Source organism: Pantoea conspicua (assembly GCF_002095315.1).
GTDB classification, from domain to species: domain Bacteria; phylum Pseudomonadota; class Gammaproteobacteria; order Enterobacterales; family Enterobacteriaceae; genus Pantoea; species Pantoea conspicua.
In genome coordinates, this window is sequence record NZ_MLFN01000023.1 from 1 (window position 1) to 55,327 (window position 55,327).

The following is a 55,327-nucleotide window of genomic DNA, read 5'->3' on the forward strand; positions in this document are numbered from 1 at the left end:
GCAGTCAGCGCCACCCCCACAGCGCCGGAGGTGCCACCCGCTTTATCTGCCCAGGCATCAGCGGCGCGGCATAACAGCGTGCCGGCTCCCGCTCCTCGCGCCGCCACCTCACGCGCTTTTTCCACCGCGCCCAGCACGCCGCGCTCCATCCCGATGCCATGATCACCATCACCCGCAACCGCATCGATATCGCCCAGTTTTTCGGCGTTGCGTTGCAGCATGGCGGCTACCGCCTCCAGCAGTTGCAGCAGCTGTTGTGCGCTCTGCTGTGAGTCGGCGCTGGCGACAGGCAGGTTCTCTTCTGCCTGCTCCTGCATCGCATCCGGGCCCAGCGGTTCGGCAACGATAACGCTGCCTTTGCGGTAGGCTGGCGCATTGGCCGGGGCGCGCCAGAACGTTTCCAGCTCATCATCCAGCCACATCAACGTCAGTGAAGCGCCAGCCATATTAAAACTGGTGACAAATTCGCCAACGTCCGGCTCAATGACCTGCAGCTGCGCCGCCTCAAGCAGCTGCGCCACCCGACGATAGACCACGAACAGCTCTTCATATTTCACCGTGCCGAGGCCGTTGAGGATCACCGCAACCCGCTCTCCCGCCGTCTGGCTGATGCCCGGCGGCAGCTCGCTGAGCAGCCGGTTAACAAAAATTTCGGCCAGCTCATCGGCGGTCGGTACGTCCGATTCGTTGATACCCGGTTCGCCATGAATGCCCAGTCCCAGCGCCATTCGTCCTTTTTCCACCTCGAACAGCGGATGCGAGGCGCCCGGTAAGGTACAGCCAGAAAACGCTACGCCAAACGAACGGGTGCGATTGTTGGCATGCTGCGCCAGCTGGAGCACCTGCTTCAGAGTATGGCCCGCCTCGGCGGCGGCGCAGGCCACTTTGAACACCGTCAGATCACCGGCGACGCCGCGCCGCTTCTCAATCTCGTCGATGCTGGCGCTGGAAATATCGTCGGTGACCGCCAGAATCTCGCACGGGATACCGTCGCCGCGCAGACGCTCACAAGCCTGACCGAAATGCAGCACATCACCGGCGTAGTTGCCGAACATCAGTAACACGCCACCCCCATTACTGGCGGCGCGCGCCACATTATAAATTTGCTGCGCTGACGGAGAGGCAAACAGGTTGCCCATCGCCGCGCCGTGCGCCAGACCCTGTCCAACCAACCCGGCGAACGCCGGATAGTGACCTGAGCCACCACCCACCACCACCGCCACGCTGCCCGGCTGGCTGCGGGTGTTGCGTACCACCCCGCCCGGCACCTGACGTACTTTATCGGCATTAGCGGCCACGAAGCCTTCGATCAGTTCAGCCGCGAAAGCGGAAGGCTGGTTAAACAGGTAAGTCATGGTAATTGCTCCTGTGCGAGAGAGGTCGGTTCCAGCTGGCGGCTACGGTTCAGCAACAGCATCAGCACTGCTGACAACAACATGAAGCCGCCAACCACAAACATCGGTACGGTGTAGCTGCTGGTGGCATCGTGCAGCGCGCCGGTGATATAGCCCGCCGAGAAGCCCGCCACATTGCCCAGCGTGTTGATCAGGGCGATAGCGGCCGCGGCCGAAGCGCCGGTCAGAAACTGTGTCGGCAACGTCCAGAAATTGGGTAAGGCGGCAAAGATAGAGCTGGCGGTAATCGCAATCACCATGATGGTGGTGAAAGGCGAGTCCATGAACAGCGCCAGCGGCACACTGATCCCGCCGGTCACCGCCGGAATCGCAATATGCCAGGTTTTGCAGCCACGACGAGAGGCGTCACGGGACCAGAAGAACATCACCACCGCGGCAATCAGATAAGGCACGCCGGTGATCAACCCTTTCTGCATCACATTGAAAGTGGTGCCAAACTGCTGCTGGAAGCCACCGATGATGGTTGGCAGGAAGAAGGCCAGCGCATAGAGACCGTAGATAAAACCGAAGTAGATCAGACACAGCATCCAGACGCGGCGATTCCCGAGAACGCTGCGCACGCCCTGGTGTCCGGTCTGGGTTTTCGTCTTATGTTCTGCATCCAGCTCGCGGGTCAGCCAGTTTTTCTCATCCGCCGTCAGCCATTTCGCCTGACGCGGTGAATCCACCAGCCAGAACAGCGCCACAATGCCGATCAGAATGGCCGGGATGGAGACGCCGAGGAACATCACGCGCCAGCCCGCCAGACCAAACAGGCCATGCTGTTCAATAAAGGATGCCGCCAGCGGTGCACCAAACACCACCGTCAGGGGCTGAGCCAGGTAAAACAGCGACAGGATTTTGCTGCGATGGCGCGCGGGTACCCACATGCTGAGATAGAGGATGGCGCCGGGAAAGAAGCCCGCTTCCGCAATGCCCAGCAGCAGACGCAGGGTATAGAGCCCGTTAATGCTGCTGACCCAGGTGAAGAGCAGCGACACGATGCCCCAGCTGATCATAATCCGCGCCAGCCATTTACGGGCACCAAAGCGATGCAGCGCCAGATTGCTTGGCACTTCAAGCAGGATATAGCCGATGAAAAAGATGCCGGAGGCGAGACCGAACTGCACGGCGGTCAGGCCGAGATCCTGCGTCATGCCATTGGGTCCGGCGAATGAAATCGCCGTACGGTCCAGGAAGTTGATAAAAAACATCAGGGCGACAAACGGCACCAGTCGCCAGGAGATTTTACGAATTGCGGATTGCTCCACTGCGGTCATTGTGGTCTGGGTCATGACGCACCTCCGGTCTGGGCGCGATAAAAAGTGGTGTCAGGTGTTGGCAACGCACGCGGTGCATTGTCGAAGCAGGTGCAAAAAACAGGGCCTGGGTAATCCATGTGCGAGTCCTCAATGGGTCTTCTTGTACATTGGTATCACTATTCGAACAAATGAACAGTACACGTATAATTGAGCAGGTCTCAACAGCAACGATGAGATCTGTGATCCTCTTCAAATGAATTAAATTCAGCGCTTTTTTCAGATAACCTGCCGGTCCACCGCGCTGACCGGCGAATAATCAGGATTACAGTCCGGTTTATCGTCGCCACCCCGCACAAAACACATGAAATAGTATTGAACATATGAACACAAATGTGTCAGGCTAAAGCTGAACATTTTTTTTGCGCCTGTCGTTGCGTGGCGGGCTGAGCGGGTAACTGGCTGGAGAAGACGATGAAAACGATCGCGATTGGCGCCGATGATGCGGCGATTGAACTGAAAAATTTAATTAAACGTCATCTGGAAGAGAAACAATACGAAGTGGTGGATTACAGCAATGACGCCCGCAATGACCGGCCAATGTATCCGGACGTAGCCTTTGCGCTGGCGACGGCTATTCAGCAGGGACAATATCAGCGCGGTATTCTGCTGTGCGGTACCGGCATTGGCGTGGCGATCGTGGCCAATAAAGTCCCCGGCGTCCGGGCGGCCCAGTGTCATGACACCTTCTCGGCAGAGCGCGCCCGTAAAAGTAACAATGCGCAGGTGATGACGATGGGCGCACGCGTGGTCGGACCGGAACTGGCGAAAAGCATCGTCAATGCGTGGCTGGCGTCGGAGTTTGAAGCCGGTGGGTCGAGCGCAAAAGTCGATAAAATTGAGTATTACGAGCAGGCCAGCCTGAATAAGTAAGCCGCTCTTTTTCATCAGGCGAAGCCGCCAGTCACCGGACTCCGCCTGACTTTCCTTCACCACACCACCAGAGATGCGACGCTGCCTTCGCAGGGAAAAGTGTGCCTGCCGTGGCGCTGCGGGTCTGACTATAGATCTGACTAAGGAGCAGAAAATGAACCCATTAGAGGCGTTGAAACAGTTCACCACCGTGGTGGCCGACAGCGGCGATATTGAGGCGATACGTCGCTATCACCCGCAGGACGCCACCACAAATCCGTCATTGATCCTGAAAGCGGCGACGCTGCCCGGCTACCAGCCGCTGATTGAACAGGCGATTGATCACGCCCGCACCCAGGGCGGCAGCAAACAGACGCAGATAATCAATGCCAGCGATCGGGTCGCGGTTAACCTGGGGGTGGAGATCCTGAAAAGCGTGCCTGGCCGGGTCTCGACCGAAGTGGATGCACGCCTCTCCTTTGACCGCGGCATGTGCGTCACCAAAGCCGAAAAGCTGGTACGGATGTATGAAGAGCAGGGAGTTAATCGCTCACGCATTCTGATTAAGCTGGCTGCCACCTGGGAAGGGATCCGCGCGGCTGAAACGCTGGAACGCAACGGTATCCAGTGCAACCTGACGCTGCTGTTTTCCTTTGCCCAGGCACAGGCCTGTGCCGAAGCGGGCGTGTTTCTGATTTCGCCGTTTGTCGGACGCATCTATGACTGGCATCAGAGCCGCAATCCACAGACGGAATACGATGCGCAGCGCGATCCCGGCGTGGTGTCGGTACGCAACATTTATCACTACTACAAATCTCACCGCTATCAGACAGTGATCATGGGTGCCAGCTTTCGTAAAATCGAACAGGTGCTGGCACTGGCGGGCTGCGATCGACTGACGATCTCCCCCGATTTGCTGCAGAGCCTGGAAAGCAGCACGCTGCCGGTGACGCGCCAGTTAACGCCTTCGACCGCGGTATCGAATCCGCCCTCCCCTCTGACGGAAGCGCAATTCCGCTGGCTGCATAATCAGGATCCGATGGCGGTCGATAAACTGGCGGAAGGCATCCGCCAGTTCGCCGTGGATCAGCAAAAGCTGGAAGATATGCTCGCTTCACAACTCTGATCGTCGCCAGGCGGAAGCCCGCTCCGCCTGGCTAGCTGACATAAAAGTAAATCGCGCAGAAATGGCAGATACTGCCGCCCAGTACAAATGCGTGCCAGATTGCATGATTATAAGGAATGCGTCGCGCCACATAGAAAATCACCCCCAGCGAATAGATGATGCCACCGATTGCCAGCAGCCAGATGCCGCCCGGTGCCAGCGTCATCGCCAGCTGATAGACCACAATCAGCGACAGCCAGCCCATGCAGAGATAGGTCACCAGCGACAGCACTTTGAAACGGTGAGCAATAGTCAGCTTAAAGATGATACCGGCCAGCCCCAGACCCCAGATCACCACCATCAGGCCGTATGCCAGCGGCGACTTCAGGCCTACCAGCAGGAAAGGTGTATAGGTGCCCGCTATCAGCAGATAGATTGCGCAGTGATCCAGCTTTTTCAGCCAGGGTCTGGCCCGGCCGTTGGGGATGGCGTGATAAAGCGTTGAGGCGAGAAACAGCAGGATCATGCTGCCGCCATACAGGCTGTAGCTGGTGATGGCTATGGCATCTGCACCGGTCTCATATGCCTTATTCAGCATCAGCACCAGGGCAACAATACCAAACAGGCAGCCCAGCCCATGACTGATGCTATTAGCAATTTCCTCGGCGAGTGAATAGCCTGGCGAGGGGATACGTATGGTGGTCATAAAGTGTCCTGAAAGTGAAGCCATAACGAAAACAGGACGATCAGAGTAGCCAACAACCGTTTGGGTGTACACATGTACGCTGAAAATAATCTGTGAAACGCTGTAACGGTCAAACCCGCTGATGAATCTGGTAAACTGTCGGCTGGTCAACTGTACAATGAGCCATCCATGTTTTCGCACCGCGATCTCGCCCGCCTTAATGATCTCGAAATGCAGGTCTATCAGTTCATCATCAAACATCGTGAACGGGTCGGTTATATGACCATTCGCGAGCTGGCCGAGCAGGCTGCGGTTTCCACCACCACCGTGCTACGCTTTTGCCGCAAGATGCACTGCGAGGGCTGGTCAGAATTTCGTATCCGGCTGCGGTTAACCGAGCAGCAGAGTACACCGCAGGTCAATACCGCCAGCGTCAATGAGATGCTGAGTTTCTTTAAAAGTATTAATAACGACGAGTTCGGGCAATTAATTGCCGAGGCCGCACAAAAGATTAATCAGGCTGAGCGGGTATTTTTTATTGGCGTCGGAACCTCAGGCAGTCTGGCAAAATATGCGGCGCGTTTCTTTTCAAACCTTGGCAAATTCAGCCACGCGATTGACGATCCCTATTATCCGGTCAGCCCCGATCTGTATGAAAATGCGATTGCAATAATTCTGTCTGTTTCTGGCGAAACTGAAGAGATCCTGCGCATTGCCAGCCAGTTCAGTCTCAATAAGTGCAAAATTATTGCGATAACTAACACTGAGAGTTGCTCACTGGCGAAAATGAGTGATTTCAGGCTCTGTTATCACGTGCCGATCATCCGGATGGCAGATAATTATGACATCACCACTCAGGTGCCGGTCACCTATATTATTGAAGCGATTGGACGCCAGCTGGGTAAATAAAACAACCTGTTTTCTGGCTGTAACAGATCACATTTTGCGTGCGTTGTTATATCGTGACTTTCATTATTGCCTTGCTACACTCACAGCAATTTCAATATCCGTAATGGAGTGAAGCATGAGTGCAGAATTGCAGTTACCAAAAGGGTTCCTTTGGGGCGGTGCGGTTGCGGCGCATCAGGTTGAAGGCGGCTGGGATCAGGGCGGCAAAGGCGTCAGCATCGCTGACGTGCTGACCGGCGGCTCACACGGTGTCGATAGGGTGATCACTGACGGCGTTCAGCCCGGCAACTTTTATCCGAACCATCAGGCGGTGGAATTCTATTCCCACTATAAGCAGGATGTGGCGTTGTTTGCCGAGATGGGCTTCAAATGTTTCCGCACCTCAATTGCCTGGACCCGCATCTTCCCGAATGGCGACGAGCAACAGCCCAACGAGGCTGGTCTGCAATTCTACGACGATCTGTTTGATGAACTGCTGAAGTACGGTATTGAACCGGTCATCACCCTTTCCCACTTCGAAATGCCCTATCACCTGGTGAAACAGTACGGCGGCTGGCACAACCGCAAAGTGGTCGATTTCTTTGTGCGCTTCAGCGAAGTGGTGCTGAATCGCTATAAAAACAAAGTGAAATACTGGATGACCTTTAACGAGATCAACAACCAGCGCAACTGGCAATATCCGCTGTTTGGTTACTGCTGCTCTGGCGTGATTTTTACCGAGCATGAGAAACCGGAACAGGCGATGTATCAGGTGATGCATCACCAGTTTGTCGCCAGCGCGAAAGTGGTCAAACTCGGTCATGACATTAATCCTGACTTCCGGATTGGCTGCATGATCGCCATGGTGCCGGTCTATCCTTTCTCCTGTCATCCAGATGATGTGGTGCTGGCGCAGGAAGCGATGCATCAGCGTTACGTGTTCAGCGATGTGCAGATGCGCGGCTACTACCCGGCTTACACCCTGAAAGAGTGGGCGCGTAAAGGCTATGAGATCCAGATGGAGGCGGATGACGCTGATACACTGCGTCAGGGCTGTGCAGACTACGTCGGCTTCAGCTACTACATGAGTAACGCGGTGAAAACCGATGCCAGCGGCGTGGATGACCCGATTACCGGATTCGAAGGGGTGGTAAAAAATCCCCACGTTAAAGCATCAGACTGGGGCTGGCAAATTGACCCGGTCGGCCTGCGTTACGCGCTTAACGAACTGTACGAACGGTATCAGAAGCCGCTGTTTATCGTAGAGAACGGCTTTGGTGCCATCGACAAGCCAAACGACGCAGGCGTGATTGAAGATGATTACCGCATCGACTATCTGCGCGCCCACATCGAAGAGATGAAAAAAGCAGTCACTCACGACGGTGTAGAGTTAATGGGCTATACGCCGTGGGGCTGCCTGGATTGCGTCTCCTTTACCACCGGCCAGTACGATAAGCGTTACGGCTTTATTCACGTCAATAAAAACGACGACGGCAGCGGTGATTTCTCCCGTTCGAAGAAGAAGAGCTTCAACTGGTATCAGCAGGTTATCGCCAGCAACGGCGAAAACCTGTAACGGGTGACGCCGCGGCTGAAATGCAGCGGCGTGATGCGTTAGCGCCCACCGGCAGCATCGATGATGCTGCCGGTGACGTAAGAGGCGGCCTCGCTGGCCAGCCAGACAATGGCTTCCGCTACCTCCTCCGCGTGACCGCCGCGCCCCATCGGGATCGCACTGGCGAGGCGATCTACCCGGCCTGGCTCGCCGCCATCGGCATGCATTTCTGTATAGATGAAGCCCGGACGAACCCCGTTAACCCGAATCCCCTGCTGCGCCACTTCCAGCGATAATCCTTTGGTCAGCGTATCCATCGCCCCTTTCGACGCGGCGTAATCGACATACTCGCCCGGTGCCCCAATCCGGGCCGCGGCTGACGAGACATTAACAATCGCGCCGCCCTGGCCGCCGTGGTGGGTTCCCATTCGTTTGACTGCTTCACGGCAGCAGAGAAAGGTGCCGATGACATTGGTCGCAAACACCTTATGCAGGCGTGCCGCATCCAGCTGCTCGACCCGGCACTGCTGAAACAGAATCCCGGCGTTATTCACCAGCAGGGTCAGCGGCGCGGACTGTTGATCGAGTTGCGTGAACATCGCCATCACCTGGGCTTCATCGGCAATATCCGCCTGCAGCACAAAGGCCTCGCCGCCCTGTTGCTGAATTTCTCTCACCACCTGCTCTGCTTCCGCCTCGCGCTGGCGATAATTGACCGCCACCCGATAGCCTCTGGCGGCCAGTAATAACGCCGTGGCGCGTCCGATACCGCGGCTGCCGCCAGTAACCAGTGCTAATTTCATCTTGTCCCCTTATACAAAAGGGCCGACGAATCGGCCCTGCTCAGTTTGGTTTCACTGCTACGCGAATAACGCGCGTTACTGATAGTCGCTCATCGGTACGCAGGAGCAGAACAGATTACGGTCGCCAAACACATCATCCAGACGTTTTACCGTCGGCCAGTATTTGTTATGGCTGCCCGCCGGGAAAACTGCCAGCTCACGGCTGTAGGGATGAGACCATTCGCTGACGATTTCCAGCTGAGTATGCGGCGCATTGACCAGCGGATTGTCTTCCAGCGGCCATTCGCCCGCCGTTACCCGATCGATCTCCATACGGATAGAGAGCATCGCATCGATAAAACGATCCAGTTCGATTTTGCTTTCCGATTCGGTCGGTTCCACCATCAATGTCCCCGCCACCGGGAACGACATGGTCGGCGCGTGGAAGCCGTAATCGATCAGGCGCTTGGCAATATCCAGTTCGCTGATGCCGGTCTGCTCTTTCAGTGGGCGGATATCGAGAATACATTCATGCGCTACCCGACCATCACGACCGTTATAGAGCACCGGATAGGCGGACTGCAAACGACTGGCGATATAGTTGGCATTCAGGATCGCCACTGAACTGGCCTGCTTCAGCCCTTCCGCGCCCATCATGCGAATGTACATCCAGCTGATCGGCAGAATGGAGGCGCTGCCAAACGGTGCCGCTGAAACCGCACCCTGCTGCGTTAATACGCCATCGATCTGCACCACGCTGTGACCTGGAACAAAGGGGGCCAGATGCGCTTTGACGCCAATCGGTCCCATTCCCGGTCCGCCGCCGCCGTGCGGAATACAGAACGTTTTATGCAGGTTAAGGTGCGACACATCCGCGCCAATGTAGCCCGGCGTGGTGATACCGACCTGCGCGTTCATGTTGGCGCCGTCGAGGTAAACCTGACCGCCATACTGATGCACAATCTGGCAGACTTCGCGGATGGTCTCTTCATAAACGCCGTGGGTCGACGGATAGGTGACCATGATGCAGGAGAGTTTGTCGCCCGCCTGTGCCGCTTTCTCACGCAGATCGCCCAGGTCAATGTTGCCCTGTTTATCACAGGCCACCACCACCACATCCATCCCGGCCATCTGTGCGGATGCCGGATTGGTACCGTGTGCCGAGCTGGGGATCAGGCAGAGGTGACGGTCGCCCTGGTTGCGGCTTTCATGGTAGCGACGAATCGCCAGCAGACCGGCATATTCGCCCTGTGCGCCAGAGTTCGGCTGCATACAAAGCGCATCGTAGCCGGTGAGCTGTACCAGCCACTGCGACAGCTGACCGATCATCTGCAGATAACCGCTCGCCTGTTCTGCCGGGCAGAACGGATGCAGTTCGGCAAATTCCGGCCAGGTGATCGGGATCATTTCCGCCGCGGCATTCAGCTTCATGGTGCAGGAGCCAAGAGGGATCATCGCCTGATTCAGCGCCAGATCCTTTTTCTCCAGGCTGTGCATGTAGCGCATCATCTCAGTTTCACTGTGATGACGGTTGAACACCGGATGCGTCAGGATCTCACTATGGCGCAGTAAACCGGCCGGGATTGAGTGGCTCTCCAGCGCGACTTCATTGTCGAGCTTATCCAGATCCAGACCGTGCGCGTCACCCAGCAGAATGGCGAACAGCGTCAGAATATCTTCACGATCGGTGGTTTCGTCCAGCGTGATGCCGACCGCCTGATGAATATCGCTACGCAGGTTTACGCCAAAGCTCAGGGCGCGGTTCAGCACCGCCGCTTTGTCTGAGACCTCAACCGTCAGGGTATCGAACCAGTGCTGATGGCGCAGCGTCAGGCCGTTCTGCTGCAACCCTGCCGCCAGAATATTGGTAAAACGATGGATCCGCGAGGCGATGCGTTTGAGGCCAGCCGGACCGTGGAATACCGCATAAAGTCCGGCGATATTCGCCAGCAGCACCTGTGAAGTACAGATGTTGGAGTTGGCCTTTTCACGACGGATATGCTGTTCACGGGTCTGCATCGCCATACGCAGCGCGGTATGGCCGGCGGCATCGCGGGAGACGCCGATAATGCGGCCCGGCATTGAGCGCTTATGCTCATCGCGGCTGGCGAAGAAGGCCGCGTGCGGACCGCCGTAACCCATCGGCACGCCGAAGCGCTGCGCGGAGCCAAACACAATATCGGCACCCTGTTTGCCTGGCGCTTCCAGCAGGACCAGCGACATAAAATCGGCAGCCACGCTGACCACCACTTTACGGGCTTTCAGCGCGGCAATCAGCGCGCTGTAATCGTGCGCTTCGCCGGTGGTGCCAACCTGCTGCAGCAGCACGCCAAACAGATCGTCATGATCCTGGGCTTTTTCGGCCTTATCGATAATCAGTTCAAAACCAAAGGTTTCGGCGCGGGTCCGCACCACATCAAGGGTTTGCGGATGAATATCATCGGCAATAAAAAATTTACTGGCGTTTTTCAGCTTGCTGACGCGTTTTGCCATCGCCATCGCTTCTGCAGCGGCGGTGGCTTCGTCCAGCAGCGAGGCCGAGGCGATATCCATACCGGTCAGATCCAGAGTCAGCTGCTGGAAGTTTAACAACGCCTCCAGTCGTCCCTGTGAGACCTCCGGCTGATACGGGGTATAAGCGGTGTACCAGCCTGGATTTTCCAGCATATTCCGCAGGATCACCGGTGGGGTGATCACCGCGCTGTATCCCATGCCGATCCAGGATTTGTAACGCAGATTCTGACTGGCTATTGCTTTCAGTTCAGCCAGCGCCTGTTGTTCCGTGGCGGCTTCACCCACTGCTGGCGGGCCGGGCAACTGAATATCTGCCGGAACAATCGCGCCGATTAGCGCTTCCAGAGACGGAGCGCCAATCGCTTCAAGCATCAACGCTTGTTGCTCGGGTGAAGGACCGATATGGCGCTCAATGAATGCACCGTTGTGTTCAAGCTGGCTGAGAGTCTGAGTCATTAGCAGTAAATCCTGAATCGGGCTGGGGAACAGAGAGAGCAAACAGAAATCCGCGGCCCCAACGTGGGGCCGCCTGACGATTACTCGTCGATCGAGGCTTTATAAGCGTCTGCATCCAGCAGCGCGTCAATTTCTGACTCGTCGCTGGCCTTAATTTTGAATAACCAGCCGCCGTCATACGGCTCGCTGTTAACCTGCTCTGGCGCGTCGGACAGCGCATCATTGACCGCCACAATCTCACCGCTGATCGGCGCATAGATATCAGACGCGGCTTTAACCGACTCGGCGACGGCGCACTCTTCACCGGCCGTAAAGGTTGTCCCGACTTCAGGCAGATCAACAAACACCATGTCACCCAGCAGTTCCTGTGCGTGTTCAGTGATCCCCACGGTGTAAGAACCATCTTCTTCTTTGCGCACCCACTCGTGGCTGTCGCGGTACTTCAACGTATTCGGCACATTGCTCATTGGCCATTTCTCCTGAATAAAATTTACTGGGCGACCGGTTTACCGGCGCGGACAAAAATCGGTCGGGTAACCTGTACCGGCATCTGACGGTTACGAATCTCAACGATGGCGGTGTCGCCAATCGTGGCCGGCACCCGTGCCAGGGCAATGCTGTAACCCAGCGTGGGCGAAAAAGAGCCGCTGGTGATGATCCCTTCCTGCGGCTCGCCCTGGTCGTCGGTGAAACGCACCGGCAGCCCGTTACGCAGCACGCCTTTTTCGGTCAGGATCAGCCCAACCAGTTTTTCTGCACCGCGTTCACGCTGGAGTTCCAGTGCTTCACGGCCGATGAAGGCCCGGTCAGCAGGCTCCCAGCTCACCGTCCAGCCCATATTGGCAGCCAGCGGAGAAACGCCTTCATCCATCTCCTGACCGTACAGGTTCATCCCCGCTTCCAGCCGCAACGTGTCGCGCGCGCCCAGCCCGGCCGGTTTTACCCCGGCGGCCAGCAGTCGCTGCCAGAAGTCGGCTGCCTGCTCTGCCGGTAACGCAATTTCATATCCCGCTTCACCGGTATAGCCGGTAGTGGCGATAAACAGCGCCTCCGTCTCAACGCCAAAGAACGGCTTCATACCGGCCACGGCCTGTCGCTGAGCGTCGCTGAACAGCGTCTGCGCTTTCTGCTGCGCCTGCGGGCCCTGAACGGCAATCAGCGCCAGATCGTCACGTTCGGTCAGCGTAATGCCGTAGCCCTCTGCATGCCGGCCGATCCAGGCGAGATCTTTCTCACGGGTGGCCGAGTTCACCACCAGCCGGAAAAAATCCTCGCTCATAAAGTAAACAATTAAATCGTCAATGACGCCACCCGATGCATTCAGCATGCCGGTATAGAGTGCTTTACCGGGCTGGGTCAGTTTTGCCACATCATTCGCCAGCAGGTAGCGCAGAAATTCGCGGGTACGCGGGCCTTTCAGGTCAACAATGGTCATGTGGGAGACATCAAACATCCCGGCGTCATTACGCACCGCGTGATGCTCGTCCATCTGGGAGCCATAGTGCAGCGGCATCATCCAGCCATGAAAATCCACCATGCGGGCACCGCAGGCCTGATGCTGTTCAAACAGAGGTGTTTGCTGAGTCATAACCATCCTGTGCAGAAGCGAGTGAGTAGCAAAGCGCGCCGGAAACGGAGCCGACGCAAACGTTCTCTTTAGCCTGACGTTACCACCGAATCTGACGATTAACCATAAGCAAACCGGGGTCGAAAGCTGATGCACAGCCTAACCAGGATTGTACGCAGACAGGATAAAAAACTGCGATTTTGTGATTAATCACGCAATAAATGCAGGGAGTTTGAATATACACAGCAAATTTATACGAGAAGCCGTTCAGGATGTTAAAAAAACACCATGACGGCTTACCGACCGAATAAGAAAAAGTAATGCGAATTGCGCGGCAAAATTAGAATAAATCAAACGAAGGGCCAGAGTGGTGCGGCACTGCATTGTGATGGTGCAGCGTGGATTTCAGCGATAAAAAAGGCCAGCGAATGCTGGCCTGGTGGTGAGCGCTGACGCTGCCTTTATCGCAGCCACGCCGGCAGGTCATTCAGGCCCATCGCCTGCTTCAGCATCAACGGTTTGACACCTAACAGGCTATCCGCCAGCTTCAGGCCAACGTCGCGCAGCAGCTTTTTGGCCGGGTGAGTGCCAGCGAACATCTCGCGGAAGCCCTGCATGCCCGCCAGCATCATCGCAGCGCTGTGTTTCCGGCTGCGCTCGTAGCGGCGCAGATAGAGGTGCTGTCCGATATCTTTGCCCTGCTGGTGCAGACGACGAATCTCACCAATCAGTTCAGCCGCGTCCATAAAGCCCAGGTTGACGCCCTGCCCTGCCAGTGGATGGATGGTATGGGCCGCATCGCCCACCAGCGCCAGACGATGCGCGGCAAAGTTACGTGCATAGCGTGCCATCAGAGGAAAGGTTTTGCGCTCGCTCTCCAGCTGGCACAGGCCAAGCCGCATATCAAACGCCACCGACAGCTGCTGGTTAAACAACGCTTCCGGCATCGTCTCCAGCCGGCTCGCTTCCTGCGGCGACAGCGACCAGACAATCGAACTCAGATGCGGGTCCTGCATCGGCAGAAAAGCCAGAATACCGTCACCATGAAACACCTGACGCGCCACTGCGTCATGCGGCAGCGCGGTACGGACATTGGCGACCAGCGCGTGGTGATCGTAATCCCAGAAGGTCAGCGGAATATCCGCTTTGTTACGCAGCCAGGAGTTGGCCCCATCTGCGGCAATCATCAGACGCGCCGTTAGCATGCTGCCATCCTGCAGGGTAATAAAGGCTTCGTTGTCGCCAAACGCCACCTGCTGCAGCTGTGAGGGCGCCATCAGCGTGACATCGCTGCAGGCGCTGGCGCGTTGCCACAGGGCGCGGTGAATCACCGGATTTTCAATAATATGACCCAGATGAGAAAGTCCCTGCTGCTGGTCGTCAAAGGCGATAGTGCCGAAGCTATCTTTGTCCCACACTTCCATGCCGTGATAGGCGCTGGCGCGCTGCGAGAGAATGGTCGACCAGACATCCAGCTTCTGCAGCAGCCGTTCGCTGGCGGCATTAATGGCCGAAACGCGAATCGAGGGTTGATCACTCAGGCTGAGCGGCGGCTCGGGCGATTTCTCCAGTACCGCGATGCGCAGTCCGCTGCCCTGCAGGCCGCAGGCGACCGCCAGACCGACCATACCGCCACCGGCGATCACCACATCAAAAGTTTGCATCAAAGCCTCTTTATTAACGCTTAACCCAGCCAAGCGTACGCTCAGCCAGTTGATTTCGTAGCCACGGCAGATTATCCATCGCCATCAGACCCAGATTACGCCCGATCACCAGCGGCGTATGCCGGTTAGCGAAGAGGCGGACTAATCCGTCGGTAATGCCGATGGTCGCGGCGCGATCCTGTTCACGGCGCTGCTGGTAATGGTTCAGCACCGCATAGCTGCCGGGGTCCTGCTGCTGTCGATGGGCTGAGGCCAGCGTTTCGGCCAGCGACATCACATCGCGCAGGCCCAGGTTAAAACCCTGTCCGGCAATCGGGTGTAGCGTCTGCGCCGCATTGCCCACCACCGCCACCCGATGCGTGACCGGCTGTAACGCCCGTTGCAGCGCCAGCGGGTAGCATTCCCGTTGACCGGCATGGATGAATTTCCCCAGCCGCCAGCCAAACGCCCGTTGCAGTTCACCAAGAAATTCAGCATCACTCCAGCGCTTAACCTCATCACGCTTTGACAGCGGATGGCACCACACCAGCGACAGGCGATTGCCGGACATCGGTAACAACGCCAGCGGGCCGTGCTCGGTAAAGCGTTCAAATGCACGTCCCTGATGCGGCAACGCTGTGGTGACGTTGGCAATTAATGCCAGTTGCTGATAGTCCTCGGTTTGCCACTGGATACCGCAGGAAGCCGCCAGCGCTGAACGTGAGCCATCGGCTGCCACCAGCAGATCGCCACTGAGCTGTTCGCCGTTATCCAGCGTGACCTGCACCTGTTGCGCGCTGCGACTGGCCTGCGTGACGCGAGCCGGGCAGCGCAGCGTGACGCCCGGTGCTTTTTTCAGCTCAGTAAACAGACGCTGTCCGACATCGAACAGCTCCACCACCTGCCCCAGTGCCGGAATGTCGTAGTCTGCCGCCGCCAGCGAGACAAATCCTGCATGGCCGCGATCGGAAACGTGAATATGGGTAATCGGTGTGGCACAGCTGGCAATGCGCTGCCATAGGTTAATATCAGCCAGCTGCTGACAGGTACCGGCCGCCAGCGCAATGGCGCGGCCGTCATAGCCCGGGTGCGACCGGCTGGCAGGTTCGCTGCTTTCGATCAGCGTCACCGGCAGCTGGCCCTGCGTCAGATGGGATATCGCCAGCGCCAGCGTTGCGCCGGTCATGCCGCCACCGGCAATCAGAATAGTCATGCTGTTTTTGCCGCCGCCATTAATGCTTCGATCGCTTCTGCATCCTTCACGACGCTGTCGGTCAGATTTTCATTGCCGGTTTCGGTGATCAGAATGTCATCTTCAATACGAATGCCAATGCCGCGATACTCCGCCGGCACGTCGGCATCCGGGGCGATGTAGAGCCCCGGTTCGACGGTCAGTACCATGCCTGGCTCCAGTATCCGATCGCGGCTTGGGGTACCGTAGTGCCCCACATCGTGCACATCCAGACCCATCCAGTGGCTGAGGCCATGCATATAGAACTGGCGATGCGCCTCTTCAGCAATCAGGGTTTCGACCTCTCCCTGCATCACGCCCAGTTCCACCAGCCCGCTGACCATAATCCGCACCACTTCATCATTGACTTCACGGATACTGATGCCCGGCCGGAACAGGGTGAGTGACCTATAGAGAGAGGCCAGTACGATGTCATAGATAGCGCGCTGCGGGGCGCTGAATTTGCCGTTAACCGGGAAGGTGCGGGTAATATCACCGGCATAGCCGTGAAACTCACAGCCTGCATCGATCAGCACCAGGTCGCCGTCGCGCAGTTCACTCTCATTTTCGGTGTAGTGCAGAATGCAGCCATTCTCACCAGCACCAACGATGGTGTTATAAGCGGGAAACCGGGCGCCGTGGCGGGAAAATTCGTGATGAATTTCGCCTTCAAGCTGATATTCATACATTCCTGGGCGGCAGACTTCCATCGCCCGGGTATGGGCCAGGGCGCTGATTTTTCCGGCGCGGCGCAACAACGCAATCTCATCCTCATCCTTAAACAGGCGCATCTCATGCACCCACGGACGCCAGTCGGTCACCGTCGCCGGTGCGCTGAGATTCTGGCGGAAACCGCGACGCAGTTTATCCAGTGCGTTAAACACCAGCGTGTCGGCTTCCTCGTGTTCGCCCTGCGCATGATAGATCACATCCAGACCGTTGAGCAGCAGGTGCAGTTGCTCGCCAATATCGTTCCACGGCAAAGCGCGGTCGACGCCCAGCGTTGCCGGTGCCGCCTCCTGCCCCAGTCGACGTCCGAACCAGACTTCCGCGGTCAGATCCCGTACCCGATTAAACAGAACGCTGTGGTTATGCGTTTCGTCACTTTTAATCAGCACCAGCAGCGCCTGCGGCTCGTTGAAGCCGGTGAAATACCAGAAGTCACTGTTCTGACGGAACGGATATTCAGTGTCGTTGCTGCGCGTCACTTCAGGCGCGGCAAACAGTAACGCGGCGCTGCCGGGTACCATTTTCGCTAACAGCGCCTGTCGACGCTGCTGGAATCTGTCCAGTGAAATCATCTCTGCACTCCCTGTAATCTGATCGGGTTGAACTGACCGGTTGACCCGTTAACGTAAGTTTAGTGTAGCGTCGGTTTCCGGACTTCTGGCGCGGTCGGCTGCGGACGGGTAAAGGTGTCGTGACACAGCAACGCCGCAACACGAACGTACTCAATCACCTCCTCCAGCGACTGTTCCAGCTCTTCCTCATCTTCGTCTTCCTCATAGCCCAGCTGGGCGATGGTGCGCAAATCATCGATCGCCTCACCGGTTTCGCCGGTGACTTTATCCAGTTTAGGCTGTGTCACGCCGAGGCCGAGCAGAAAATGATTTACCCAGCCGGCCAGCGCATCGGCGCGATCGAATACCGTGATGTCATCATCGCTCGGCAGCAGCAGCTGAAACAGAAAACCTTCATCTTCCAGTGTGGTGGCGATATTTTCATGCAGCGCCTGTAACGGCATCGACAGGCTTTGTGAAAACGCCATGCCCTCGTTGGCCAGATCATGCACCAGGGTCTTCCAGCTCGGGTCCTGATTGCCGCCGCACAGGATGCCGCTCAGCAAGCCGTGCATTTCCGCTGGGGTCATTCCTACGCCCTGCTGTGAGAGCGCCGCCGCCAGCGCGTTGTAATCGGGGGTTGCGTTCTGTAAGGACATAAGTTTTCATCGTCGTTGGCAGAATAAGTTCGTGTTATGCTACCACTAGCTGCCTCAAGGTTTCCAGAAAAGGGGTTGTAACTTATTTCGCGGGTCTATATAGTTGCCCGCCTCTCAAACCATTGATGGTTAAGGGAGTTGCGGGCGAAGTAATCAGTCAGGAAGGTGGCATGTCTGCACAACCGGTAGATTTACAAATTTTTGGTCGTTCGTTGAGAGTGAATTGTCCGCCTGAACAGCAAGATGCGCTGAATGCAGCGGCTGAAGATCTCAATCAACGGTTGCAAGATCTAAAAGTTCGCACTAGAGTCACCAATACAGAACAACTGGTGTTCATCGCCGCGTTAAACGTCTGCCACGAGCTGGCGCAAGAGAAAGTGAAAACGCGCGATTATGCTGCTAATATGGAACAGCGTATTCGTATGTTGCAGCAGACGATTGAACAGGCACTGGTTGAGCAAGGTCGCATCACCGAGCGTGAGGATGCGAAGTTCGAATAAAACTTCATGGTTGCTATACTCTGGTAACGGTGAGGTAAATTTTCTCTGAGATGTTTGCATGTGGGCCAGTCCCCTGAGCCGATATTTCAAAAAAACAGAATGTGACGCTCCGTAACCTGTGAGCATGCTCGGTCCGTCCGAGAAGCCTGATGGTTGCGACGGCATATTCACCTTGAACCAAGGGTTCAAGGGTTACAGCCTACGGCGGCATCTCGGAGATCTCTCTTCTGTAGTCCCTTTGCACTACCCTGTTCGTCCCGGTATTTTTCCCCGACTGTCATGTTATAGTTGCTTCAACAGCGGCTTATCCGGCGGGGAAACCATGTCTGATCCTTCTCAGCTCCCGAATCAAATCCAGCCCTCTGCTCTGCAGCCTCAGCGTCAGGCTATTCGCCAGCACGTCCGGCATCTGCGGCGCGCCCTGACCGATGAGCAGCAGGAGCAGGCGGCTGAACAACTCGCTGAACATGCCCTTAATTACGCGCCGATCACCGCCGCACAGAACGTTGCACTGTTTCTGTCAGTGGATGGTGAACTCAATACCCGTCCGCTGGTAGCCCGACTGTGGCAACAGAAAAAACAGGTGTTTCTGCCGGTTTTACACCCCTTCTCACCCGGTAATTTGCTGTTTCTGCGCTACTCAACAGAGACCCGGCTGGTACGTAATAAGCTGCGCATTCCTGAGCCACCGCTGGATATCCGGCAGTTGATTACTCTCGATCAGCTGGATGTGATGATGGTGCCGCTGGTGGCTTTTGATCAATATGGACAACGTCTGGGGATGGGCGGCGGTTTTTACGATCGTACGCTGCAAAACTGGCGACAGCATGGTTTCCTGCCGGTGGGTCTGGCGCACGACTGTCAGCGGGTCGATAGCCTGCCGGTTGCGGAGTGGGATGTGCCGTTACCGGCGGTGCTGACGCCATCAAAATTGTGGCAGTGGGAATAAGCAGTCGACAGGCGAAGGCTATAAAAAAGAGGCGCTGAGCGCGCCTCTTGCGATTTATGGCCGTTAGTAAAGCAGACGGGCGCGGATGGTGCCGGGAATCGCCTTCATCAGCTGTAACGCTTTATCAGCCAGTTCTGGCTCAGCATCAATATCGATGACCACATAGCCCATAAACGGCGATGTCTGCAGATACTGGGCGGCAATGTTGATGCCCTGCTCGGCAAAAATCTGGTTGATAGCGGTCAGTACGCCTGGGCGGTTTTCATGGATATGCAGCAGACGGCTGGCGCTGGCGCCGTGCATCGGCAGTGACACTTCCGGAAAGTTAACCGCTGACAGCGTGGAGCCGTTATCGGAATATTTCGCCAGCTTACCGGCGACTTCAATACCGATATTCTCCTGGGCTTCTTCGGTCGATCCGCCAATGTGCGGCGTCAGGATGACGTTATCAAATTCACTGAGCGGTGAGATGAACGGATCGCTGTTAGTGGCAGGCTCGACCGGGAACACGTCGATCGCTGCACCGCCAACCTGTTTGCTGGCCAGTGCGTCACACAGCGCCGGGATATCCACTACCGTGCCGCGTGAGGCGTTAATCAGCAATGCGCCAGGCTTCATCTGCGCCAGCTGTTCGGCACCGATCATATTCTGGGTGGACACCGTCTCCGGCACGTGCAGGCTGACCACATCGCTCATATTGAGCAGCTCCGCCATATGGCGTACCTGGGTCGCGTTGCCCAGCGGCAACTTGTTTTCGATATCGTAGAAGAAAACATGCATTCCCAGGCTTTCAGCCAGCACGCCCAGTTGCATACCGATATGGCCGTAACCGATGATGCCCAGCTTCTTGCCACGCGCCTCAAAAGACCCTTTGGCATTTTTGTTCCAGATACCGCGATGGGCTTTGGCATTGGCTTCCGGGATACCGCGCAGCATCAGCAGCATTTCGCCAATCACCAGTTCCGCCACCGAGCGGGTATTGGAGAACGGCGCATTAAACACCGGGATGCCGCGGCTGGCAGCAGCCTGCAGATCAACCTGGTTAGTCCCGATGCAGAAACAGCCCACCGCGACCAGCTTTTCAGCTGCGGCAAAAATCTCTTCAGTCAGTTGGGAGCGGGAACGGATACCAATAAAGTGCGCATCACGGATCGATGCTTTCAACGCGTCAGCGTCCAGCGCGCCTTTGTGGAATTCGATGTTGGTATAGCCTGCAGCCCGCAGGTTTTCCACCGCGCTCTGATGGACACCTTCCACCAGCAGGAACTTAATCTTGTCTTTTTCCAGTGATACCTTTGCCATTTCCCGACCCTATTCAGAATTCAATGAGGACTGCCATAAGCCAGCCTTCTGTCAAAATATCAAAAAATACGCCTGCGGCAATACAAACGATTGCCTGTGCGACAGCACGGCAAGGCTCGGCAACAGCACATTGCCGTACAAAATCGTGATGTCTGCGATGAAGGGAGAACGAACCCGCTGTCGATGACGCTAATGTGACATAAGTCACCAAATTTCACCCTGGCGAGAAAAGATGTTTTTCAGACAGAAACACCCGGCGCCGCGTCGACGCCGGAGAGATCATTTTTTGATGGTTTTCACCCCGTCAGGTCCGCCAATCAGCGCGATATCCGCGCCGCGTGCGGCGAAAAGGCCAACGGTGACGACACCTGGCAAGGCGTTGATCGCTTTTTCCAGTTCAATCGGGTCGAGAATGCGCAGATTATGCACGTCGAGAATAATATTACCGTTATCGGTGACCACGTTCTGCCGGTATTCCGGTAAACCGCCGAGCCTGACCAGCTGACGCGCCACATAGCTGCGCGCCATCGGGATCACTTCAACCGGCAGCGGGAAACGGCCCAGCACGTCCACCTCTTTTGAGGCGTCAGCAATACAGATAAAGGTTTCAGCCACCGCGGCGACGATTTTCTCACGCGTCAGCGCAGCCCCACCGCCTTTGATCATCTGCATCTGCGGGTTGATCTCATCAGCACCGTCAACGTAAACCGACAGAACATCGATCTCGTTCAGATCGAACACCTGAATACCGAGGCTTTTCAGCTTTTGAGTTGAGGCGTCGGAGCTGGAGACCGCGCCCTCAATCTGATGCCTGACCGTCGCGAGCGCATCAATAAAATGGGCGGCGGTCGATCCGGTGCCAACGCCGACAACCGTACCGGGCTTAACGTAATCGAGTGCAGCCCAACCTACGGCTTTTTTCAGTTCATCCTGGGTCATGGTATGTTTAAAACCTGTGCGACAACGAAGTGCGCGTAGTATAAAACAAGGCTTACTGAAAATGCTCGGGTGACAGACGCGGATTTATCGCTTTGGAAGCCAGACCACAAAAACACGCGGTCACTTACAGGTGACAATTTTGTGGCATAGTAACGTCCACCCTGAAGGAGAGAGAATAACAATGAAACGCCCCGATTATCGTACGCTTCAGGCGCTGGATTCAGTGATTCGTGAACGCGGTTTTGAACGCGCCGCACAAAAATTATGCATCACGCAGTCGGCGGTTTCGCAGCGCATTAAGCAGCTGGAGAACCTGTTTGGTCAGCCGCTGCTGGTACGCACCGTGCCGCCTCGCCCGACTGAGCAGGGTCAGAAGCTACTGGCGCTGTTGCATCAGGTCGAGCTACTGGAAGAGGAGTGGCTGGGCGATGAGAACAGCGGGACCACGCCGCTGCTGCTGTCGCTGGCGGTCAACGCCGACAGTCTGGCGACCTGGCTGCTGCCTGCGCTGAAAGATGTGCTGGCTGACTCGCCGGTACGGCTCAATTTACAGGTGGAAGATGAAACCCGTACCCAGGAGCGTTTACGCCGTGGCGAAGTGGTGGGTGCGGTGAGTATTCAGCCGCAACCGCTGCCGAGTTGTCTGGTCGATCAGCTGGGTGCGCTCGACTATCTTTTTGTGGCCTCGCGCGATTTTGCTGACCGTTTCTTCCCCAACGGCGTCACCCGCTCTGCCTTGTTGAAAGCGCCTGCCGTGGCCTTTGATCATCTGGATGATATGCACCAGGCGTTCCTGCAACAGAACTTCGATCTCTCGCCGGGTAGCGTGCCCTGCCACATCGTTAACTCATCGGAAGCCTTTGTGCAGATGGCACGACAGGGTTCGACCTGCTGTATGATTCCGCATCTGCAGATTGAGCGTGAACTGGCGAGCGGTGAGCTGATTGATTTGACGCCGGGCCTCTATCAGCGCCGGATGCTTTACTGGCATCGCTTCGCGCCGGAAAGCCGCCTGATGCGGCGGGTAACCGATGCGCTGATTGCGCATGGTCATCGCGTGCTGCGTCAGGATGACGTCGCCGCGTAATCAGAGAAAACGGGGCTGAGGCCCCGTTTTGCATTATGGCGTATGCGGTTTGAGTTCAAACACCACATCGACCTGATCGTCAAAGTTGATGCTTTGCTGATCGTAGGTTTCCTGGGCGGAAGTATCAGCAGCCGCAGCGGCCTTATACATCCGGTTCATCGGCATCGGCTGATAGTTAGCGACCTGATAGCGAATGCTGTAGATCGATCCCAGCTGCGCGTTAAAGCCTGCCGCCAGTTCTGAAGCCTGCTGAGTGGCATTTTTAATTGCCGCTTTGCGGGCCTGTTGTTTATAACTTTCCGGGTTAGCCACGCCTAACTCAACGCTGCGTACCTCATTCAGGCCAGACTTCAGCGCGCCATCCAGCAGATCGTTGAGTTTGTCCAGCTGACGCAGGGTCACCTGCACCTGACGCACCGCGCGATAACCTTTCAGTACCGATTTACCCTCTTTGGTATAATCGTATTCCGGCTGGGTGCTGAGGTTCGCCGCATCGATATCTTTCTTCTCAATGCCATTTTTTTGCAGAAAATCGAAATACTGCGCAACCCGGCTATCGGCCTGCTTTTTCGCATCGGCGGCATCTTTTGATGACACGTTAACCACGATGGATAAGGTGGCGATGTCCGGACGGGCATCGACCGTTGCCTTACCAGAGGTCACGACGTGCGGCCCATTCGGCAACTCATCAGCTTGTACGCTGGGCAGTGCCCCTGCGCTCATTATGGCGGCCAGAGCCAATGCTTTCAGTTTCATGAAAGTCCTCCTTGAAAAGGTCAATATGACGGCTTCCAACCGGCGAAGCCCAAAAGCGCATCGGTATGCGCCATGCTTTGAGTGGTCATTATGGCAAAAGTTCGCCTTCAGCGCGGCATTAACCGCAGCCTGTTCGGTCGAAGTTTAAAAACCGGCAAGCCCCTGACGCGCCAGTTGCAGGGCAATAAACCACATCACCGTTCCCACCAGCAGGTTAATCATGCGTTGTGCTCTGGCGGTACGCAGCCGTGGCGACAGCCAGGCCGCCAGCAGCGCCAGGCCAAAAACCACAGGATAGAGGCGCTGATGGTGCCCAGCGCGAACCATTGACGGGCGGTGTTGGTGGGTAGCTGGCCGCCAAGGCTGCCGAGCACGACAAAGGTATCAAGATAGACGTGCGGGTTAAGCCAGGTCACCGCCAGCAGCGTGGCAACAATCCTTCCTCTGCTCTGCCTCGCCGGCTGATTGTGGTCTGAATCGATGCTGCAGCTAAAAGCAGTACGCAACGCGCCCCAGCCATACCACAACAGGAAGGCAACCCCGGCCCAGGTAATCAGCATCAACAGCAGTGGCGACTGATTCAGTAAGGCGCTGCCGCCAAAAATCCCGCCACTGATCAGCAGAATATCGCTCAGAGCGCACAGCGAGGCGGTCATCAGATGATACTGACGTTTTACTCCCTGATTCATAACGAATGCGTTTTGTGGTCCCAGCGGCAGGATTAGCGCAGCACCAAGAGCAAGCCCCTGGAAATAGAGAGTCAGCACCGGATTACGTCCCGAGAAAGTTAAGATGGGACGCAGTATAAAGAGGCGGAATGATTAGCGGAAATTGAAAAAATTAATCTGTGATTAGGGAAATTAATGGGCGACGATTGCCGCCCATTCAGGTGATTATTGCGGCTGAGCCTGTGAGGGTGCCGCGTCAGGCTGCGTTTGCTGATGAAGATGCACATCCAGCTGCGGATAAGGAATGCCGATCTCTTTGGCATCCAGCGCCCGCTTGAAGTTCTTCAGCAGGTCCCAGTAGACGTTCTGCAGATCGCCGCTGTTGCTCCAGCAACGCACCACAAAGTTCATTGAGGAGGCAGCCAGCTCGTTCAGGCCAATCTGAATGCCCATCTCTTTCAGCACCCGGCTATCGGCTTCAACGACCTGCTGCAGTAATGCGATCACCTCATCAACATCCGCATCGTAAGCAACGCCAATGATGAACTCATTACGGCGAATGGGTTCACGTGAGAAGTTGACGATGTTCCCGCTGATAATCTTGCCGTTCGGCACCACCACGATTTTACCATCGGCAGTTTTCAGGGTGGTTGAGAAGATCTGCACCTGCTGTACGGTTCCCATCACGCCGCCCAGATCGACGAACTCGCCGGTACGGAACGGACGGAAGGTTACCAGCAATACGCCCGCGGCCAGGTTAGAGAGCGATCCCTGCAGCGCCAGACCAACGGCCAGACCCGCTGCACCCAATACCGCAATCACCGAAGCGGTCTGGACCCCAATCCGCCCCAGTGCCGCGATAACGGTAAAGGCAATCACGCCGTAGCGTACCAGCGCGGAGAGGAAGTCAGCCACGGTGGCATCAATGTGCCGTGCGCGCAGCAGACGGTTTACGGTGTTAGAAATGATGCGGGCGATAATCATCCCGACGATAATGATGGCGATAGCCGCAACAATATTAACGGCATAACTGATGATCAGCGCCTGATTGCGCACCAGCCAGCTGCCTGCGTTCGTTAAGCCATCGACGACGTGTAAATCTTCCATTAATAAGCCCTGTTGTTGGATTCCCGCCGGGAATAGACAAAAACTGCCAGATATAATCCGACATCTCGTGATCTAGGGTAATCAATTATTGTTTGAAGCGCCAAACAGCGGGCCGTTTAACCGCCATTTTCTGCCGCAGGTGCATAAAAAAAGGCCCTTTCGGGCCTTTTTTGTACGCTAACTCACCGGCTATTACAGCACGTCGACAGCGTTAAGCTCTTTGAACGCCTGCTCAAGACGGACCACCATAGAGGCCTGGGCTGAACGCAGCCAGACGCGTGGGTCGTAGTATTTTTTGTTTGGCTTGTCAGCGCCTTCCGGGTTACCCAGCTGCGCCTGCAGATAGCCTTCGTTCTTTTTGTAGTACTGCAGGATGCCGTCCCAGGTCGCCCATTGGGTATCGGTATCGATGTTCATCTTGATCACGCCGTAGCTGATAGACTCTTCGATTTCTGCAGCAGAAGAACCTGAACCACCGTGGAAAACGAAGTCCAGCGCGTTGTGCGGCAGACCGTGTTTTTCACACACATATTTCTGCGAATCGCGCAGAATGGTTGGGGTCAGTTTGACGTTACCTGGCTTGTAAACGCCGTGAACGTTGCCGAATGATGCCGCAATGGTGAAACGCGGGCTGATGGCATTCAGTTTTTCGTACGCGTAGTTAACATCTTCTGGCTGGGTGTAGAGGGCAGATGCGTCCATGTGACTGTTGTCGACGCCATCTTCTTCACCACCGGTGCAGCCCAGTTCGATTTCCAGCGTCATGTCGAGTTTCGCCATGCGCGCCAGGTATTTGCTGCTGATTTCGATGTTTTCTTCCAGTGACTCTTCAGACAGGTCAATCATGTGAGAAGAGAACAGTGGTTTACCGGTTTTTTTGAAGTGCTCTTCACCTGCGTCCAGCAGACCATCGATCCACGGCAGCAGTTTCTTCGCGCAGTGGTCAGTGTGCAGGATAACCGGCACGCCGTATTGTTCGGCCATCAGATGCACATGGTGTGCGCCAGCGATAGCACCGAAAATGGCTGCGCCCTGTGGCTTATCAGTCTTGAAGCCTTTACCCGCGATAAATGCGGCACCGCCGTTAGAGAACTGGATAATGATGGGCGCTTTCACTTTCGCCGCTGCTTCCAGCGCCGCATTAATAGAGTCGCTACCAACGCAGTTTACGGCTGGCAGTGCAAATTTGTTCTCTTTCGCAACTTTGAAGATCTTCTGTACGTCATCACCAGTGACAACGCCGGGTTTTACGAAATCAAAAATTTTAGACATGATTGTGTCCTGTTTCGTGACCGTTGATCCCCATTGGGGACCTCGATTTAAACGCCCTGACGGGCAAGACTTCAGGCGATGCCACCCGGCATCGCCCCCAAAGGATTACTGCTTCGCACGCTCTTCCAGCATGGCAACGGCTGGCAGTTTTTTGCCTTCCACGAACTCCAGGAACGCGCCGCCGCCGGTCGAGATGTAGGAAATTTTATCTTCGATACCGAACAGGTCGATAGCCGCTAAAGTGTCACCGCCGCCTGCGACAGAGAACGCTTCGCTGTCAGCAATGGCGTTTGCCACGATTTCAGTACCTTTACGGAAGTTCGGGAACTCAAAGACGCCAACCGGGCCGTTCCACAGGATGGTTTTCGCATCCTTAAGAATGGCCGCCATCGCCTGAGCGGTTTCGTCACCGAAGTCCATAATCTCTTCATCATCCGCTACTTCTGACACTTTTTTCACGGTCGCCGGGGCAGTTTCAGAGAATTCCGTGCCAACACGGGAGTCAGTAGGCACCGGAATACCGTACTGGTCGCGCAGGCCTTTCGCCGCTTCAACGAAGTCTGGCTCATACAGTGATTTACCAACGTTGTTGTCGATCGCCACGAAGGTGTTAGCGATGCCGCCACCCACGATGACGGTGTCAGCAATTTTCACCAGCGACTGCAGCACGTCAAATTTGGTAGAGACTTTAGAACCGCCTACTACAGCGACCAGCGGACGCTCCGGGTTGCTCATTACTTTACCCAGTGCTTCCAGTTCTGCTGACAGCAGCGGACCTGCACAGGCGATAGGCGCAAATTTGCCGACGCCGTGGGTAGAAGCCTGCGCGCGGTGCGCGGTACCGAATGCATCCATCACGAACACGTCGCACAGGGCAGCGTATTTTTTAGACAGTGCTTCGTCATCTTTCTTTTCGCCTTTGTTAAAGCGAACGTTTTCCAGCACCACCAGTTCGCCAGCGCCCACTTCAACGCCGTCGAGGTAATCTTTTGCCAGGGTCACATTGGTGCCGCTCAGCTTCTCTTTCAGGTAGTTAACTACCGGCAGCAGCGAGAACTCTTCGGTGTATTCACCTTCGGTCGGACGACCCAGGTGAGAGGTAACCATCACTTTCGCGCCCTGTTTCAACGCCGCTTCGATGGTAGGCAGTGAAGCACGGATACGTGCATCAGACGTCACTTTCCCTTCTTTCACTGGTACGTTGAGATCGGCGCGGATCAGAACGCGTTTGCCAGCAAGATCCAGATCGGTCATCTTAATTACGGACATGGTGAACCCTCTCGTTGATTCTCATAAGTTTTGCCGGGCGCAAACCGCGCCCTACCTGAAACCGCTTGCGGCCATCGCTAACGTCGTGTCGAGCATTCGGTTAGCAAAGCCCCATTCGTTGTCACACCAGACCAGCGTCTTGATCAGGTGTTGACCGCTGACCCGCGTCTGGGTGCCGTCCACAATGGCACTGTGCGGATCATGGTTAAAATCGACTGAGACTAACGGTAATTCTGTATAGTCAACTATACCACGAAATGCCCCTTCTGCCGCGCTTTGCAACAAGGCGTTAACTTCACACGCCTTCACTGGCTGACGTACAGAAACGCTGAGATCAATCGCCGTCACGTTAATCGTCGGTACGCGTACAGCAATCGCTTCAAAGCGATCGTTGAATTTCGGAAAAATACGGGTAATGCCAGCCGCCAGACGGGTATCCACCGGAATGATCGATTGACTGGCCGCGCGGGTACGGCGCAGATCGCTGTGATAAGCGTCGATCACCTGCTGATCGTGCATCGCCGAGTGGATCGTGGTGACGGTGCCGGATTCAATGCCAAAGGCGTCGTCCAGCAGTTTGATGACCGGAATAATGCAATTGGTGGTACAGGAAGCGTTTGAAACGAGGCAATCGGTGGCTTTCAGCAGCTGCTGGTTAACGCCATAGACGACGGTGGCGTCGAGATCGTTGCCACCAGGATGCGAGAACAGCACTTTCTTCGCGCCCGCCTGCAGATGCGCTTCACCATCGGCGCGTGAGCCATAGACGCCCGTGCAATCCAGCACCACGTCGACATCGAGTTCGCGCCACGGCAGATCGGCAATTTCAGCCCGATGTAAAATGCGCAGCGTATCGCCCCCGACCCACATCACGTCACGCTCCTGACGCACGTCAAAGGCAAAACGGCCATGGCTGGTGTCATATTTCAGCAGATGCGCCATGCCGGTTGCTTCGGCCAGCTCATTAATGGCGACCACGCTGATCTCAGCCCGACGGCCGGTTTCATACAGCGCGCGCAATACGTTGCGTCCAATACGGCCAAACCCGTTTATTGCTACCCGTATGGTCATCTCTCTCCTGCCACGTCAGACGGAAAAAACGTGCCGTTAGCCTGAGCGCTTCGCTGTAGTTTGTACAGGAGAATCTTACCCGGCATTGTCTGAAACCGGAGTTTTTTGCCCGGCAACTGAAACGGTTCAGCCACAATAATGGATGGAAGGAATAACAGGAATGATTGTGATCAATCTGACTGCGTATATTTGGATCTGCGTCACAAAATAGAGCAAAAGTGCATTATTACTGCGGGAATAAAACAGCAAAAGGGACGCCTGATGCGTCCCCTTATTTTAGTCAGGCGGGGACGACCCCGCCTGACGGATGTTACGCCAGCAGCGCTTTCGCTTTGGCGACCACGTTATCGACGGTGAAGCCGAACATTTCAAACAGCTGATCGGCCGGAGCGGATTCGCCGAAGCTGGTCATGCCGACGATAGCGCCGTTCAGACCGGTATATTTGAACCAGTAATCGGCGATACCTGCTTCAATAGCCACGCGTGCGCTAACGGCTTTCGGCAGGACAGATTCACGGTAAGCGTCACTCTGCTTGTCGAATGCATCAGTCGATGGCATAGAGACCACACGAACTTTCCGGCCTTCGCTGGTGAGTTTATCCCAGGCACCCACTGCCAGCTCAACTTCTGAACCGGTGGCGATCAGGATCACTTCAGGCGTACCGTCGCAATCTTTCAGCACGTAGCCCCGCGCGCTACGTCAGCCAGTTGCTCAGTGCTGCGTTCCTGCTGCGCCAGGTTCTGACGAGAGAAGATCAGCGCTGTCGGGCCATCTTTACGCTCGATGGCATATTTCCACGCCACCGCCGACTCCACCTGGTCGCACGGACGCCACAGGCTCATGTTCGGGGTGGTACGCAGGCTGGCCATCTGCTCTACCGGCTGATGCGTCGGGCCATCTTCACCCAGACCGATTGAGTCGTGGGTATAAACCATGATCTGACGGATCTTCATCAGTGCCGCCATACGCGCCGCGTTACGCGCATATTCAACGAACATCAGGAAGGTAGCGGTGTACGGCAGGAAACCACCGTGCAGTGCCAGACCGTTCGCAATCGCGGTCATACCAAATTCACGCACGCCGTAATGGATGTAGTTACCGGCGGCATCTTCATTGATTGGCTTAGAGCCAGACCAGATGGTCAGGTTGCTGGGCGCCAGATCGGCTGAGCCACCCAGGTATTCCGGCAGGATTTTACCAAAGGCTTCGATGGCATTCTGTGATGCTTTACGGCTGGCGATTTTTGCCGGGTTAGCCTGCAGCTGCTCGATGAACTTCTGCGACTCCTGCTGCCAGTTAGCTGGCAGTTCGTTGCTGACACGACGTTTGAACTCGGCTGCCAGCTCAGGATGCGCCTGCGCGTAAGCGGCGAATTTCTTATCCCAGGCGGCTTGTTTCGCCTGGCCAGCTTCTTTCGCATCCCACTCCGCGTAAATATCAGAAGGGATAACGAAAGGTGCATGTTCCCAGCCCAGCTGTTTGCGGGTCAGGGCCACTTCATCATCGCCCAGCGGTGCGCCGTGCGAATCATGGGTGCCCGCTTTGTTCGGCGAACCGAAACCGATAACAGTTTTGCACATCAGCAGCGACGGCTTATCGCTGACGCTTTTCGCTTCGTCGATCGCTTTGGCAATAGCATCAGCATCGTGACCATCAACGCCACGCACCACGTGCCAGCCGTAGGCTTCAAAGCGTTTTGCGGTGTCATCCGTAAACCAGCCATCAATGTGACCGTCGATGGAGATGCCGTTGTCATCATAAAACGCCACCAGTTTGCCCAGCTTGAGGGTACCAGCCAGCGAGCAGACTTCGTGTGAAATCCCTTCCATCATGCAGCCGTCACCCATGAAGACATAGGTATTGTGGTCTACGATGTCATGGCCCGGACGGTTGAACTGCGCCGCCAGCGTACGCTCAGCAATAGCGAAACCGACCGCGTTGGCGATGCCCTGGCCCAGTGGACCGGTGGTGGTTTCAACGCCTGCGGTGTAGCCATATTCCGGGTGACCTGGAGTTTTTGAGTGCAGCTGGCGGAAGTTTTCCAGTTCGCTCATCGGCAGATCGTAGCCGGTGAGGTGCAGCAGGCTGTAAATCAGCATTGAGCCGTGACCGTTGGAGAGCACGAAGCGGTCGCGGTCAGCCCACAGCGGGTTAGTTGGATTGTGATTCAGGTAGCCGCGCCACAGTACTTCTGCGATGTCCGCCATGCCCATCGGGGCACCCGGATGTCCCGATTTAGCTTTCTGTACTGCGTCCATACTTAACGCGCGAATGGCGTTGGCAAGCTCTTTACGAGAGGGCATTTTCTACTCCAGGTCGGATTAATGCTTCGCGCCTTAACTTATTGTTATTAATCAGTTATCGGGCAAAACAAGGAAAAAGTTGCAGATCAATGTACATGAAAAACATGGCAAAAGTACATGCTGTAAAACGCTAAATGTGCCCGCTTCGCCTGGCTTTTCCGGCGATGTCTGCTAGCAAAGTGCCGGAAGGCGCGCTATAACCGAATCGTTTAAACACCTGGCGGTGTTTCAGGTGTTTGTTTTTCTTACCTTGTTATGAATGGGATATGGAATGAAAATCCAACAAACTGTGTTAGCTCTTGGGCTGGCAACGCTGCTGAGCGGCTGTCAGGGTTTAGACAATAATGCGTTGATGCAGTCGGGCGCGCAGGCCTATCAGGCCTATACCCTGAGCGATGATCAGGTGAAACAGCTCAGCGATCAATCCTGTGAGCAGATGGATAAAGAGAACCAGATTGCACCTGCCAGCAGCGAATATCAGCAGCGTCTGAATAAAATCGCCACCGCGCTGGGCGATAACATCAACGGCGTACCGGCCAACTACAAGGTGTACCAGACCAAAGATGTCAACGCCTGGGCGATGGCTAACGGCTGTATCCGCGTCTATAGCGGCCTGATGGATATGATGACGGACAATGAAGTGGAAGGCGTGCTGGGCCATGAAATGGGTCACGTGGCGCTGGGCCATACCCGTAAAGCGATGCAGCTGGCCTATGCCACCACCGCTGCACGAACCGCAGCGGCGTCAGTGGGCGGCGTGATTGGATCGCTGTCGCAGTCGCAGCTGGGTGAAATGGGAGAAAAACTGGTCAACGCCCAGTTCTCGCAAACCCAGGAGACACAGGCGGATGATTACTCCTACGATTTGATGAAGAAGCGCAACATCGACCCAATGGGGCTGGCAACCAGTTTTGAGAAGCTGGCAAAATTAGAACAGGGACGTCAGAGTTCGATGTTCGATTCGCATCCGGCCTCTGAGGCGCGCGCCCAGCATATCCGCGAGCGTATTGCGGCAGACGGCAAGTAATCCCGCCTCTGAGCGCGCATGCATCCGGCATGCGCGCCTGGTCATGCGAAGTCCGCTAGCGTTTAAATATCTGATCCACCATCGAGCCTAAATCCAGCTTATTGTCATGCAGCGCCTGTTCATCCATTCGTCCCTGCGGCGACATTTTATCGATCAGCTGCGGCAGCAGCGCGGCCAGCGTACCCGATGCACCCTTCACATCGGTGCCAAGTTTGTCCGCCAGCGACTGCAGTTCATCCTGACCAAAGGCAGACTGAATCTCACTGTGGTCAACCGGATGGTTATCGCCGGTGCCGATCCACGAACTGAATATCTCGCCTAACCCACCCTGCTGGAATTTATGCAGCAGCACCTCAATACCGCCCTGCTCCTGCACCCAGTGCCAGACTGCCTGCAACTGCCCCGGCGGATGCCCTTCACTCTGGTGGCCATCCAGCGCACCAGCCAGTTCATCAAGAAAGCCCATGATTATCTCCACTACACCATTTTAACGCTGTAAGTTTAGTTGCAGATAGGGGTTCGCGCCTGACGGTTAGCCGCCGGAGCCAGAAGGGAATCAATGGGATCACGGTAGAGAGAGGAACGTCATTGCAGCGGCGTCTGCCCGATGGACAGGACGCCGCGTTCAGCGCCTGCCGGACCAGAGCCGGCAGGCATCAGGCATCAGCCTTTATTTACCGCCTGCACATGCAGCATATCCAGCGCCAGCGTGGCGGCGGCCAGTGCAGTGAGATCGGCGTGGTCGTAGCCAGGTGCGACTTCCACCAGATCCATACCGACGATGTTCATGCCCTGCAGACCGCGAATCAGCTTGGTAGCTTTATCGGTGGTCAGTCCGCCAATTACCGGGGTACCGGTGCCAGGCGCATGGGCCGGATCGAGGCAGTCAATGTCAAAGGTCAGATAGACCGGCAGATCGCCGACGGTGCGTTTTACTTCGGCCAGAATGTCATCGACGCTGCGATCGTTAACCTGCGCCGCATCCAGCACGTTAAAGCCCAGGCTCTTGTCAAACTCGGTACGGATACCGATCTGGACCGAGTGTTGTGGATCGATCAGGCCTTCTTTCGGCGCGGTGAAGAACATGGTGCCGTGGTCGAAGGTCGGGCCGTTGGAGTAGGTATCGGTATGCGCATCGAAGTGGACCAGCGCCATCTTACCGAAGTGCTTTGCATGGGCACGCAGCAGCGGCAGCGTCACGTAGTGATCGCCACCAAAGGTCATCATGCGTTTGCCGTTCGCCAGCAATTTTTCGGCGTGTGCCTGCAATTTGTCAGAGAGATCCTGCGAATCGCCAAAGGCGTAGACCAGATCGCCGCAGTCCACCACGTTCAGACGCTGACGCAGATCGAAATCCCACGGCCAGCGGCAGCCTTCCCACGCCAGGTTAGTTGAGATCTGGCGGATAGCGCCCGGGCCCAGACGACTGCCCGGGCGGCCCGAGGTGGCGGCGTCAAACGGTACACCGGTGATCACCCATTCAGCGTCACTGTCGTAAGGCTGGAAATTAAGCGGGAAGCGCATGAAACCAAAGGCGTTTGACACCAGGGAGTTGTCGTACTGGTTGCCGAGGGTATTATACATAGATCGTCCTCTCTGTGGGCATCCGTCGGGCCAGGCCCGCGAGCCACTAAGCTATAGATGAAAAAAATCCCCTCCGCGTCGTTAGGCCCGACGAGGAAGGGATGGTATGCGTCAGATTATCGACATTTCACCGGCAACTGCAATATCCGTTTCCCGGCGATCTGAACCGATTACTCGTCTTCTAAGTAGGTGTAACCGTACAGACCGCTCTCGAACTCTTCGAGGAACTGTGCACGCAGCTCGTCATCCAGATCGGATGCCTGCACCTGGTGACGGAATAGCGCCATCAGTTCGTTCGGATCGAGCTGCACGTAGCGCAGCATATCTGCCACGGTGTCGCCTTCGTCCGATAGCTGGACTTCGACATCGCCATTCTCACGGGCATAGACATCCACCGCTTCGGTATCACCGAACAGGTTGTGCATGTTGCCGAGAATTTCCTGATAAGCACCCACCATGAAGAAGCCCAGCATCGGCGGATTATCCACGTCATATTCTGGCATCGGCATGGTGGTGGCGATACCGTCGCCATCAACGTAGTGATCGATGGTGCCATCGGAGTCACAGGTGATGTCGAGCAGCACGGCGCGGCGCTCCGGCTTTTTGTTCAGCCCTTCCAGCGGCAGTACCGGGAACAGCTGATCGATACCCCAGGCATCCGGCATCGACTGGAACAGCGAGAAGTTGACGTAAATCTTATCCGCCATCCGCTCCTGCAATTCGTCGATGATCGGACGGTGCGCACGGTTGCTCGGATCGAGATGCTGCTGAATGTAGTGGCAGATGCTCAGATAGAGCTGCTCAGCCCAGGCGCGCTGCTTCAGATCGTAGGTGCCGGAGGAGTAACCAGTATGGATATCAAACAGATCCATCTGGCTATCGTGCAGCCATTCACGCAGCGAACGACGGGTGTTCGGCTCGTGCATCTCCTGCCAGGTTTCCCACATGCTGACAATCGGACGCGGTGCATCGGTATCCGGCGTTTCCGGCTTGCTGAACTCGTTACGCTCAACGCCGATGATGTTCGATACCAGCACCGTGTGGTGCGCCGTTACCGCACGCCCCGACTCGGTAATCACCGTCGGATGCTCCAGGCCATGCTCATCACAGGCATCGCCAATCGCCCAGATGACGTTGTTGGCATACTCGTTCAGGCCGTAGTTGACCGAACAGTCAGACTGCGAGCGCGTTCCTTCGTAATCCACGCCCAGACCGCCGCCGACGTCGAAACATTTGATGTTAACGCCCAGTTTCGCCAGTTCAACGTAGAAGCGCGCCGACTCACGCACGCCGGTGGCGATGTCGCGAATGTTGGCCATCTGCGAACCGAGATGGAAGTGCAGCAGCTGCAGACTGTCGATACGGCCCGCTTCACGCATAATCTCGACCAGCTTCAGCACCTGGGTCGCCGACAGGCCGAATTTCGACTTCTCGCCACCGCTCGACTGCCACTTGCCCGAGCCCTGAGAGGCCAGACGGGCGCGGATACCAAGACGCGGCACCACGTTCAGACGCTCCGCCTCTTCCAGTACCAGCCGGACTTCGGTCATCTTCTCCAGCACCAGATAGACCTTGTGGCCCATCTTCTCACCGATCAGCGCCAGACGAATGTACTCGCGATCTTTATAGCCGTTACAGACGATCACTGAACGGGTCTGACCGGCGTGGGCCAGTACCGCCATCAGCTCAGCTTTCGAGCCCGCTTCCAGTCCCAGCGGTTCGCCAGAGTGGATCAGCGATTCAATCACGCGTTTGTGCTGGTTCACTTTGATCGGGTAAACCAGGAAGTAGTCGCCTTTGTAACCGTACGATTCACGCGCACGTTTAAACGCGGCGTTAATTGAGCGCAGACGGTGTTGCAGAATCTGCGGGAAACAGAACAGCGCCGGCAGGCGCTGGCCCTGGGCTTCGCGCTCTTTGACCAGCCGGGCTAAATCGACGCGTACATCCGGGCGATCCGGATCGGGACAGACACTGATGTGGCCCAGTTCGTTGACGTCGTAATAGTTGTTGCCCCACCAGGCAATGTTGTAGGTACGCAACATTTTGCTCGCATCCTGATCGTTCATTGCTACCTCCTGCATGGAGCGGAGTGCACCCTGTTCGCCAGCTGACGAACCCTTGATATTCTTTATGTCGTCAGACATCGCGAACCTCAATTTTCCGTTGAAAGATAAAACTGTTAACCGGCTTACTGGCCGCTAATCTGGAAATTCGTTGCCACATTAAACGCAATGTCCTGTTCACCTGACGTTACCGTCAGCGCGATTCACGCATGAGAGTTAAGTGTAAAACACCCTGGCCATCTCCGTTGAAACCGAAAGCATTTAACAGATTTGTATATGAGGACCACGGATAACGTGCGTCGTTCAGCTGCGCGGCGGCAGAGAAGAGACTAAACCGTAAGGATAGTGGTACAGATTAACCGGCGCCTGTGTCGGTAAAATTACCGCATCGAACATATTGTCGGCAGGACAGAGAAAGAGATGGGAAACAGGAGACAGCCAGCGCAGCGCCGCAGCACAGGGAACCGGGAGAAGAGAAAACGTGGTTCATTACTCGTATCACCTCCGCACATGCCAGCGGCACATGGAACACAACCTGGGTGAAAGCCAGACCCTTGTCTGACAGGCGCAACGCAAACTAAGGCGTCATCCTTGCTGCTGCTCTCGAAGCAGCGGCGTTTTATACAGTTTACCGCCGCAAAATGCAAAAAGATTATCGGGGAAACGCGTGGAGTGTCAGGAAATTATGCCGATAACCTTAACGGGTAAAATGCTGAAACAGAAAAAGGGCTGGTAATCCGCTCATCCTGTAACCTAAAATAGCCGTCCAGATGGTTTTCCATCTAAACAGGTTAATATCCAGGCGGTGTTGGCCTGCTGTGCTGACACAACCTCACTGCTCGCGGCTTTGCCTGAAGGGGCGTTAAGTCAGATGATACTCACTTGCGCTATGCAGTCGAATTCAAACCATTTGTAAGGTAAAGAACAGAATGGCTAAACACCTTTTTACGTCCGAGTCCGTATCAGAAGGACATCCTGATAAAATCGCCGACCAGATCTCCGATGCTGTGCTGGATGCCATCCTTGAACAGGATCCTAAAGCACGCGTGGCCTGCGAAACTTACGTTAAAACCGGTATGGTTCTGGTTGGCGGTGAAATCACCACCAGCGCCTGGGTCGATATCGAAGAGATCACCCGTAACACCGTACGTGAAATCGGCTATGTTCATTCCGATATGGGCTTTGATGCCAATTCCTGCGCGGTGTTAAGCGCGATAGGTAAACAGTCTCAGGACATCAACCAGGGCGTTGACCGCAGCGATCCGCTGGAGCAGGGTGCCGGCGACCAGGGCCTGATGTTTGGTTATGCCACCAACGAAACCGACGTGCTGATGCCTGCGCCGGTGACCTATGCGCACCGTCTGGTACAGCGTCAGGCTGAAGTGCGTAAAAACGGCACCCTGCCGTGGCTGCGTCCGGATGCCAAAAGCCAGGTCACTTTCCAGTATGACGACGGCAAAATCGTCGGCATCGATGCGGTGGTACTCTCTACTCAGCACGCCGAATCTGTCAGCCAGAAAGATCTGCAGGAAGCGGTGATGGAAGAGATCATCAAGCCGGTTCTGCCTGCAGAATGGCTGAGCGCCTCGACTAAATACCACATCAACCCGACCGGTCGTTTTGTTATCGGCGGCCCGATGGGCGACTGCGGCCTGACCGGTCGTAAAATCATCGTTGACACCTACGGCGGCATGGCGCGTCACGGTGGCGGCGCATTCTCAGGTAAAGACCCGTCAAAAGTGGACCGTTCAGCCGCCTACGCAGCCCGTTATGTGGCGAAGAACATCGTGGCAGCCGGTCTGGCGGATCGCTGTGAAATTCAGGTCTCTTACGCCATCGGCGTAGCAGAGCCGACCTCGATCATGGTCGAAACCTTCGGTACTGAGAAGGTCTCTACCGAGCAGCTGACGCTGCTGGTGCGTGAGTTCTTCGATCTGCGCCCGTATGGCCTGATTCAGATGCTCGACCTGCTGCACCCCATCTACAAAGAGACCGCCGCTTACGGTCACTTTGGTCGCGAACATTTCCCATGGGAAAAAACCGACAAAGCGGCACAGCTGCGCGAAGCTGCTGGCTTCTGATTTAAACCGGAATGATGAAAACCCTGCCGCTCAGGCAGGGTTTTTTATGCCTGACGCCAGTCAGTTATTCTCAAATCCTCTGATATGCGCCCTGCCCGCAGCAAAATTCCTGATCTCGTCTACACTTCTTTTCGCCTTTTCTGACAACAAAATGTTAACGATTACAATTTGAAACGCTTTGTTTATCTGCTATTTAGGATTTACTCTACGTAGTTATTCTGCTGAAAATGCGTTATTTTCAGCGTCGTCTGATAGCCAATAAATAGAGCCTTGTCAGAAACTTAATGAGTGCTATACCTCACTGGTTAATTAACCTTTCCGGGCAAAAAATGCTGAATTTCAGGGTTTCAGCGTGTGTAAACGATTACACTGATGTGATCGGACTCACTTTTTTCGCGCAAAGAGTTTTTTAACATTGATAAAAACAATGATGGATAAACCTGGAGGCTAAAATGCCTGGCAATACACACAAAAGCAGAACATCAAATAAGGCGATGACCTTATTTGTCTGCTTTCTGGCGGCCCTCGCGGGACTGCTGTTCGGTCTGGATATCGGCGTTATTGCCGGTGCACTGCCGTTTATCGCAAAAGACTTTAACGTAACCGCCCATCAACAGGAGTGGATCGTCAGTTCCATGATGTTTGGTGCCGCGGTGGGTGCTATCGGTAGTGGCTGGATGTCTTCCCGCCTCGGCCGTAAAAAGAGCCTGATGGCCGGCGCGATTCTGTTCGTGATTGGTTCACTCTGGTCTGCCATGTCACCTAACCCTGAAATGCTGATCAGCGCCCGCGTCCTGCTGGGTCTGGCTGTCGGTATCGCGTCTTACACCGCCCCGCTTTATCTTTCTGAAATTGCACCAGAAAAATCCGCGGCAGTATGATTTCGCTTTATCAGCTGATGATCACCATCGGTATTCTGGGCGCTTACCTCTCCGATACCGCATTCAGCTTTACCGGCAACTGGCGCTGGATGCTGGGCATCATCACCATTCCCGCGCTGCTGCTGCTGGTGGGCGTCTTCTTCCTGCCAAACAGCCCGCGCTGGCTGGCGGCGAGAGGCAACTTCCGCGATGCACAACGGGTACTGGATCGTCTGCGTGACACCAGCGAACAGGCAAAACGTGAGCTGGATGAGATTCGTGAAAGCCTGAAGATCAAGCAGTCTGGCTGGGGTCTGTTTACCAGCAGCAGCCACTTCCGTCGTGCGGTCTACCTCGGCATTCTGTTGCAGGTGATGCAGCAGTTTACCGGCATGAACGTCATCATGTATTACGCACCGAAGATCTTTGAAATCGCGGGCTTCACTAATACCACTGAGCAGATGTGGGGCACGGTAATTGTCGGTCTGATCAACGTACTGGCAACCTTTATCGCCATCGGTCTGGTCGATCGCTGGGGCCGTAAACCGACGCTGATTCTTGGCTTTATGGTGATGGCTGCCGGTATGGGCGTGCTGGGTACCATGTTGCATTTCGGCATTCACTCGCAGGGCGCACAGTACTTCGCCGTGGGTATGCTGCTGATGTTTATCATCGGTTTTGCGATGTCAGCCGGTCCGTTGATCTGGGTTCTGTGTTCCGAAATTCAGCCGCTGAAAGGCCGCGACTTCGGTATCACCGTCTCTACGACCACCAACTGGATCGCTAACATGATCGTGGGTGCGACCTTCCTGACCATGCTGAACACGCTGGGCAACGCCAATACCTTCTGGGTCTATGCGCTGCTGAACCTGTTCTTCATTCTGCTGACGGTGATGTTGATCCCGGAGACCAAAAACGTCTCGCTGGAGCACATCGAACGTAACCTGATGGCCGGTAAAAAACTGCGCGACATCGGTTCACAGAATTAATTATCAGGCGTAAAAAAACGGCGGGGTTTCTCTGGAAACCCCGCCGTTTTTATTTGTTCATCCGCTCAACTCAGACCTGTCGTTGCGGCACCGGTAGCCGTATACAGCAGAGTGCCAGCACCATAATGAAAATAGTCGCGGTCTGGTTATAGGGCAGCACCGAATCGGTCAGCCCGGCGACAAACAGCGCCACCAGCGGCAGCGCAACGCCGCGCAGATCGCAACGCTTCACTCCCCCCGCCAAAGTCACCAGATAGAGCAACGCCAGCGACAAAGCCCCCAGCCAGCCCTGTAACGTAGTGACCTCAAGGAACTCGTTGTGCATGTTGTATTTAACGTTGGTGTAGCCTTCAACGTTATTCGGATAGTGCGCGCTGATAAACTGGCGAGCCTGGGTTGTGCGCTCGTCCGGAGTCGAAAAACCGCCATGATGCTGAATAAAGTTGACCGCCCCGCCCCAGATTGCCACTCGCGCGCCCAGCGAAGTCGAGCTGTTGGAGCCAAAGTTCTCAATATCCTGCACCCCTTCCACCCAGCGGTTGCTGGTCATCAGGACCAGTATCGCCAGCAATCCCACCGCCAGCGCGCTGATGCGCCAGTTAGTCAGCATCGACAGGCGATAGGTCTGCAGCAGGAACAGCAGGCCGACCGCCACCAGAGCGATAAGCGTTACCCGGGTGCCGCAGAGATAGAGCAACGCGAAGGTGACGATTAGCACCGCCACATCTGCCATTTTCCAGTAAGCGTGCGACTCAAAACGACTCAGCCAGAGCCAGGTGCAGTAGATAAACAGGATCATGTAAGAGGACATGGAGGCCGCTTCGGTGGTGAGCTTAATCCGCACGTTAGCGGTATAGAGATGTTCATGAATGCCGAAGCCCAGCGTGATCAGCAGGCCGACCAGGATTAAAATTTTCCCGGCCCTTAGCGTATTCAACGACACCAGCTGACCATAAACGGCCAGGCTCAACAGCACAAATGCGCCTAACAGCAGGCGTTTTGCGCCGAGCAGATAGTTGCTGATGTTGGTGATACTGTCGGTTGAGGGTGCCGTTTCAATCGCTTTGACCTGCATCGCCCAGACCAGCCGGATCAGCGAAAAGAGTATCAGTACAATAAACAGCGCGATAAAAAAGCGGTGCTGCTGAAACGCTATTTTCCTGCGCACCAGGCCATACAGAATGGAGGCCACCGACAGATAAGAGACGATGTAGAATATTTTTTGCGGCAGGCCGGTGACAAACATGTTGATGGCCAGCGCCAGGCAGAGCGCGATGACAGAAAAATTCACCGCTAACGATAATCCGTTAAGTTCGCGCTTATTTGTCATGCTTATCCCCGGAGAGGCGGTTAAGCACATCCTTGAGATGCTTCATGTAATTCTCCTCATAAAAACCGCTGATGCTCTGTTTGATAGTCTGTTGATCGGGGAAGTGAAACGCCCCGCTCATGGCATTGAAAATGGCAGCCAGCGCCACGCTGTCGTTTTTTTCGTACAGTTGACCATTGATGCCCGGCTTGATGATTTCCGCCGGGCCACTGACGCAGTCTGACGACACGCAATAGACACCGCGCGACATCGCCTCCAGCAGAATCAGCGGGAAGCCTTCGAAGTTGGAGGTCATCACCAGACAGGTAACTTCGCCGATCTGGCGGGTCACGTAATCCCAGGCATTCTCCTGCCAGCCATGCCAGGTGATGCGATCCTGAATCCCCTGTTGCGCGACATAGTCCTGGCAGCGTGCCAGATCTTCGCCGTCGCCGATAATCTCCAGCGTCCACGGTGCCTCAACTCGCCGCAGCGCATCGAACAGATCTTTAAGCTGCTTCTGCCGTTCAAAATGAATCCGACCGATATAGAGAAATTTAAGCGCTGCTGGCTGGCCAATCACGCCAGCCTGGCGTTTCACCGGGTTGTAGATCACATCGATATCCGTCGCCTTCGCGCCCAGCTCGATCAGTTGCTGTCTGATCTGCTGACTGATGGCAAAGTGGTGATCGGCGCGCAGCAGATAGTGAGGACGGTAGCGTTCACGCGGTGGCAGGTGCATCCAGCTCGACAGCACGATTTTCTGGCCGGAGAGCGTAATCGCCCGGCGCGTCATCAGGCAGGGAATCGTGTTTAAGGTCAGGACGTGATCGGGTTGATAGCGGCGAAAAAAAGCCGCCATTCGCAGCGTATGAATGAAGTTCTTAATTTTTTTATTGCGCAGCGTGCAGACGCTTTCCTGTAACACGGCGTTGGCGGTCCAGTCGCGGGAGTGGCTCTGTTCGCCGCTGTTGATGATAAACAGCCCGGCCTCTGTCTCCGGATCGGCATTCAACGCCGTAATCAACTGACCGGTCACGTTCTCCATCCCGCCGCGTCCGGCCATCAGGTCGGTCACCAGCACAATCCGTTGTTTCTTAGGGTTCTTATTATCTTTCATCGCTTTATCCGTGCCCTGTGCCTTTCACCCGACATCCATTCACTCTGCGGCGAATGTTAACAATAGAATATTCTAAAAAGGAGCATAACAATATTTAAACCAGAATGATTACCCGGCTGGCGGCGTTTCACGCCGTCTCGCCAGTTGCAGCATCACGCGCTTTACCCGCCACTGGTAGTTCAGAAGCCAAAACTCTCAGCCTGGCCTTTCAGCGCGAGGTTTATTCTGTGCGGTTGAGTTCCCGCCCGTCGCCGATTATTCTGAGCGCCATGAAAACGCCTCGCCTTCCTATTGCTCTGCAACAAGCCGTGATGCGCGCACTGCGTCAGGCGCTGACGCGTGCCAATCAGGCACTGAAAACGGACTATCCTGAACCGAGACTGCTCTATCAGCAGCGCGGAACCGCGGCTGGCACCGCCTGGCTGGAGCCCTGGGAGATCCGCATCAATCCGGTGTTGCTGCTGGAAAACCAGCAGGCGTTCATTGATGAAGTGATTCCACATGAACTGGCGCATCTGCTGGTGTGGAAGAAGTTCGGTCGCGTGGCACCGCACGGCAAAGAGTGGAAGTGGATGATGGAACAGGTGCTGGGCGTGCCGGCACGGCGCACCCATCAGTTTGAAGTGCAATCGGTACGCAGCCGCACCTTTGCTTATCGCTGCCAGTGCCAGCAGCATCAGCTAACGGTACGTCGTCACAATCGGGTGCTGCGCGGCGAGAGCGAATATCGCTGCGTTCACTGCGGCAGCCTGCTGAAAGCGGGCGAGTTTGTCCCCTGCTGAGCAGGATTCCCATTCCGCACTATTCCGCATTCTGTTACCCTGCCGCCCTTTTTAAAGCATTGAGAAGAAATCTGGAATATGTCTCGCATAATTAGTCTGGCCGCTGCGCTGTTATGGGTTCCTTTTGCGGCTGACGCCCTGAATCTGAATAACTATCATCAGAACAACTTTCAACAAGCCAAGGCCTTTGCGGCAGAAATCAACGCGGATGCGCCGGGCTCCTTTTACTGCGGCTGTAAAATTAGCTGGCAGGGGAAAAAAGGCGTACCTGACCTGAACAGTTGCGGCTATCAGGCGCGTAAAAATGCTAACCGCGCCTCACGTATTGAATGGGAACACGTTATGCCCGCCTGGGAGTTTGGTCACCAGCGTCAATGCTGGCAAAACGGCGGCCGTAAAAACTGCAGTAAAGATCCGGACTATCGTCGCATCGAAACCGATCTGCACAATCTGCAACCGGCCGTTGGCGAAGTCAATGGCGACCGCGGCAACTTCGCCTACAGTCAATGGAACGGCAGTGAAAAGCAGTATGGTCAGTGTGAGATGAAGGTAGATTTCAAACTTAAGCAGGCAGAACCACCGGCGCGCGCGCGCGGCGTGATTGCCCGCACCTATTTCTATATGCGTGACCAGTATCATCTGCGGATTTCGCGTCAGCAAACTCAGCTGTTCAGCGCCTGGGATAAGCTCTATCCGGTGACGAAATGGGAGTGCGAACGTGACCAGCGTATCGCGCGGGTACAGGGGAATCACAATCCTTATGTGCAGCAGGCTTGCCAGCGCTAAAAAGCCTGCCCTAAACTAGCTCTTTTCCCCGTGACGCCGTGTCATTCCACACGGCGCTTAGTTCTCAGGAACCTTATGCGCATACCTCGCATCTACCACGCCGGGCCGTTGAGCGTTGGCAGTGATATTACGCTGGATGACGATGCATCCAATCACGTTGGCCGGGTGCTTCGTATGAATCCGGGACAGCATCTGGAACTCTTTGATGGCACTAATCTGACTTTTGCAGCAGAGATCACGCATGTTGATAAAAAGCGTGTAAAAGTATCGGTCACAGAGAGCCAGCCGGACGATCGCGAGTCACCGCTGCACCTGCATTTGGGTCAGGTGATGTCGCGCGGTGAAAAAATGGAGTTCACTATCCAGAAATCGATTGAGCTGGGGGTGAACGTCATTACGCCGCTGTTTTCCGAGCGCTGTGGTGTAAAGCTGGACGCTGAACGCCTGGCTAAAAAAATTCAGCAGTGGCAGAAGATTGCCATTGCCGCCTGCGAGCAGTGCGGCCGTAACCGCGTGCCGGAAATTCGTCAGGCGATGACGCTGGAAGCCTGGTGCGCTGAGGCGGAGAGCGGACTGAAGCTCAATCTGCATCCGCGCGCCAGCCACAGTATTAATACGCTACCGCAGCCGGTTGAACGGGTGCGGCTGCTGATTGGCCCTGAAGGCGGGCTCTCCGCTGACGAGATCGCCATGACGGCACAGCATGATTTTACTGACATCCTGCTTGGCCCACGGGTTTTACGTACCGAAACCACCGCGCTGACCGCCATTACGGCACTTCAGGTGAGGTTTGGCGACCTGGGTTAAGCGATACTTCCAGCGGGCAGTCACAGACGCCCGCCATCTGGCGTGCTGACTGAGCACCCACTGCTGACCGAACGAGACGAGACGGTAACCGCCGCCTCCCTGAGGAGATAATAATGATTAAACTTGGCATCGTGATGGACCCTATTTCGTCCATCAATATTAAAAAAGACACCAGCTTCGCCATGTTGCTGGAAGCACAGCGCCGCGGTTATGAGATTCACTACATGGAGATGCACGATCTCTCCCTGCGCGGTGGCGTCGCCTCTGCCCGCACCCGTCTGTTAAGCGTCGAGCAGAACCCCGATAGCTGGTACCAGTTTGGCAGCGAGCAGGAGATCCCGCTGGCCGACCTGAACGTGATACTGATGCGCAAAGATCCGCCGTTCGATACTGAATTTATCTATGCAACCTATATTCTGGAGCGCGCAGAAGAGCTGGGTACGCTGATCGTTAACAAACCGCAGAGCCTGCGCGACTGTAACGAAAAGCTCTATACCGCCTGGTTTGCTGAGTTCACGCCGGATACGCTGGTGACCCGTAGCAAAGAGAAACTGCGCGCCTTCTGGCAGGAGCACGGCGACATCATTATGAAGCCGCTGGATGGTATGGGTGGCGCCTCGATTTTCCGGGTGAAAAAAGACGACCCGAACTTTGGCGTCATCACCGAAACCCTGACCGAGCATGAAAGTCTGTTCTGCATGGCGCAGAATTATATTCCGGCGATCAAAGACGGCGACAAACGCGTGCTGGTAGTGGATGGTGAGCCGGTGCCTTACTGCCTGGCCCGTATTCCGCAGGGCGGCGAAACCCGCGGTAACCTCGCGGCCGGTGGGCGTGGTGAAGCCCGTCCACTGAGTGAGAGCGACTGGGAAATCGCCCGTCGTGTCGGTCCGACCCTGAAAGCAAAAGGGCTGATTTTTGTCGGACTGGACATTATCGGTGATAAACTGACAGAAGTTAACGTGACCAGCCCGACCTGCGTGCGTGAAATTGAGGCAGCTTTCCCGATTTCCATCACCGGCATGTTGATGGATGCCATTGAGAAGCGCCTGGGCTGAGCATGACGCCGGGGCCATGCTCCGAGATCAACCCAATACCGGTGCGGCCGTCGCGTGCCGGTTATTTTTTTGGTACATCGTGTGAGAATGAATTTACAGCATCACTTTTTGATCGCCATGCCTTCACTGCAGGACCCTTTCTTCAAACGTTCGGTGGTCTATCTCTGCGAACATAACGAAGAAGGCGCAATGGGTCTGATCATCAATAAACCGATGGAAAACCTGACGGTTGAAGGCATTCTGAAGAAGCTTAAAATCCCGGCCGACGATCGCGATCCGGCGATCAAACTGGATAAACCGGTGTTTACCGGCGGTCCGCTGGCGGAAGATCGCGGCTTTATCCTGCATTCGGCTCAACGCACCTTTACCTCCAGCATCCGTATTTCAGACAATACGGTCATCACCACCTCCCGCGACGTACTGGAGTCGATTGGTACCGCCTCTCAGCCCAGCAACGTGCTGGTGGCGCTGGGTTACTGTGCCTGGGAAAAGGATCAGCTGGAGAATGAGCTGATGGAAAATGCCTGGCTGACCACGCCCGCTAACAGCAATATTCTGTTCCAGACGCCGATTTCAGAGCGCTGGCGCGAAGCGGCGCGGAGTATTGGCGTTGATATTCATAACATGGCCAGCGACGCCGGACACGCCTGATGTCAACACAAACTCTGTTAGGTTTCGACTTCGGCACCAAAAGTATTGGTGTCGCGGTAGGTCAGCAACTGACCGGCACCGCCCGCCCGCTGACGGCGCTTAAAGCGCAGGATGGCACACCGGACTGGCTGCAGATTGAAAAGCTGCTGAAAGAGTGGCAGCCCGATTTCGTGGTCGTGGGTTTACCGCTGAATATGGACGGCACCGAACAGCCGCTGACCGCCCGCGCGCGCAAATTTGCTAACCGGCTGCACGGCCGCTTCGGCATCCGGGTCGAACTGCAGGATGAGCGTCTCAGCACGGTCGAAGCCCGCGCCGGGCTGTTTGAACGCGGCGGCTACCGCGCGTTAAACAAAGGATCGGTGGATTCACAATCTGCCGCCATCATTCTGCAGGACTGGTTCGAGAACCACTACTGAAGCCACCCTTCTGCCTGGCGGGCCAGCCGGCTCTGCTCGAAGGTCTGCATCCCGGCCTGCGCACCGGTTTGCAGCAGCGCCGGGATCTGATGCATCTTTCCTTCACGGATCAGGTTCACAATCGCGGGCGTTGCCACCAGCACTTCGAACAGGCCAATGCGTTTCTGGTCGATCGACGGCACCAGCCGCTGTGCAATCACCGCTTTCAGACTGCCCGCCAGCTGGCTGCGCACCAGCTGTTTCTCTTCTGCCGGAAAGACATCGACCAGCCGATCAACCGCCTGTACCGCACCACGGGTATGCAGCGTCGCCAGCACCAGATGGCCGGTCTCTGCCGCGGTCAGTGCCTGACGGATGGTGTCGCTGTCGCGCAGTTCGCCCAGCAGAATCACATCCGGATCTTCGCGTAGCGCTGCCTTTACCCCGAGGCTGAACGAGGCGCAGTGCAGGCCAATCTCACGCTGCTGAATCAGTGACTGCTGGCTGTGATGGATAAACTCAATCGGATCTTCCAGCGTAATAATGTGCCGTGCCTGCTGGCGGTTAAGTGCATCAACCAGCGCCGCCAGGGTGGTTGATTTGCCGCTGCCGGTGGCACCGGTGACCAGAATCAGCCCATCCTGAAGCGCCAGTAACGCCAGCACACCGGGCGGCAGCCGCAGGCTCTCCAGCGCTGGACACTGACCGGCGATGATGCGCAGCGCCAGCGACAGGCCGTTACGCTGCATGAACAGGCTGGCACGCAGCCGCTGACCGTTTACCAGCGTCAGGGCAAAATCGAGCTGCCCGTCGCACTCCAGCTGCTGGCGCTGCGGGTTATCGAGCCATTGGGTGACAAACTGTTCCATCCACGCTGACGGCAGCCTGGCCTGCTGCGGGATAGCCTCCAGCTTTCCCTGTCGTCGCCAGTAGGGCAAATGTCCGCTGCAAAGGTGCAGATCGGCGGCATTATGCTTTACACTAAGCGCCACCATTTCATCCAGATTCATAATTTCTCCTGACTATGACCTCAATCCAGCACAACCTACAGCAAGTGCGGCAACGAATCGCCGCCGCTGCCGCGCGTTGCGGCCGCGCGCCAGAAGAAATTACGCTGCTTGCAGTCAGTAAAACCAAACCTGCGAGCGCGGTCAAAGAAGCCGCTGCAGCTGGTCAGATCGCCTTTGGTGAAAATTACGTTCAGGAAGGGGTTGAAAAGGTTCAGGCACTGACCGCACATCCTCAGCTGGAGTGGCACTTCATTGGCCCGCTGCAGTCGAACAAAAGTCGCCTGGTGGCGGAAAACTTTGACTGGTGCCACACCATTGACCGTCAGCGCATTGCACAGCGGCTCAACGATCAGCGTCCCGCGTCGCTGCCGCCGCTGAATGTGTTAATTCAGGTAAATATCAGTGACGAGAACAGCAAATCTGGCATCATGCTGGATGCTGTTTCCGGGCTGGCACAGCAAATCGCTGCGCTGCCGCAGCTTCGGCTGCGTGGGCTGATGGCCATACCGGCAGCGGAAAGCGATTATGACCGGCAACTGGCGGTGTGCCAGCAGATGGCTGAAGCCTTCCGGCAGTTGCAGCAGGACTATCCGGCTATCGACACGCTCTCGCTGGGAATGAGCGATGACATGGAGGCGGCAATCGCCGCAGGCAGTACGATGGTGCGCATCGGCACCGCCATTTTTGGCGCTCGCGACGCTGCACGCAACTCACAACAATAATAGAGGAACTTCATGTTAACAATGACGTTTTTAGTGAAAACGCTGATCGATCTCTACGTCATGGTGCTGCTGTTACGCATCTGGATGCAGTGGGCGCGCTGCGATTTTTATAACCCGCTGGCACAGTTCGTGGTGAAAGTGACGCAGCCAATCATTAAGCCGCTGCGTCGCGTACTCCCGGCGCTCGGCCCGATCGATACCGCCTCGCTGCTGCTGGCGTTTGTTCTGACCACGCTGAAATATCCGATTCTGCTGCTGATTCAGGTCGGGGTATTCTCCGTCGATCCGACCAACCTGCTGGTCGGTCTGCTGTCGCTGGTCAAATCCGCCGGCTATCTGGTGTTCTGGGTCATCATCATCCGTTCACTGATGAGCTGGATCAGTCAGGGTCGCGGCCCGATTGATTACGTGCTGATTCAGCTGACCGAACCGCTGATGGCACCGATTCGCCGCGTGCTGCCCGCGATGGGCGGCATCGATTTCTCCGCCATGATCGTTATCCTGGTGCTGTATGCCCTGAACTTTCTCGGCATGGACCTGTTCCCGGGTCTCTGGTATTTGCTGTAAATGAACCAAACTGGAACTGTTATGCAAAAAGTTGTCCTCGCCACCGGTAATCCCGGCAAGGTGCGTGAACTGGCGGATCTGCTCTCCGCCTTCGGACTGAATATTGTCGCCCAGACCGAACTTGGGGTGGAATCGGCTGAAGAAACCGGTCTGACCTTTATTGAGAACGCGATTCTCAAAGCACGTCATGCGGCGAAGATCACCGGTTTACCGGCCATCGCAGATGATTCCGGGCTGGCGGTGGATGCGCTGGGCGGCGCGCCGGGTATCTACTCCGCGCGTTACGCCGGTGAAGAAGCCAGCGATCAACAGAATCTGGAGAAACTGCTGCAGGCGCTGGAAAACGTGCCTGACGGCCAGCGTCAGGCGCAGTTTCACTGCGTGCTGGTCTATCTGCGTCATGCCGACGACCCGACGCCGCTGGTGTTCCACGGCAGCTGGCAGGGTGAGATCACCCGTGCGGCGGCCGGCGCTGGTGGCTTTGGTTACGACCCGATTTTCTTCGTGCCGGCGCTGGGTAAAACCGCTGCCGAACTGAGCAAAGCGGAAAAGGGCGAGGTTTCTCACCGGGGTAAAGCATTGACGCTGTTGCTGGAAGCGATGCGTAATGCCTAATCTGCCGCCGTTAAGTCTGTATATCCACATTCCGTGGTGCGTGCAGAAGTGTCCCTACTGTGATTTTAACTCCCACGCGCTGAAAGATGAGGTGCCGCACGTTGAGTATGTGCAGCACCTGCTGCGCGATCTGGATCAGGACTTACCGCTGATCGCTGACCGCGAGGTGCGCACCATTTTCATCGGCGGCGGCACGCCCAGCCTGCTGAGCGGCAGTGCGATGCAGTTGCTGATGGATGGCGTACGTTCACGCCTGACGCTGGCGGCGGGTGCAGAAATCACCATGGAAGCGAATCCGGGTACCGTTGAAGCGGACCGCTTCAGCGCCTATCAGCGTGCCGGTATTAACCGGATCTCGATTGGCGTCCAGAGTTTCAGCCCGCAAAAGCTGCAGCGACTGGGTCGTATTCACGGTCCGGACGAGGCGAAGCGTGCCGCGAAACTGGCCGAGGGATTACAGCTGCGCAGCTTTAACCTCGACCTGATGCACGGCCTGCCCGATCAGTCACTGGACGAAGCGCTTGACGATCTGCGTCAGGCAATCGCGCTTAATCCGCCCCATCTCTCCTGGTATCAGCTGACCATTGAACCCAACACCCTGTTTGGTTCACGGCCGCCGGTGCTGCCGGATGATGATGCGCTGTGGGATATTTACGAGCAGGGTCATCAGCTACTGAGCGCTGCCGGCTATCAGCAGTATGAAACCTCTGCCTATGCGAAACCGGGTTACCGTTGTGAACATAACCTCAACTACTGGCGCTTCGGGGATTATCTCGGCATCGGTTGTGGTGCGCACGGCAAACTGACCCAGCCTGATGGACGCATCGTCAGAACGGTGAAGACCCGTCATCCACGCGGCTTTATGCAGGGTAATTATCGCGAAAAGCAGTATGAAGTAGCCGATATCGACAAGCCGTTTGAATACTTTATGAATCGCTTCCGGCTGCTGGAAGCCGCGCCGCGCAGTGAATTTACCCGTTATACCGGTTTACCGGAACAGGTGATCCGCCCGCAGATGGAGGCGGCGATTGCGGCAGGTTATGTGGTGGAAACGGCTGAAGAGTGGCAGATAAGTGAAAAAGGGAAACTGTTCCTGAATTCGCTGTTAGAGCTGTTTTTACCCGAAGAGTAAGAAATACGCCTCAGCCTGCTGGCTGAGGCGTCAGATTATTTTTTCAGACCGGCAACCAACCCTTTGCGCTGATCTTCTAACGAAATGACGCGGTTACAGACTTCGTGACCGAAGTTCTGGAAATCCTGCTCCTGCTTGCTCCACTCCGCCTGAATCGACTGCTGCAAACCGCCCAGATTACCCATAATGGCCTGCAGCGGATTACTGCCGCCGCTGGCCTGCTGACTGCCCATCTCGTTCAGACTGTCCTGCATCACGCCACCCAGCGTTGATTGCACCAGCCGCTCGCCGTCGGCACGCACTGTGTCGATCGCCTGATGATGGAAGGTCAGGCCATCCGGCCGGTGTTCGATGATGCGGTTCATCTGCTGTTTCAGCTGGCCGTTCAGGGTAGTCAGGCGATTACGCACATTGCTGTTCTCGCCCAGCTTCTCAACAATCACCCGATCCAGCGCCGCACGCCCTTTTTCCAGCCGGGAAGTCGCCCCGCTGTCAATCCACGGCAGATCGCGTCGTAATGCGCTTTGGTAGTCGATCGCTTTCTGACGATCGGCGGTATCCAGCGACACTTTCTGGCCGTTGAACTGCACCTCGCCCTGGGGGGTGATTTGCAGATTGCCGTTAGTGCCCACCACCTGCACGCTTTGCGGCGTGATCACCACGTCATCCTGTGGCTTAACGCTGCATTCATAGGCCGCCTGAGCCTGGGTCGCTGCCACCAGCAGCACAGCAAGAAGCGCTTTATGCATCATAGAATCTTCCTTATCTACTGTCTGAACGATCCTGAAGGGTCGGGCTACGCTGCTGTAAGGGATAATTTCTCTCCTTTCGCGCAGCCCGGCGTCGTGTTACTTAGTCCCACCAGACATCAAACAGTTCAGTCACCTGCACGTCCTGCACCTTACGGTCTTCCAGCCATTTACGCACCAGTTCACGATGCTCATCGGTGCATTTACCGGTTTTTTGCAGGCAGACCAGCCCTTCCCACACCAGGTAACCGCTGCCATCAAAGGCCAGACCGTTAGGATCGATCGCTTCGTTGATGAACTGGTTCAGCGTCTCATCAATTTCGCTCTCGCTGGTCCCTTCCGGGAAGCGCCAGGCAACCGAGAAACCGAGTTCCTGAAACTCATCAATGTGCAATTTTTTACGTAAACGGCGGCTGCGTTGTGTGGCCATTATTTCACCCTCTCAAACATTAAATCCCATACGCCATGGCCTAAACGCTGCCCGCGCTGCTCAAACTTGGTCAGTGGACGCGTCTCAGGACGCGGCACGTAATTCTGCTGTTCTGACTGGTTGCGGAAGCCATCGATACTGTTCATCACTTCCAGCATATGTTCGGCGTAGGCTTCCCAGTCGGTTGCCATGTGGAATACGCCGCCCAGTTTCAGCTTACGCATCACCAGCTCGGCAAACGGCACCTGGACGATACGGCGTTTATTGTGACGGGCTTTATGCCAGGGATCGGGGAAGAACAGCTGGACCATACTCAGCGAGTTATCCGGGATCATCTTCTCCAGCACTTCTACTGCGTCGTGACACATCACGCGCAGGTTATCGACGCGCGCTTCTTTCGCGGAAGCCAGACAGGCACCGACGCCCGGCAAATGGACTTCAATGCCGAGGAAGTTCTGGTGTGGTGTATTTTGCGCCATGGTGACCAGCGAAGCGCCCATGCCAAAGCCAATTTCCAGCGTGACCGGCGCATCACGACCAAACAGCTGGGGCAGATCGATCGGCTCCGGCTGATATTCCACTCCCATCTCTGGCCAGTATGTATCAACAGCCTGCTGCTGCCCTTTGGTTAAGCGGCCCTGGCGGCGTACAAAACTGCGGATCCGGCGCAATGGCCGCCCGTTCTCATCAAATTCTGGGGTGATGACGTCATTAATCATGTCGAAGCCTGCTGGTTAGCCTGTTCTGGGAAACGGGCATTATGCAAAGTTCATAAGCAGAAGCAAGCCTTTGCAATCTTCCGGTTTACACCCAGGTGTGCATGTGCTGGAATTCCTGCCTGAGTGTAGAGTAAACACGGAAAATTTCCTTCTTATGATGCAAGCGCCGCAGTTCGCGCAACAAGTGCTGGACTGGTATCAGCGCTTTGGCCGCAAAACCCTGCCCTGGCAGCTGGAAAAAACGCCTTATAAGGTGTGGCTGTCCGAAGTGATGTTACAGCAAACCCAGGTTGCCACGGTAATCCCCTACTTTGAACGCTTTATGGCGCGCTTCCCCACGGTAAGCGAACTGGCGGCTGCGCCGCTGGATGAAGTGCTGCATCTGTGGACCGGCCTGGGCTATTACGCCAGGGCACGCAATCTGCACAAGGCGGCAAAGCAGATTGTTGAGGTTCACCAGGGCGAGTTCCCGCAGAATTTCGATGATGTTGCCGCCCTGCCCGGCGTCGGACGCTCCACCGCCGGCGCGGTGTTGTCACTGTCACTGGGTCAGCATTTCCCGATTCTCGACGGCAACGTGAAGCGCGTGCTGGCACGGTGTTACGCCATCGGCGGCTGGCCGGGCAAGAAAGAGGTCGAGAAGCGCTTATGGCAGATCAGCGAAACCGTGACGCCCGCCGAGGGCGTCAGCCAGTTTAATCAGGCGATGATGGATCTGGGCGCTATCGTCTGCACCCGTTCGAAACCGAAATGCGATATCTGTCCGCTGAACAGCGGTTGCGAAGCCTATGCTCATCACAGCTGGGCCAGCTATCCCGGTAAAAAACCGAAGCAGGTGTTACCGGAGCGCAGCGGCTGGTTCCTGATGATGCAGCATGGCGATCAGGTCTGGCTGGAGCAGCGTCCCCCGGTCGGACTGTGGGGCGGCCTGTTCTGCTTTCCGCAGTTCACCAGCGAAGCGGCGCTGACTGACTGGCTGGCGGCACGCGGCATCGACGCACAACCGCAGCAGCTGACCGCCTTCCGCCACACCTTCAGCCATTTCCACCTGGACATTGTGCCTATGTGGCTGGCGTGGCCTTCTGTCGGGGCGGCGATGGATGAAGCGGGCGGTCTCTGGTATAACTTAGCGCTGCCACCATCTGTGGGATTAGCCGCGCCGGTTGAGCGCCTGTTACACGAATTGCGCCATCCCCAACAACTGGCTTTAGACAGTTGTGAGATCAATGAGGAAGAAACATGAGCCGCACCATTTTTTGTACTTTTTTTACAACGCGACGCGGAAGGGCAGGATTTCCAGCTCTATCCTGGCGATCTGGGCAAGCGTATTTACAACGAGATTTCGAAAGAAGCCTGGCAGAAATGGATGGCGAAACAGACCATGTTGATCAATGAGAAGAAGCTCAACATGATGAATCCGGAAGATCGTAAGGTGCTGGAAAAGGAGATGATCAATTTCCTGTTTGAAGGCAAAGAGGTTCATATCGAAGGCTATACACCGCCAGAAGCGTAAACATTTGGGCCTCTGCGTTGAGGCTCGTTATCCCGATCAGGCATGCACTCCCAATGAATAAAAAATTGATCGCCCTGCTGGTGGTGGCACCACTTCTGGTTTCCTGCTCCGGACAAAAAAAACAGCAGTTTCATGAAGATTGGGTAAAAGACACCAACGGTTTCGATATTCTGATGGGCCAGTTTGCCCATAATATTGAGAATATCTGGGGTATTAATGAGGTCCTGATCGCCGGACCTAAAGATTATGTCAAATATAGCGACAACTATTACACCCGCAGCCACATCAACTTCGAAAGCGGTAAGCTGACGATTGAGACTATTGCCGGCACCGATCCGATGGCTAGCCTTCGTCAGGCGATTGTGACCACGCTGCTGATTGGTGAAGATCCGGGCAATGTCGATCTCTATTCCGACGCCAACGATATTGTGATCAGTAAAGAGCCGCTGCTATACGGCCAGGTGCTGGATAATACCGGTCAGCCGATCCGCTGGCAGGGCCGCGCCGAAGCCTTTGCTGATTACCTGATCCAGAATAAATTGCAGCGCCGCACCTCGGGTCTGCATGTGATCTATTCGATCTCGATCCCGATGGTGCCTAACCATCTGGATAAGCGTGCGCACAAATATCTGCCGATGGTGCGTAAAGCATCGGAACAGTATGGCGTTGACGCCTCGCTGATTCTGGCGATTATGCAGACCGAGTCGAGCTTCAACCCCTACGCGGTGAGCCACGCCGATGCGCTGGGCCTGATGCAGGTGGTGCAGCATACCGCCGGTGTCGACGTGTTCCGCATGAAAGGCAAATGGGGTAAACCGAGCCGCAGCTATCTGCTCGATCCGGAGAACAATATCGACGCCGGTACGGCCTATCTGTCGCTGCTGCAGCGCAGCTATCTGGGCGGCATTCAGGACCCGGTATCACGTCGCTATGCGGTGATCACCGCTTATAACGGCGGTGCCGGTAGCGTTTTGCGGGTCTTCTCCAGTGATAAAGATCGGGCGTTTTCGATGATCAACAACATGTCACCGAACAAGGTTTACCAGACCCTGACCAGCCAGCATCCCTCGGCGGAGTCACGTCGTTATCTCTATAAGGTGAGTACCGCGCAGCGTAGTTATCGTGGGTTCTGATATTTCGCTTCGCAGCGGTGGAGGGATGCGCATAGCTGTGGGCTGGCGCTGAGTGAGGTTGCGCC

48 protein-coding genes, 1 other RNA gene and 4 pseudogenes are annotated in these 55,327 nt (G+C 55.9%); 24 read left to right on the forward strand and 29 right to left on the reverse strand.

Annotation, left to right across the window (positions count from 1 at the left end):
• On the reverse strand, positions 1-1,355 hold a 1,355-nt coding region (locus HA41_RS09995; RefSeq protein WP_094120661.1), incomplete at its 3' end, for a dihydroxyacetone kinase family protein.
• Positions 1,352-2,689 (reverse strand): MFS transporter, encoded by a 1,338-nt coding sequence (locus tag HA41_RS10000; protein WP_094120662.1) that lies wholly within the window; start codon positions 2,687-2,689, stop codon positions 1,352-1,354. The genes HA41_RS09995 and HA41_RS10000, both read right to left, overlap by 4 nt.
• 438 nt (positions 2,690-3,127) lie before the next feature.
• On the opposite strand from HA41_RS10000, the gene rpiB reads away from it, so the two are divergent.
• Together rpiB and tal are read left to right on the forward strand one after the other, a co-directional pair.
• Positions 3,128-3,586, forward strand: coding sequence for a ribose 5-phosphate isomerase B (rpiB, locus tag HA41_RS10005; RefSeq protein WP_094120663.1), 459 nt, complete (start codon positions 3,128-3,130; stop codon positions 3,584-3,586).
• A gap of 154 nt (positions 3,587-3,740) precedes the next feature.
• Complete coding sequence (gene tal, locus HA41_RS10010) at positions 3,741-4,691, forward strand: transaldolase (RefSeq protein WP_094120664.1); 951 nt, start codon at positions 3,741-3,743, stop codon at positions 4,689-4,691.
• 31 nt (positions 4,692-4,722) lie between these two features.
• Here tal and trhA read toward each other — a convergent pair whose 3' ends face one another.
• Positions 4,723-5,376: a PAQR family membrane homeostasis protein TrhA gene (gene trhA / locus HA41_RS10015; RefSeq protein ID WP_094120705.1), complete on the reverse strand. Its 654-nt coding sequence runs from the start codon at positions 5,374-5,376 to the stop codon at positions 4,723-4,725.
• 168 nt (positions 5,377-5,544) lie between these two features.
• Here trhA and HA41_RS10020 point away from each other — a divergent pair, with 168 nt between their 5' ends.
• Complete coding sequence (locus HA41_RS10020; protein ID WP_094120665.1) at positions 5,545-6,264, forward strand: MurR/RpiR family transcriptional regulator; 720 nt, start codon at positions 5,545-5,547, stop codon at positions 6,262-6,264.
• A gap of 115 nt (positions 6,265-6,379) precedes the next feature.
• The gene (locus HA41_RS10025; RefSeq protein WP_094120666.1) at positions 6,380-7,819 is read left to right on the forward strand and encodes a 6-phospho-beta-glucosidase; all 1,440 of its coding nucleotides are present in this window, start codon (positions 6,380-6,382) and stop codon (positions 7,817-7,819) included.
• A 38-nt stretch (positions 7,820-7,857) separates the two neighbouring features.
• Here HA41_RS10025 and HA41_RS10030 read toward each other — a convergent pair whose 3' ends face one another.
• The 8 genes from HA41_RS10030 to HA41_RS10065 all read right to left on the reverse strand — a co-directional run bounded on the left by HA41_RS10030 (position 7,858) and on the right by HA41_RS10065 (position 17,930).
• Positions 7,858-8,601, reverse strand: coding sequence for an SDR family oxidoreductase (locus tag HA41_RS10030; protein ID WP_094120667.1), 744 nt, complete (start codon positions 8,599-8,601; stop codon positions 7,858-7,860).
• Positions 8,602-8,676: 75 nt separating this feature from the next.
• Positions 8,677-11,550, reverse strand: a complete 2,874-nt coding sequence (gene gcvP, locus HA41_RS10035) for an aminomethyl-transferring glycine dehydrogenase (RefSeq protein ID WP_094120668.1) — start codon at positions 11,548-11,550, stop codon at positions 8,677-8,679.
• A gap of 80 nt (positions 11,551-11,630) precedes the next feature.
• The gene (gene gcvH / locus HA41_RS10040; protein WP_094120669.1) at positions 11,631-12,017 is read right to left on the reverse strand and encodes a glycine cleavage system protein GcvH; all 387 of its coding nucleotides are present in this window, start codon (positions 12,015-12,017) and stop codon (positions 11,631-11,633) included.
• Positions 12,018-12,040: 23 nt separating this feature from the next.
• Entirely contained in the window at positions 12,041-13,138 is a 1,098-nt protein-coding gene (gcvT, locus tag HA41_RS10045; protein WP_094120670.1) for a glycine cleavage system aminomethyltransferase GcvT, read from the reverse strand.
• 440 nt (positions 13,139-13,578) lie between these two features.
• Positions 13,579-14,781: an FAD-dependent 2-octaprenylphenol hydroxylase gene (gene ubiI / locus HA41_RS10050; protein WP_094120671.1), complete on the reverse strand. Its 1,203-nt coding sequence runs from the start codon at positions 14,779-14,781 to the stop codon at positions 13,579-13,581.
• Positions 14,782-14,794: 13 nt separating this feature from the next.
• On the reverse strand, positions 14,795-15,973 hold the full coding sequence (gene ubiH, locus HA41_RS10055; RefSeq protein ID WP_094120672.1) for a 2-octaprenyl-6-methoxyphenyl hydroxylase: 1,179 nt from the start codon (positions 15,971-15,973) through the stop codon (positions 14,795-14,797).
• A complete protein-coding gene (gene pepP / locus HA41_RS10060; protein ID WP_094120673.1) occupies positions 15,970-17,292 on the reverse strand; it encodes a Xaa-Pro aminopeptidase in 1,323 nt (440 codons plus the stop codon). Before pepP ends, ubiH begins: the two co-directional genes overlap by 4 nt.
• A 59-nt stretch (positions 17,293-17,351) precedes the next feature.
• The gene (locus HA41_RS10065; protein ID WP_094120674.1) at positions 17,352-17,930 is read right to left on the reverse strand and encodes a YecA/YgfB family protein; all 579 of its coding nucleotides are present in this window, start codon (positions 17,928-17,930) and stop codon (positions 17,352-17,354) included.
• A gap of 170 nt (positions 17,931-18,100) precedes the next feature.
• Here HA41_RS10065 and zapA point away from each other — a divergent pair, with 170 nt between their 5' ends.
• From zapA to HA41_RS10080, 3 genes are all read left to right on the forward strand, one after another.
• Positions 18,101-18,430, forward strand: coding sequence for a cell division protein ZapA (zapA, locus tag HA41_RS10070; RefSeq protein ID WP_094120675.1), 330 nt, complete (start codon positions 18,101-18,103; stop codon positions 18,428-18,430).
• 39 nt (positions 18,431-18,469) lie between these two features.
• Positions 18,470-18,653, forward strand: a non-coding RNA gene (gene ssrS, locus HA41_RS10075) — 6S RNA.
• 99 nt (positions 18,654-18,752) lie between these two features.
• On the forward strand, positions 18,753-19,379 hold the full coding sequence (locus HA41_RS10080; RefSeq protein ID WP_094120676.1) for a 5-formyltetrahydrofolate cyclo-ligase: 627 nt from the start codon (positions 18,753-18,755) through the stop codon (positions 19,377-19,379).
• A gap of 63 nt (positions 19,380-19,442) precedes the next feature.
• Here HA41_RS10080 and serA read toward each other — a convergent pair whose 3' ends face one another.
• Positions 19,443-20,681, reverse strand: a complete 1,239-nt coding sequence (gene serA, locus HA41_RS10085; protein WP_094120677.1) for a phosphoglycerate dehydrogenase — start codon at positions 20,679-20,681, stop codon at positions 19,443-19,445.
• A 279-nt stretch (positions 20,682-20,960) separates the two neighbouring features.
• On the reverse strand, positions 20,961-21,620 hold the full coding sequence (rpiA, locus tag HA41_RS10090) for a ribose-5-phosphate isomerase RpiA (protein ID WP_094120678.1): 660 nt from the start codon (positions 21,618-21,620) through the stop codon (positions 20,961-20,963).
• 181 nt (positions 21,621-21,801) lie between these two features.
• On the opposite strand from rpiA, the gene HA41_RS10095 reads away from it, so the two are divergent.
• Positions 21,802-22,707 carry a LysR family transcriptional regulator ArgP gene (locus HA41_RS10095; RefSeq protein WP_009087111.1) on the forward strand — a complete coding sequence of 302 codons (906 nt, stop codon included), beginning with the start codon at positions 21,802-21,804 and terminating at the stop codon, positions 22,705-22,707.
• 33 nt (positions 22,708-22,740) lie between these two features.
• Here HA41_RS10095 and HA41_RS10100 read toward each other — a convergent pair whose 3' ends face one another.
• The 7 genes and pseudogenes from HA41_RS10100 to tkt form a co-directional block, all read right to left on the reverse strand.
• Complete coding sequence (locus HA41_RS10100; protein WP_094120679.1) at positions 22,741-23,463, reverse strand: oxidative stress defense protein; 723 nt, start codon at positions 23,461-23,463, stop codon at positions 22,741-22,743.
• 144 nt (positions 23,464-23,607) lie between these two features.
• Positions 23,608-24,230 (reverse strand): annotated as a pseudogene (argO, locus tag HA41_RS10105) (arginine exporter ArgO).
• A gap of 126 nt (positions 24,231-24,356) precedes the next feature.
• A complete protein-coding gene (gene mscS, locus HA41_RS10110) occupies positions 24,357-25,238 on the reverse strand; it encodes a small-conductance mechanosensitive channel MscS (RefSeq protein ID WP_094120680.1) in 882 nt (293 codons plus the stop codon).
• Positions 25,239-25,430: 192 nt separating this feature from the next.
• Positions 25,431-26,510: a class II fructose-bisphosphate aldolase gene (gene fbaA, locus HA41_RS10115; protein WP_094120681.1), complete on the reverse strand. Its 1,080-nt coding sequence runs from the start codon at positions 26,508-26,510 to the stop codon at positions 25,431-25,433.
• A gap of 105 nt (positions 26,511-26,615) precedes the next feature.
• Complete coding sequence (pgk, locus tag HA41_RS10120) at positions 26,616-27,779, reverse strand: phosphoglycerate kinase (RefSeq protein WP_094120682.1); 1,164 nt, start codon at positions 27,777-27,779, stop codon at positions 26,616-26,618.
• Between the two features lie 51 nt (positions 27,780-27,830).
• Complete coding sequence (epd, locus tag HA41_RS10125) at positions 27,831-28,850, reverse strand: erythrose-4-phosphate dehydrogenase (RefSeq protein ID WP_094120683.1); 1,020 nt, start codon at positions 28,848-28,850, stop codon at positions 27,831-27,833.
• Between the two features lie 310 nt (positions 28,851-29,160).
• A pseudogene (gene tkt, locus HA41_RS10130) lies at positions 29,161-31,154 on the reverse strand (transketolase).
• A gap of 271 nt (positions 31,155-31,425) precedes the next feature.
• On the opposite strand from tkt, the gene loiP reads away from it, so the two are divergent.
• The gene (gene loiP, locus HA41_RS10135) at positions 31,426-32,181 is read left to right on the forward strand and encodes a metalloprotease LoiP (protein WP_094120684.1); all 756 of its coding nucleotides are present in this window, start codon (positions 31,426-31,428) and stop codon (positions 32,179-32,181) included.
• 55 nt (positions 32,182-32,236) lie between these two features.
• Here the strand turns inward: loiP and HA41_RS10140 are convergent, their stop codons facing one another.
• The 3 genes from HA41_RS10140 to speA form a co-directional block, all read right to left on the reverse strand.
• Complete coding sequence (locus tag HA41_RS10140) at positions 32,237-32,647, reverse strand: YidB family protein (protein ID WP_094120685.1); 411 nt, start codon at positions 32,645-32,647, stop codon at positions 32,237-32,239.
• Positions 32,648-32,844: 197 nt separating this feature from the next.
• Positions 32,845-33,765 (reverse strand): agmatinase, encoded by a 921-nt coding sequence (gene speB / locus HA41_RS10145; protein ID WP_010248847.1) that lies wholly within the window; start codon positions 33,763-33,765, stop codon positions 32,845-32,847.
• A 170-nt stretch (positions 33,766-33,935) separates the two neighbouring features.
• A complete protein-coding gene (gene speA, locus HA41_RS10150; RefSeq protein WP_094120686.1) occupies positions 33,936-35,912 on the reverse strand; it encodes a biosynthetic arginine decarboxylase in 1,977 nt (658 codons plus the stop codon).
• An 848-nt stretch (positions 35,913-36,760) separates the two neighbouring features.
• On the opposite strand from speA, the gene metK reads away from it, so the two are divergent.
• Together metK and HA41_RS10160 are read left to right on the forward strand one after the other, a co-directional pair.
• On the forward strand, positions 36,761-37,912 hold the full coding sequence (metK, locus tag HA41_RS10155) for a methionine adenosyltransferase (protein WP_094120687.1): 1,152 nt from the start codon (positions 36,761-36,763) through the stop codon (positions 37,910-37,912).
• A 452-nt stretch (positions 37,913-38,364) separates the two neighbouring features.
• A pseudogene (locus HA41_RS10160) lies at positions 38,365-39,761 on the forward strand (sugar porter family MFS transporter).
• 70 nt (positions 39,762-39,831) lie between these two features.
• Here the strand turns inward: HA41_RS10160 and HA41_RS10165 are convergent.
• Positions 39,832-41,091: an O-antigen ligase family protein gene (locus HA41_RS10165; RefSeq protein ID WP_094120688.1), complete on the reverse strand. Its 1,260-nt coding sequence runs from the start codon at positions 41,089-41,091 to the stop codon at positions 39,832-39,834.
• Positions 41,081-42,190 (reverse strand): glycosyltransferase, encoded by a 1,110-nt coding sequence (locus tag HA41_RS10170; protein ID WP_094120689.1) that lies wholly within the window; start codon positions 42,188-42,190, stop codon positions 41,081-41,083. The genes HA41_RS10165 and HA41_RS10170 overlap by 11 nt, the downstream gene beginning before the upstream one ends.
• A 269-nt stretch (positions 42,191-42,459) precedes the next feature.
• On the opposite strand from HA41_RS10170, the gene HA41_RS10175 reads away from it, so the two are divergent.
• The 6 genes from HA41_RS10175 to ruvX all read left to right on the forward strand — a co-directional run bounded on the left by HA41_RS10175 (position 42,460) and on the right by ruvX (position 46,693).
• Positions 42,460-42,972, forward strand: a complete 513-nt coding sequence (locus HA41_RS10175; protein WP_094120706.1) for a SprT family zinc-dependent metalloprotease — start codon at positions 42,460-42,462, stop codon at positions 42,970-42,972.
• A gap of 78 nt (positions 42,973-43,050) precedes the next feature.
• The gene (gene endA / locus HA41_RS10180; protein WP_094120690.1) at positions 43,051-43,758 is read left to right on the forward strand and encodes a deoxyribonuclease I; all 708 of its coding nucleotides are present in this window, start codon (positions 43,051-43,053) and stop codon (positions 43,756-43,758) included.
• Between the two features lie 75 nt (positions 43,759-43,833).
• Positions 43,834-44,565, forward strand: coding sequence for a 16S rRNA (uracil(1498)-N(3))-methyltransferase (gene rsmE, locus HA41_RS10185; protein WP_094120691.1), 732 nt, complete (start codon positions 43,834-43,836; stop codon positions 44,563-44,565).
• A 113-nt stretch (positions 44,566-44,678) separates the two neighbouring features.
• On the forward strand, positions 44,679-45,623 hold the full coding sequence (gshB, locus tag HA41_RS10190; RefSeq protein WP_094120692.1) for a glutathione synthase: 945 nt from the start codon (positions 44,679-44,681) through the stop codon (positions 45,621-45,623).
• Between the two features lie 87 nt (positions 45,624-45,710).
• Positions 45,711-46,274: a YqgE/AlgH family protein gene (locus tag HA41_RS10195; protein ID WP_094120693.1), complete on the forward strand. Its 564-nt coding sequence runs from the start codon at positions 45,711-45,713 to the stop codon at positions 46,272-46,274.
• Entirely contained in the window at positions 46,274-46,693 is a 420-nt protein-coding gene (ruvX, locus tag HA41_RS10200; protein ID WP_094120694.1) for a Holliday junction resolvase RuvX, read from the forward strand. The genes HA41_RS10195 and ruvX overlap by 1 nt, the downstream gene beginning before the upstream one ends.
• Here the strand turns inward: ruvX and HA41_RS10205 are convergent.
• Entirely contained in the window at positions 46,687-47,682 is a 996-nt protein-coding gene (locus HA41_RS10205) for a type IV pilus twitching motility protein PilT (RefSeq protein WP_094120695.1), read from the reverse strand. The two genes, ruvX and HA41_RS10205, sit on opposite strands and share 7 nt — an antisense overlap.
• Before the next feature lie 14 nt (positions 47,683-47,696).
• On the opposite strand from HA41_RS10205, the gene HA41_RS10210 reads away from it, so the two are divergent.
• From HA41_RS10210 to hemW, 4 genes are read left to right on the forward strand one after another with little or no spacing between them, the layout of a single operon-like run.
• A complete protein-coding gene (locus HA41_RS10210) occupies positions 47,697-48,404 on the forward strand; it encodes a YggS family pyridoxal phosphate-dependent enzyme (RefSeq protein ID WP_094120696.1) in 708 nt (235 codons plus the stop codon).
• Positions 48,405-48,416: 12 nt separating this feature from the next.
• Positions 48,417-48,971 carry a YggT family protein gene (locus tag HA41_RS10215; protein ID WP_094120697.1) on the forward strand — a complete coding sequence of 185 codons (555 nt, stop codon included), beginning with the start codon at positions 48,417-48,419 and terminating at the stop codon, positions 48,969-48,971.
• Positions 48,972-48,992: 21 nt separating this feature from the next.
• Positions 48,993-49,586 (forward strand): XTP/dITP diphosphatase, encoded by a 594-nt coding sequence (locus HA41_RS10220; RefSeq protein WP_094120698.1) that lies wholly within the window; start codon positions 48,993-48,995, stop codon positions 49,584-49,586.
• Positions 49,579-50,718, forward strand: a complete 1,140-nt coding sequence (gene hemW, locus HA41_RS10225) for a radical SAM family heme chaperone HemW (protein WP_094120699.1) — start codon at positions 49,579-49,581, stop codon at positions 50,716-50,718. Before HA41_RS10220 ends, hemW begins: the two co-directional genes overlap by 8 nt.
• A gap of 35 nt (positions 50,719-50,753) precedes the next feature.
• Here the strand turns inward: hemW and HA41_RS10230 are convergent, their stop codons facing one another.
• From HA41_RS10230 to trmB, 3 genes are all read right to left on the reverse strand, one after another.
• A complete protein-coding gene (locus HA41_RS10230) occupies positions 50,754-51,470 on the reverse strand; it encodes a YggN family protein (protein ID WP_094120700.1) in 717 nt (238 codons plus the stop codon).
• Positions 51,471-51,570: 100 nt separating this feature from the next.
• Positions 51,571-51,897, reverse strand: a complete 327-nt coding sequence (locus HA41_RS10235; protein WP_094120701.1) for a YggL family protein — start codon at positions 51,895-51,897, stop codon at positions 51,571-51,573.
• Positions 51,897-52,616, reverse strand: a complete 720-nt coding sequence (gene trmB / locus HA41_RS10240) for a tRNA (guanosine(46)-N7)-methyltransferase TrmB (RefSeq protein ID WP_094120702.1) — start codon at positions 52,614-52,616, stop codon at positions 51,897-51,899. The genes HA41_RS10235 and trmB overlap by 1 nt, the downstream gene beginning before the upstream one ends.
• A gap of 154 nt (positions 52,617-52,770) precedes the next feature.
• Between trmB and mutY the strand changes: the two genes are divergently transcribed.
• From mutY to mltC, 3 genes and pseudogenes are all read left to right on the forward strand, one after another.
• Positions 52,771-53,859: an A/G-specific adenine glycosylase gene (gene mutY, locus HA41_RS10245; protein WP_094120703.1), complete on the forward strand. Its 1,089-nt coding sequence runs from the start codon at positions 52,771-52,773 to the stop codon at positions 53,857-53,859.
• Positions 53,856-54,129, forward strand: a pseudogene (locus HA41_RS10250) (oxidative damage protection protein). The gene mutY and the pseudogene HA41_RS10250 overlap by 4 nt, the downstream one beginning before the upstream one ends.
• Positions 54,130-54,182: 53 nt before the next feature.
• Positions 54,183-55,262, forward strand: coding sequence for a membrane-bound lytic murein transglycosylase MltC (gene mltC, locus HA41_RS10255; protein ID WP_094120704.1), 1,080 nt, complete (start codon positions 54,183-54,185; stop codon positions 55,260-55,262).
• Positions 55,263-55,327 lie beyond the last annotated feature (65 nt).

Excerpts from the sequence above, each read along its gene's own strand:
- HA41_RS10000 (WP_094120662.1), bottom strand. The coding sequence starts at position 2,689 with ATGACCCAGACCACAATGACCGCAGTGGAGCAATCCGCAATTCGTAAA.
- rpiB (WP_094120663.1), top strand. The coding sequence starts at position 3,128 with ATGAAAACGATCGCGATTGGCGCCGATGATGCGGCGATTGAACTGAAA.
- tal (WP_094120664.1), top strand. The coding sequence starts at position 3,741 with ATGAACCCATTAGAGGCGTTGAAACAGTTCACCACCGTGGTGGCCGAC.
- trhA (WP_094120705.1), bottom strand. The coding sequence starts at position 5,376 with ATGACCACCATACGTATCCCCTCGCCAGGCTATTCACTCGCCGAGGAA.
- HA41_RS10020 (WP_094120665.1), top strand. The coding sequence starts at position 5,545 with ATGTTTTCGCACCGCGATCTCGCCCGCCTTAATGATCTCGAAATGCAG.
- HA41_RS10025 (WP_094120666.1), top strand. The coding sequence starts at position 6,380 with ATGAGTGCAGAATTGCAGTTACCAAAAGGGTTCCTTTGGGGCGGTGCG.
- HA41_RS10030 (WP_094120667.1), bottom strand. The coding sequence starts at position 8,601 with ATGAAATTAGCACTGGTTACTGGCGGCAGCCGCGGTATCGGACGCGCC.
- gcvP (WP_094120668.1), bottom strand. The coding sequence starts at position 11,550 with ATGACTCAGACTCTCAGCCAGCTTGAACACAACGGTGCATTCATTGAG.
- gcvH (WP_094120669.1), bottom strand. The coding sequence starts at position 12,017 with ATGAGCAATGTGCCGAATACGTTGAAGTACCGCGACAGCCACGAGTGG.
- gcvT (WP_094120670.1), bottom strand. The coding sequence starts at position 13,138 with ATGACTCAGCAAACACCTCTGTTTGAACAGCATCAGGCCTGCGGTGCC.
- ubiI (WP_094120671.1), bottom strand. The coding sequence starts at position 14,781 with ATGCAAACTTTTGATGTGGTGATCGCCGGTGGCGGTATGGTCGGTCTG.
- ubiH (WP_094120672.1), bottom strand. The coding sequence starts at position 15,973 with ATGACTATTCTGATTGCCGGTGGCGGCATGACCGGCGCAACGCTGGCG.
- pepP (WP_094120673.1), bottom strand. The coding sequence starts at position 17,292 with ATGATTTCACTGGACAGATTCCAGCAGCGTCGACAGGCGCTGTTAGCG.
- HA41_RS10065 (WP_094120674.1), bottom strand. The coding sequence starts at position 17,930 with ATGTCCTTACAGAACGCAACCCCCGATTACAACGCGCTGGCGGCGGCG.
- zapA (WP_094120675.1), top strand. The coding sequence starts at position 18,101 with ATGTCTGCACAACCGGTAGATTTACAAATTTTTGGTCGTTCGTTGAGA.
- HA41_RS10080 (WP_094120676.1), top strand. The coding sequence starts at position 18,753 with ATGTCTGATCCTTCTCAGCTCCCGAATCAAATCCAGCCCTCTGCTCTG.
- serA (WP_094120677.1), bottom strand. The coding sequence starts at position 20,681 with ATGGCAAAGGTATCACTGGAAAAAGACAAGATTAAGTTCCTGCTGGTG.
- rpiA (WP_094120678.1), bottom strand. The coding sequence starts at position 21,620 with ATGACCCAGGATGAACTGAAAAAAGCCGTAGGTTGGGCTGCACTCGAT.
- HA41_RS10095 (WP_009087111.1), top strand. The coding sequence starts at position 21,802 with ATGAAACGCCCCGATTATCGTACGCTTCAGGCGCTGGATTCAGTGATT.
- HA41_RS10100 (WP_094120679.1), bottom strand. The coding sequence starts at position 23,463 with ATGAAACTGAAAGCATTGGCTCTGGCCGCCATAATGAGCGCAGGGGCA.
- mscS (WP_094120680.1), bottom strand. The coding sequence starts at position 25,238 with ATGGAAGATTTACACGTCGTCGATGGCTTAACGAACGCAGGCAGCTGG.
- fbaA (WP_094120681.1), bottom strand. The coding sequence starts at position 26,510 with ATGTCTAAAATTTTTGATTTCGTAAAACCCGGCGTTGTCACTGGTGAT.
- pgk (WP_094120682.1), bottom strand. The coding sequence starts at position 27,779 with ATGTCCGTAATTAAGATGACCGATCTGGATCTTGCTGGCAAACGCGTT.
- epd (WP_094120683.1), bottom strand. The coding sequence starts at position 28,850 with ATGACCATACGGGTAGCAATAAACGGGTTTGGCCGTATTGGACGCAAC.
- loiP (WP_094120684.1), top strand. The coding sequence starts at position 31,426 with ATGAAAATCCAACAAACTGTGTTAGCTCTTGGGCTGGCAACGCTGCTG.
- HA41_RS10140 (WP_094120685.1), bottom strand. The coding sequence starts at position 32,647 with ATGGGCTTTCTTGATGAACTGGCTGGTGCGCTGGATGGCCACCAGAGT.
- speB (WP_010248847.1), bottom strand. The coding sequence starts at position 33,765 with ATGTATAATACCCTCGGCAACCAGTACGACAACTCCCTGGTGTCAAAC.
- speA (WP_094120686.1), bottom strand. The coding sequence starts at position 35,912 with ATGTCTGACGACATAAAGAATATCAAGGGTTCGTCAGCTGGCGAACAG.
- metK (WP_094120687.1), top strand. The coding sequence starts at position 36,761 with ATGGCTAAACACCTTTTTACGTCCGAGTCCGTATCAGAAGGACATCCT.
- HA41_RS10165 (WP_094120688.1), bottom strand. The coding sequence starts at position 41,091 with ATGACAAATAAGCGCGAACTTAACGGATTATCGTTAGCGGTGAATTTT.
- HA41_RS10170 (WP_094120689.1), bottom strand. The coding sequence starts at position 42,190 with ATGAAAGATAATAAGAACCCTAAGAAACAACGGATTGTGCTGGTGACC.
- HA41_RS10175 (WP_094120706.1), top strand. The coding sequence starts at position 42,460 with ATGAAAACGCCTCGCCTTCCTATTGCTCTGCAACAAGCCGTGATGCGC.
- endA (WP_094120690.1), top strand. The coding sequence starts at position 43,051 with ATGTCTCGCATAATTAGTCTGGCCGCTGCGCTGTTATGGGTTCCTTTT.
- rsmE (WP_094120691.1), top strand. The coding sequence starts at position 43,834 with ATGCGCATACCTCGCATCTACCACGCCGGGCCGTTGAGCGTTGGCAGT.
- gshB (WP_094120692.1), top strand. The coding sequence starts at position 44,679 with ATGATTAAACTTGGCATCGTGATGGACCCTATTTCGTCCATCAATATT.
- HA41_RS10195 (WP_094120693.1), top strand. The coding sequence starts at position 45,711 with ATGAATTTACAGCATCACTTTTTGATCGCCATGCCTTCACTGCAGGAC.
- ruvX (WP_094120694.1), top strand. The coding sequence starts at position 46,274 with ATGTCAACACAAACTCTGTTAGGTTTCGACTTCGGCACCAAAAGTATT.
- HA41_RS10205 (WP_094120695.1), bottom strand. The coding sequence starts at position 47,682 with ATGAATCTGGATGAAATGGTGGCGCTTAGTGTAAAGCATAATGCCGCC.
- HA41_RS10210 (WP_094120696.1), top strand. The coding sequence starts at position 47,697 with ATGACCTCAATCCAGCACAACCTACAGCAAGTGCGGCAACGAATCGCC.
- HA41_RS10215 (WP_094120697.1), top strand. The coding sequence starts at position 48,417 with ATGTTAACAATGACGTTTTTAGTGAAAACGCTGATCGATCTCTACGTC.
- HA41_RS10220 (WP_094120698.1), top strand. The coding sequence starts at position 48,993 with ATGCAAAAAGTTGTCCTCGCCACCGGTAATCCCGGCAAGGTGCGTGAA.
- hemW (WP_094120699.1), top strand. The coding sequence starts at position 49,579 with ATGCCTAATCTGCCGCCGTTAAGTCTGTATATCCACATTCCGTGGTGC.
- HA41_RS10230 (WP_094120700.1), bottom strand. The coding sequence starts at position 51,470 with ATGATGCATAAAGCGCTTCTTGCTGTGCTGCTGGTGGCAGCGACCCAG.
- HA41_RS10235 (WP_094120701.1), bottom strand. The coding sequence starts at position 51,897 with ATGGCCACACAACGCAGCCGCCGTTTACGTAAAAAATTGCACATTGAT.
- trmB (WP_094120702.1), bottom strand. The coding sequence starts at position 52,616 with ATGATTAATGACGTCATCACCCCAGAATTTGATGAGAACGGGCGGCCA.
- mutY (WP_094120703.1), top strand. The coding sequence starts at position 52,771 with ATGATGCAAGCGCCGCAGTTCGCGCAACAAGTGCTGGACTGGTATCAG.
- mltC (WP_094120704.1), top strand. The coding sequence starts at position 54,183 with ATGAATAAAAAATTGATCGCCCTGCTGGTGGTGGCACCACTTCTGGTT.